This is a genomic window from Aquisalimonas asiatica, from assembly GCF_900110585.1.
Taxonomy (GTDB): Bacteria; Pseudomonadota; Gammaproteobacteria; order Nitrococcales; family Aquisalimonadaceae; genus Aquisalimonas; species Aquisalimonas asiatica.
On record NZ_FOEG01000008.1, the window covers coordinates 1 to 53,044 of the forward strand.

Annotated in this window: 64 protein-coding genes (1 of these 64 cut by a window edge); 53 read left to right on the plus strand and 11 right to left on the minus strand. The window is 65.6% G+C overall.

The genetic code is table 11. The features are described from left to right. From BMZ02_RS14550 to BMZ02_RS14705, 32 genes are all read left to right on the plus strand, one after another. On the plus strand, positions 1-445 hold a 445-nt coding region (locus BMZ02_RS14550; RefSeq protein WP_342707946.1), incomplete at its 5' end, for an EF-Tu C-terminal domain-related protein. Positions 446-451: 6 nt separating this feature from the next. Then, a complete protein-coding gene (gene rpsJ, locus BMZ02_RS14555) occupies positions 452-766 on the plus strand; it encodes a 30S ribosomal protein S10 (protein ID WP_091645214.1) in 315 nt (104 codons plus the stop codon). 73 nt (positions 767-839) lie between these two features. Continuing rightward, entirely contained in the window at positions 840-1,496 is a 657-nt protein-coding gene (rplC, locus tag BMZ02_RS14560; protein WP_091645216.1) for a 50S ribosomal protein L3, read from the plus strand. Next, complete coding sequence (gene rplD / locus BMZ02_RS14565) at positions 1,496-2,098, plus strand: 50S ribosomal protein L4 (RefSeq protein ID WP_091645218.1); 603 nt, start codon at positions 1,496-1,498, stop codon at positions 2,096-2,098. Before rplC ends, rplD begins: the two co-directional genes overlap by 1 nt. Beyond that, entirely contained in the window at positions 2,095-2,391 is a 297-nt protein-coding gene (gene rplW / locus BMZ02_RS14570) for a 50S ribosomal protein L23 (RefSeq protein ID WP_091645219.1), read from the plus strand. The genes rplD and rplW overlap by 4 nt, the downstream gene beginning before the upstream one ends. Positions 2,392-2,417: 26 nt before the next feature. Further along, positions 2,418-3,254, plus strand: a complete 837-nt coding sequence (gene rplB / locus BMZ02_RS14575) for a 50S ribosomal protein L2 (protein ID WP_091645221.1) — start codon at positions 2,418-2,420, stop codon at positions 3,252-3,254. 18 nt (positions 3,255-3,272) lie between these two features. Next, complete coding sequence (gene rpsS / locus BMZ02_RS14580; protein ID WP_091645222.1) at positions 3,273-3,548, plus strand: 30S ribosomal protein S19; 276 nt, start codon at positions 3,273-3,275, stop codon at positions 3,546-3,548. A 9-nt stretch (positions 3,549-3,557) separates the two neighbouring features. Further along, positions 3,558-3,890 (plus strand): 50S ribosomal protein L22, encoded by a 333-nt coding sequence (gene rplV, locus BMZ02_RS14585; protein WP_091645224.1) that lies wholly within the window; start codon positions 3,558-3,560, stop codon positions 3,888-3,890. Positions 3,891-3,902: 12 nt separating this feature from the next. Next, positions 3,903-4,586 carry a 30S ribosomal protein S3 gene (gene rpsC / locus BMZ02_RS14590; RefSeq protein ID WP_091645226.1) on the plus strand — a complete coding sequence of 228 codons (684 nt, stop codon included), beginning with the start codon at positions 3,903-3,905 and terminating at the stop codon, positions 4,584-4,586. Positions 4,587-4,599: 13 nt separating this feature from the next. After that, positions 4,600-5,013, plus strand: coding sequence for a 50S ribosomal protein L16 (gene rplP / locus BMZ02_RS14595; protein WP_091645228.1), 414 nt, complete (start codon positions 4,600-4,602; stop codon positions 5,011-5,013). Then, a complete protein-coding gene (gene rpmC, locus BMZ02_RS14600; RefSeq protein ID WP_091645229.1) occupies positions 5,013-5,216 on the plus strand; it encodes a 50S ribosomal protein L29 in 204 nt (67 codons plus the stop codon). The genes rplP and rpmC overlap by 1 nt, the downstream gene beginning before the upstream one ends. After that, a complete protein-coding gene (rpsQ, locus tag BMZ02_RS14605; protein WP_091645231.1) occupies positions 5,213-5,476 on the plus strand; it encodes a 30S ribosomal protein S17 in 264 nt (87 codons plus the stop codon). Before rpmC ends, rpsQ begins: the two co-directional genes overlap by 4 nt. Before the next feature lie 63 nt (positions 5,477-5,539). Then, entirely contained in the window at positions 5,540-5,908 is a 369-nt protein-coding gene (gene rplN, locus BMZ02_RS14610) for a 50S ribosomal protein L14 (protein WP_091645233.1), read from the plus strand. 16 nt (positions 5,909-5,924) lie between these two features. Next, positions 5,925-6,245, plus strand: a complete 321-nt coding sequence (gene rplX / locus BMZ02_RS14615; protein WP_091645235.1) for a 50S ribosomal protein L24 — start codon at positions 5,925-5,927, stop codon at positions 6,243-6,245. An 8-nt stretch (positions 6,246-6,253) separates the two neighbouring features. Continuing rightward, entirely contained in the window at positions 6,254-6,793 is a 540-nt protein-coding gene (gene rplE, locus BMZ02_RS14620; protein WP_091645237.1) for a 50S ribosomal protein L5, read from the plus strand. Positions 6,794-6,804: 11 nt separating this feature from the next. Beyond that, positions 6,805-7,110 (plus strand): 30S ribosomal protein S14, encoded by a 306-nt coding sequence (gene rpsN, locus BMZ02_RS14625; protein WP_091645239.1) that lies wholly within the window; start codon positions 6,805-6,807, stop codon positions 7,108-7,110. A gap of 45 nt (positions 7,111-7,155) precedes the next feature. Beyond that, positions 7,156-7,551, plus strand: a complete 396-nt coding sequence (gene rpsH, locus BMZ02_RS14630) for a 30S ribosomal protein S8 (RefSeq protein ID WP_091645241.1) — start codon at positions 7,156-7,158, stop codon at positions 7,549-7,551. Positions 7,552-7,567: 16 nt separating this feature from the next. Further along, a complete protein-coding gene (gene rplF / locus BMZ02_RS14635; RefSeq protein ID WP_091645242.1) occupies positions 7,568-8,101 on the plus strand; it encodes a 50S ribosomal protein L6 in 534 nt (177 codons plus the stop codon). Between the two features lie 12 nt (positions 8,102-8,113). Then, positions 8,114-8,467, plus strand: a complete 354-nt coding sequence (rplR, locus tag BMZ02_RS14640) for a 50S ribosomal protein L18 (protein WP_091645244.1) — start codon at positions 8,114-8,116, stop codon at positions 8,465-8,467. A 15-nt stretch (positions 8,468-8,482) separates the two neighbouring features. Next, positions 8,483-8,983, plus strand: a complete 501-nt coding sequence (gene rpsE / locus BMZ02_RS14645) for a 30S ribosomal protein S5 (protein ID WP_091645245.1) — start codon at positions 8,483-8,485, stop codon at positions 8,981-8,983. A 2-nt stretch (positions 8,984-8,985) separates the two neighbouring features. After that, entirely contained in the window at positions 8,986-9,174 is a 189-nt protein-coding gene (gene rpmD / locus BMZ02_RS14650) for a 50S ribosomal protein L30 (protein WP_091645247.1), read from the plus strand. Between the two features lie 3 nt (positions 9,175-9,177). Continuing rightward, positions 9,178-9,612, plus strand: a complete 435-nt coding sequence (gene rplO, locus BMZ02_RS14655) for a 50S ribosomal protein L15 (RefSeq protein ID WP_091645249.1) — start codon at positions 9,178-9,180, stop codon at positions 9,610-9,612. Between the two features lie 34 nt (positions 9,613-9,646). Beyond that, positions 9,647-10,978, plus strand: coding sequence for a preprotein translocase subunit SecY (gene secY, locus BMZ02_RS14660; protein WP_091645250.1), 1,332 nt, complete (start codon positions 9,647-9,649; stop codon positions 10,976-10,978). A 100-nt stretch (positions 10,979-11,078) separates the two neighbouring features. Continuing rightward, entirely contained in the window at positions 11,079-11,192 is a 114-nt protein-coding gene (gene rpmJ, locus BMZ02_RS14665) for a 50S ribosomal protein L36 (protein ID WP_070977974.1), read from the plus strand. Positions 11,193-11,268: 76 nt separating this feature from the next. Next, positions 11,269-11,628 carry a 30S ribosomal protein S13 gene (gene rpsM, locus BMZ02_RS14670; RefSeq protein WP_091645252.1) on the plus strand — a complete coding sequence of 120 codons (360 nt, stop codon included), beginning with the start codon at positions 11,269-11,271 and terminating at the stop codon, positions 11,626-11,628. Between the two features lie 51 nt (positions 11,629-11,679). Continuing rightward, entirely contained in the window at positions 11,680-12,069 is a 390-nt protein-coding gene (gene rpsK, locus BMZ02_RS14675; RefSeq protein ID WP_091645254.1) for a 30S ribosomal protein S11, read from the plus strand. 17 nt (positions 12,070-12,086) lie between these two features. Further along, positions 12,087-12,707: a 30S ribosomal protein S4 gene (rpsD, locus tag BMZ02_RS14680; RefSeq protein ID WP_091645256.1), complete on the plus strand. Its 621-nt coding sequence runs from the start codon at positions 12,087-12,089 to the stop codon at positions 12,705-12,707. A 47-nt stretch (positions 12,708-12,754) separates the two neighbouring features. Beyond that, complete coding sequence (locus BMZ02_RS14685; protein WP_091645257.1) at positions 12,755-13,753, plus strand: DNA-directed RNA polymerase subunit alpha; 999 nt, start codon at positions 12,755-12,757, stop codon at positions 13,751-13,753. Between the two features lie 45 nt (positions 13,754-13,798). Next, positions 13,799-14,203 (plus strand): 50S ribosomal protein L17, encoded by a 405-nt coding sequence (gene rplQ, locus BMZ02_RS14690; RefSeq protein WP_091645259.1) that lies wholly within the window; start codon positions 13,799-13,801, stop codon positions 14,201-14,203. Positions 14,204-14,458: 255 nt separating this feature from the next. Further along, the gene (locus tag BMZ02_RS14695) at positions 14,459-15,187 is read left to right on the plus strand and encodes an SAM hydrolase/SAM-dependent halogenase family protein (RefSeq protein ID WP_091645260.1); all 729 of its coding nucleotides are present in this window, start codon (positions 14,459-14,461) and stop codon (positions 15,185-15,187) included. A gap of 47 nt (positions 15,188-15,234) precedes the next feature. Next, positions 15,235-15,501, plus strand: coding sequence for a DUF6489 family protein (locus BMZ02_RS14700; RefSeq protein ID WP_091645262.1), 267 nt, complete (start codon positions 15,235-15,237; stop codon positions 15,499-15,501). A 143-nt stretch (positions 15,502-15,644) separates the two neighbouring features. Next, positions 15,645-16,631 carry a malate dehydrogenase gene (locus tag BMZ02_RS14705; RefSeq protein WP_091645264.1) on the plus strand — a complete coding sequence of 329 codons (987 nt, stop codon included), beginning with the start codon at positions 15,645-15,647 and terminating at the stop codon, positions 16,629-16,631. 136 nt (positions 16,632-16,767) lie between these two features. Here the strand turns inward: BMZ02_RS14705 and uvrA are convergent, their stop codons facing one another. Beyond that, complete coding sequence (gene uvrA / locus BMZ02_RS14710; RefSeq protein WP_091645265.1) at positions 16,768-19,620, minus strand: excinuclease ABC subunit UvrA; 2,853 nt, start codon at positions 19,618-19,620, stop codon at positions 16,768-16,770. Between the two features lie 168 nt (positions 19,621-19,788). On the opposite strand from uvrA, the gene BMZ02_RS14715 reads away from it, so the two are divergent. Together BMZ02_RS14715 and ssb are read left to right on the plus strand one after the other, a co-directional pair. Then, positions 19,789-20,985, plus strand: a complete 1,197-nt coding sequence (locus BMZ02_RS14715) for an MFS transporter (protein WP_091645267.1) — start codon at positions 19,789-19,791, stop codon at positions 20,983-20,985. Between the two features lie 120 nt (positions 20,986-21,105). Further along, positions 21,106-21,570: a single-stranded DNA-binding protein gene (ssb, locus tag BMZ02_RS14720; RefSeq protein WP_091645269.1), complete on the plus strand. Its 465-nt coding sequence runs from the start codon at positions 21,106-21,108 to the stop codon at positions 21,568-21,570. A gap of 87 nt (positions 21,571-21,657) precedes the next feature. Here the strand turns inward: ssb and nfsA are convergent, their stop codons facing one another. From nfsA to BMZ02_RS14735, 3 genes are read right to left on the minus strand one after another with little or no spacing between them, the layout of a single operon-like run. Continuing rightward, positions 21,658-22,398: an oxygen-insensitive NADPH nitroreductase gene (gene nfsA / locus BMZ02_RS14725; RefSeq protein ID WP_091645270.1), complete on the minus strand. Its 741-nt coding sequence runs from the start codon at positions 22,396-22,398 to the stop codon at positions 21,658-21,660. Between the two features lie 18 nt (positions 22,399-22,416). Next, positions 22,417-23,439 carry a phosphotransferase gene (locus tag BMZ02_RS14730; RefSeq protein ID WP_091645272.1) on the minus strand — a complete coding sequence of 341 codons (1,023 nt, stop codon included), beginning with the start codon at positions 23,437-23,439 and terminating at the stop codon, positions 22,417-22,419. A gap of 12 nt (positions 23,440-23,451) precedes the next feature. Further along, positions 23,452-24,717: an acyl-CoA dehydrogenase family protein gene (locus tag BMZ02_RS14735; protein WP_245754046.1), complete on the minus strand. Its 1,266-nt coding sequence runs from the start codon at positions 24,715-24,717 to the stop codon at positions 23,452-23,454. Between the two features lie 157 nt (positions 24,718-24,874). Between BMZ02_RS14735 and BMZ02_RS14740 the strand changes: the two genes are divergently transcribed. From BMZ02_RS14740 to BMZ02_RS14820, 17 genes are all read left to right on the plus strand, one after another. Further along, complete coding sequence (locus tag BMZ02_RS14740; protein WP_091645273.1) at positions 24,875-25,393, plus strand: TRAP transporter small permease subunit; 519 nt, start codon at positions 24,875-24,877, stop codon at positions 25,391-25,393. Beyond that, on the plus strand, positions 25,390-26,694 hold the full coding sequence (locus tag BMZ02_RS14745; protein WP_091645275.1) for a TRAP transporter large permease: 1,305 nt from the start codon (positions 25,390-25,392) through the stop codon (positions 26,692-26,694). Before BMZ02_RS14740 ends, BMZ02_RS14745 begins: the two co-directional genes overlap by 4 nt. A 34-nt stretch (positions 26,695-26,728) precedes the next feature. Then, positions 26,729-27,910, plus strand: a complete 1,182-nt coding sequence (locus tag BMZ02_RS14750) for an amidohydrolase (RefSeq protein ID WP_091645277.1) — start codon at positions 26,729-26,731, stop codon at positions 27,908-27,910. A gap of 5 nt (positions 27,911-27,915) precedes the next feature. After that, positions 27,916-28,743 carry an alpha/beta hydrolase gene (locus tag BMZ02_RS14755; protein WP_091645278.1) on the plus strand — a complete coding sequence of 276 codons (828 nt, stop codon included), beginning with the start codon at positions 27,916-27,918 and terminating at the stop codon, positions 28,741-28,743. Between the two features lie 386 nt (positions 28,744-29,129). After that, positions 29,130-31,085, plus strand: coding sequence for an AMP-binding protein (locus BMZ02_RS14760; RefSeq protein ID WP_091645280.1), 1,956 nt, complete (start codon positions 29,130-29,132; stop codon positions 31,083-31,085). A gap of 4 nt (positions 31,086-31,089) precedes the next feature. Beyond that, a complete protein-coding gene (locus tag BMZ02_RS14765) occupies positions 31,090-31,914 on the plus strand; it encodes an ABC transporter ATP-binding protein (protein ID WP_091645281.1) in 825 nt (274 codons plus the stop codon). A gap of 2 nt (positions 31,915-31,916) precedes the next feature. After that, complete coding sequence (locus tag BMZ02_RS14770; RefSeq protein WP_216110861.1) at positions 31,917-32,813, plus strand: branched-chain amino acid ABC transporter permease; 897 nt, start codon at positions 31,917-31,919, stop codon at positions 32,811-32,813. 3 nt (positions 32,814-32,816) lie between these two features. Further along, positions 32,817-33,875 (plus strand): branched-chain amino acid ABC transporter permease, encoded by a 1,059-nt coding sequence (locus BMZ02_RS14775; RefSeq protein WP_091645283.1) that lies wholly within the window; start codon positions 32,817-32,819, stop codon positions 33,873-33,875. Between the two features lie 108 nt (positions 33,876-33,983). Further along, the gene (locus BMZ02_RS14780) at positions 33,984-35,309 is read left to right on the plus strand and encodes an ABC transporter substrate-binding protein (RefSeq protein WP_171909942.1); all 1,326 of its coding nucleotides are present in this window, start codon (positions 33,984-33,986) and stop codon (positions 35,307-35,309) included. Positions 35,310-35,372: 63 nt separating this feature from the next. Continuing rightward, positions 35,373-36,200, plus strand: a complete 828-nt coding sequence (locus BMZ02_RS14785; protein WP_091645286.1) for an ABC transporter ATP-binding protein — start codon at positions 35,373-35,375, stop codon at positions 36,198-36,200. Positions 36,201-36,240: 40 nt separating this feature from the next. Beyond that, positions 36,241-37,485: a phenylacetate--CoA ligase family protein gene (locus BMZ02_RS14790; RefSeq protein WP_216110863.1), complete on the plus strand. Its 1,245-nt coding sequence runs from the start codon at positions 36,241-36,243 to the stop codon at positions 37,483-37,485. A gap of 67 nt (positions 37,486-37,552) precedes the next feature. Further along, positions 37,553-39,070, plus strand: coding sequence for a CoA-acylating methylmalonate-semialdehyde dehydrogenase (locus BMZ02_RS14795; RefSeq protein WP_091645289.1), 1,518 nt, complete (start codon positions 37,553-37,555; stop codon positions 39,068-39,070). Positions 39,071-39,079: 9 nt separating this feature from the next. Then, positions 39,080-40,240, plus strand: coding sequence for an acyl-CoA dehydrogenase family protein (locus BMZ02_RS14800; RefSeq protein WP_091645291.1), 1,161 nt, complete (start codon positions 39,080-39,082; stop codon positions 40,238-40,240). A 45-nt stretch (positions 40,241-40,285) separates the two neighbouring features. Beyond that, entirely contained in the window at positions 40,286-41,062 is a 777-nt protein-coding gene (locus tag BMZ02_RS14805; RefSeq protein WP_091645292.1) for an enoyl-CoA hydratase, read from the plus strand. Beyond that, entirely contained in the window at positions 41,062-42,186 is a 1,125-nt protein-coding gene (locus BMZ02_RS14810; protein ID WP_091645294.1) for an enoyl-CoA hydratase/isomerase family protein, read from the plus strand. Before BMZ02_RS14805 ends, BMZ02_RS14810 begins: the two co-directional genes overlap by 1 nt. A gap of 56 nt (positions 42,187-42,242) precedes the next feature. Beyond that, positions 42,243-43,142, plus strand: coding sequence for a 3-hydroxyisobutyrate dehydrogenase (mmsB, locus tag BMZ02_RS14815; protein ID WP_091645296.1), 900 nt, complete (start codon positions 42,243-42,245; stop codon positions 43,140-43,142). Further along, positions 43,142-43,945, plus strand: a complete 804-nt coding sequence (locus tag BMZ02_RS14820) for a crotonase/enoyl-CoA hydratase family protein (protein ID WP_091645297.1) — start codon at positions 43,142-43,144, stop codon at positions 43,943-43,945. Before mmsB ends, BMZ02_RS14820 begins: the two co-directional genes overlap by 1 nt. Positions 43,946-44,167: 222 nt before the next feature. Here BMZ02_RS14820 and BMZ02_RS14825 read toward each other — a convergent pair whose 3' ends face one another. Both BMZ02_RS14825 and BMZ02_RS14830 read right to left on the minus strand, forming a co-directional pair. Further along, entirely contained in the window at positions 44,168-45,355 is a 1,188-nt protein-coding gene (locus BMZ02_RS14825) for an acetyl-CoA C-acyltransferase (RefSeq protein WP_091645299.1), read from the minus strand. A 72-nt stretch (positions 45,356-45,427) separates the two neighbouring features. After that, a complete protein-coding gene (locus BMZ02_RS14830) occupies positions 45,428-46,558 on the minus strand; it encodes a CaiB/BaiF CoA transferase family protein (protein WP_091645300.1) in 1,131 nt (376 codons plus the stop codon). A gap of 136 nt (positions 46,559-46,694) precedes the next feature. Between BMZ02_RS14830 and BMZ02_RS14835 the strand changes: the two genes are divergently transcribed. Beyond that, on the plus strand, positions 46,695-47,462 hold the full coding sequence (locus BMZ02_RS14835) for a 3-hydroxyacyl-CoA dehydrogenase (protein ID WP_091645302.1): 768 nt from the start codon (positions 46,695-46,697) through the stop codon (positions 47,460-47,462). A gap of 118 nt (positions 47,463-47,580) precedes the next feature. Here BMZ02_RS14835 and BMZ02_RS14840 read toward each other — a convergent pair whose 3' ends face one another. Further along, a complete protein-coding gene (locus tag BMZ02_RS14840; protein ID WP_091645303.1) occupies positions 47,581-48,720 on the minus strand; it encodes an acyl-CoA dehydrogenase family protein in 1,140 nt (379 codons plus the stop codon). Positions 48,721-48,833: 113 nt separating this feature from the next. Here BMZ02_RS14840 and BMZ02_RS14845 point away from each other — a divergent pair, with 113 nt between their 5' ends. Further along, positions 48,834-49,499, plus strand: coding sequence for a nitroreductase (locus tag BMZ02_RS14845; RefSeq protein ID WP_216110864.1), 666 nt, complete (start codon positions 48,834-48,836; stop codon positions 49,497-49,499). A 3-nt stretch (positions 49,500-49,502) separates the two neighbouring features. On the opposite strand, the gene BMZ02_RS14850 is transcribed toward BMZ02_RS14845, so the two are convergent. The 4 genes from BMZ02_RS14850 to BMZ02_RS14865 all read right to left on the minus strand — a co-directional run. Further along, positions 49,503-50,273 carry an ABC transporter permease gene (locus BMZ02_RS14850; RefSeq protein WP_091645305.1) on the minus strand — a complete coding sequence of 257 codons (771 nt, stop codon included), beginning with the start codon at positions 50,271-50,273 and terminating at the stop codon, positions 49,503-49,505. Next, positions 50,270-51,097, minus strand: a complete 828-nt coding sequence (locus tag BMZ02_RS14855) for an ABC transporter ATP-binding protein (protein WP_091645306.1) — start codon at positions 51,095-51,097, stop codon at positions 50,270-50,272. The genes BMZ02_RS14850 and BMZ02_RS14855 overlap by 4 nt, the downstream gene beginning before the upstream one ends. A gap of 21 nt (positions 51,098-51,118) precedes the next feature. Further along, a complete protein-coding gene (locus tag BMZ02_RS14860) occupies positions 51,119-52,165 on the minus strand; it encodes an ABC transporter substrate-binding protein (RefSeq protein WP_091645308.1) in 1,047 nt (348 codons plus the stop codon). A 76-nt stretch (positions 52,166-52,241) separates the two neighbouring features. Then, positions 52,242-53,044 carry the 3' portion of a porin gene (locus tag BMZ02_RS14865; RefSeq protein ID WP_171909943.1) on the minus strand. 259 nt of this gene lie beyond the right edge of the window, so only the last 803 of its 1,062 coding nucleotides appear in the window; its start codon lies beyond the right edge, outside the window — the gene reads right to left on this strand; it ends in the stop codon at positions 52,242-52,244.

Below are 53,044 nucleotides of genomic sequence, written 5' to 3' on the forward strand. Positions count from 1 at the left end.
TATTCGTCCGACGGTGAAGACGGTGTGCACGGGTGTTGAGATGTTCCGCAAGCTGCTGGACCAGGGCGAGGCGGGCGACAACATTGGTGCGCTGCTGCGTGGTACGAAGCGTGATGACGTGGAGCGTGGTCAGGTGCTGTGCAAGCCGGGTTCGATCACGCCGCACACGAAGTTCGAGTGCGAGGTGTACATTCTGTCGAAGGACGAGGGTGGTCGTCACACGCCGTTCTTCAATGGGTATCGCCCGCAGTTTTACTTCCGTACGACGGACGTGACGGGTTCCTGTGAGCTGCCGTCGGGTACGGAGATGGTGATGCCGGGTGACAACGTGCAGATGACGGTGTCGCTGATTGCGCCGATCGCGATGGAAGACGGTCTGCGCTTCGCCATCCGCGAAGGCGGCCGCACCGTCGGTGCCGGCGTCGTATCGAAGATTGTTGAGTAAGCCGATATGACTACCAATCAGAAGATTCGTATTCGACTCAAGGCGTTCGACCACCGGCTGATCGATGTGTCGGCCGGTGAGATCGTCGAGACCGCGAAGCGGACCGGCGCCCAGGTGCGTGGTCCCATTCCGCTGCCGACGAAGAAGGAACGCTACACGCTGCTGATCTCGCCGCATGTGAACAAGGATGCGCGGGATCAGTACGAAATCCGGACGCACAAGCGTCTGATGGACATCATCGACCCGACGGACAAGACGGTGGACGCGCTCATGAAGCTCGACCTGGCCGCCGGTGTCGACGTACAGATCAAGCTTTACTGAAGCGTTACGCTAAGCAGGGCCCGGCCGCGCCGACCGGTGCGGTCAGGGCTCTTTGTCTCTGGAAGAGGTAACGATGGCTATCGGAATCGTCGGTCGTAAACGCGGCATGACGCGGATCTTTACCGAGGACGGCGCGTCCGTCCCGGTGACCGTGATCGAGGCCACCCCGAATCGCATCACGCAGCTGAAGAACGCTGACGTGGATGGATATCTGGCGGTGCAGGTCACGGCAGGTTCGCGTCGGCCGTCCCGGGTGACCAAACCCCTTGCCGGGCACTTTGCCAAGGCGGGTGTGGATGCCGGTCGCGGCCTGTGGGAATTCAGGCTCGCGGAAGGCGAGGAAACGTCGCTGGAAGTTGGCGGTGAGATCAAGGTCGATACCTTTGAGGCCGGGCAGCACGTCGACGTGCGCGGGGTCAGCAAGGGCAAGGGCTTTGCCGGTGGCGTTAAGCGCCACAACTTCGCCACACAGGACGCCACCCACGGTAACTCGAAGGCCCACCGGGCGCCGGGTTCCATCGGTCAGAACCAGTCCCCGGGGCGTGTGTTCAAGGGCAAGAAGATGGCCGGGCAGATGGGGAACAAGGCGGTCACCGAGGCGAACCTGGAGATTGTCCGGGTGGACGCCGAGCGCAACCTGCTGCTGGTCAAGGGTGCGGTTCCGGGTGCAACCGGTTCCGATGTCATCGTCCAGCCGACCGTCAAGGCGGTTGAAGGGAGGAGCAGCTGATGGAACTCCAGACCCATGGCGGCGGCAAGGTAACGGTATCCGACGCAGCCTTCGGCCGCGAATTCAACGAAGGCCTGGTACACCAGGTCGTCACCGCCTACCTGGCCGGTGGCCGCGCCGGGACCAAGGCGCAGAAGAGCCGCGCGGAAGTCAGCGGCGGCGGCTCCAAGCCCTGGCGTCAGAAAGGCACGGGCCGTGCCCGGGCCGGCACGATCCGCAGCCCGATCTGGCGCAGTGGTGGCAAGACGTTTGCAGCGCGGCCGCGGGATTTCTCGCAGAAGGTCAATCGCAAGGCCTATCGCGCCGCGATTAGCAGCATCTTCTCCGAGCTGGCGCGCCAGGATCGCCTGGTGGTCGTGGATGGCTTCGACGTGGAAGAGCCGAAGACCAAGACGCTGCTGGCGAAGCTGAAGGAAATGGGCACGACCAACGCCCTGATCGTCACCGAAGCGGACTCCGACAACCTGTATCTGTCCTCGCGGAACCTGCCCGGGGTGGATGTGACGGACACCGCTGGCCTGGACCCGGTGAGCCTGGTTGCGTTCGAGAAGGTCGTGATCACGGTTGACGCGCTCAAGCGCGTTGAGGAGTGGCTGGTATGAACCAGGAACGCATGTACGAGATCCTGCTGGCGCCGCACGTTTCGGAGAAGAGCACCGTGGTGGCGGAAGACGCCGACCAGGTGGTTTTCCGGGTCAAGCGCGATGCCAACAAGCGGGAGATCAAGGAAGCCGTCGAACAGCTGTTCGACGTCAAGGTGACGGATGTGCGCACCGCGCTGATGAAGGGCAAGGTCAAGGGCTTTGGTCGCATCAAGGGGCGCCGTCCGAACTGGAAAAAGGCCTACGTGGCCCTCGAGGCTGGCCAGGATATCGATTTCCTGGGCGGTGAATAACGAACGCACAGCGACGGATAGAAACCATGTCACTGCTCAAGGCGAAACCGACATCACCAGGGCGCCGCTTTGTCGTCCAGATTCGGAACGACGAGCTGCACAAGGGCGCACCGTATGCGCCGCTGGTCGAGAAGAAGTCGCGGACGGGCGGCCGCAACAACGCCGGACGGATCACCACCCGGCATCGCGGCGGCGGTCACAAGCAGCAGTACCGCGTCATCGACTTCAAGCGGAACAAGGACGGTATCCCGGCCAAGGTCGAGCGCCTGGAATATGACCCCAATCGCAGTGCGAATATCGCATTGCTACTTTATGCGGACGGCGAGAGAAGGTATATTATCGCGCCTCGCGGGGTTCGGGTCGGCGCCCCGATCAGTTCCGGGCAGGAAGCACCCATCAAGCCCGGGAATGCTCTGCCGATGCGCAGCATCCCGATTGGTACGCAGATCCACTGCGTTGAGTTGCGGCCCGGCAAGGGCGCGCAGCTGGTTCGCTCCGCGGGGACATCGGCGCAGCTTGTTGCCCGTGAAGGCAACTACGCAACCATTCGGCTGCGTTCTGGCGAAATGCGGAAAGTGCCGACGGAATGCAAGGCGACGGTTGGCGAAGTCGGCAACCAGGAACACAGCCTGCGCTCGCTGGGCAAGGCCGGTGCCACGCGTTGGCGTGGTCGTCGGCCGACGGTTCGTGGCGTGGTCATGAACCCGGTGGATCACCCCCATGGTGGTGGTGAAGGTCGCACTTCCGGTGGTCGCCATCCGGTGACGCCCTGGGGTGTGCCGACCAAGGGTTACAAGACCCGCAAGAACAAGCGGACGGATCAGTACATCGTTCGCGCCCGCGGCAAGAAGAAGCGCAGCTAACAGGTAGAGGTCGTACTCGTGCCACGTTCAATGAAAAAGGGTCCGTTCGTTGACAGCCACCTCCTCAAGAAAGTCGAGGAAGCGGCGGAGGCGAACTCCAAGCGGCCGATCAAGACCTGGTCGCGGCGTTCCATGGTCGTCCCCGACATGGTCGGGCTGACCATCGCCGTGCACAACGGCCGGCAGCATGTGCCGGTCCTCATCAACGAAGAGATGGTCGGCCACAAGCTCGGCGAGTTCGCGGTGACGCGGACGTATCGCGGTCACATGGCTGACAAGAAGTCCAAACGGTAGGGGTGACTCATGGAAGTCGCAGCGAAACACAGGTATGCCCTGATCTCGCCGCAGAAAGTGCGGCTGGTCGCCGATCAGATCCGGGGGCAGTCCGTGGGCTCCGCCCTGCAGACGCTTGAGTTCAGCCCCAAGAAGGCGTCCGGGATCGTCCGCAAGGTGCTGCTGTCGGCCATTGCCAACGCCGAGCACAACGACGGCGCTGATATCGACGAGCTTCGTGTGTCGTCGATCATGGTTGACGAAGGGCCGATGTACAAGCGGATCCAGGCGCGCGCCAAGGGCCGCGCGAACCGGATCCTCAAGCGCACCAGCCACATCACCGTGAAGGTGGCTGAGGAGTAAACGGGAGCAGTCATGGGTCATAAAGTCCACCCGACCGGATTTCGTCTGGGCGTTACCGAAGACTGGCGTTCCATGTGGTACGCCAAGAACACCGATTTCGGTGATTACCTCAACACCGATCTCAAGGTGCGGGAGTTCATCAAGAAGAAGCTCTCGCACGCGTCCGTGAGCACGATCCGGATCGAGCGGCCGCCGAAGAACGCGCTGGTGACCATCTACACCGCGCGTCCGGGCATGGTGATCGGCAAGAAGGGCGAGGACATCGAAGTCCTGCGCCGGGAAGTGAGCAAGCTGATGGGTGTGCCCGTGCACATCAACATCGAGGAAGTTCGCAAGCCCGAGCTCGATGCCCAGCTGGTGGCGGAGAACGTGGCCCAGCAGCTCGAGCGGCGCATCATGTTCCGGCGTGCGACAAAGCGCGCGGTTGGCAATGCCATGCGTCTGGGTGCCCAGGGCATCAAGATCAACGTGGCCGGCCGGCTGAACGGTGCCGAGATTGCGCGCACCGAGTGGTATCGCGAGGGCCGAGTGCCGCTGCATACCCTGCGGGCGAATATCGACTACGGCTTCGCCGAGGCGCATACCACCTATGGTGTGATCGGTGTGAAGGTGTGGGTGTTCAAGGGCGAGATCCTGGAGCCGGAGTTCTTCCAGAAAGGGGAAGGCAAGGTGGATCGCGCCGGGGCGAACAAGTAAGGATTGACTAGCCATGTTGCAACCCAAGCGGACGAAATTTCGCAAGCAGCAGAAAGGCCGGAATTACGGGCTGGCGAACCGGGGCGACAAGGTTAGCTTCGGTGAGTTCGGCATGAAGGCCACTACCCGTGGCCCCGTGACGGCGCGTCAGATCGAGGCAGCGCGACGGGCGATCAACCGTTACGTTCGGCGTGGCGGCAAGATCTGGATTCGGGTGTTCCCCGACTATCCGGTCACGTCCAAGCCGCTTGAAGTGCGCCAGGGTAAGGGTAAGGGCAACGTCGACCACTGGGCCGCGCGGATCCAGCCCGGTCGCGTGCTGTATGAGATTGAAGGGGTTTCCGAGGAAGTGGCCCGCGAGGCGTTTCGCCTGGCGGCGGCCAAGCTCCCGGTCAAGACCCGGTTTGTTTCCCGGACGGTGCTGTGATGAAAGCGAGCGAACTTCGGAATAAAGACATCGGCGAGCTCGAGAAGGAGCTGCTCGAGAAGCGCAAGGAGCAGTTCAATCTGCGCATGCAGGCGGCGACCGGGCAACTGGGTCGGCCTGACCTTGCCAGGGCCGCGCGCCGTGACGTTGCGCGGATCAAGACCGTGCTGAACGAAAAGCGCAAGGCGGGTGAGCAGTCATGAGTGAGCAGACGAAGACCAGGCGGACGCAGGTCGGCCGTGTTGTGAGTGCAAAGATGGACCGGACCATTACGGTCTATTTCGAGCGCATGGTGAAACATCCGCTGTACGGTAAGTTCATCCGTCGTTCGACCAAGCTCCACGCGCACGACGAGAACAACGAGTGCCAGGAAGGGGATTGGGTGTCGGTGGAGGAATGCCGGCCCATGTCCAAGACCAAGTCCTGGAAGCTCGTCGAAGTGATCGAGCGCGCGCGCCGGTAAGAGGTTACGGCGACCGGAATACAGCCGGTGGCCCTGAGGAACAACTGAAGCGGGTAGAACACGATGATTCAGATGCAGACCCTGCTGGATGCGGCGGACAACAGTGGCGCCCGCGAAGTCCAGTGTATCAAGGTCCTTGGCGGTTCCCGGCGCCGGTATGCCGCGATTGGCGACATCATCAAGGTGAGCGTCAAGGAGGCTATCCCGCGTGGCCGCGTCAAGAAGGGCGAGGTATACAACGCGGTTGTGGTACGCACCCGCAAGGGCGTCCGCCGGCCGGATGGTTCGGTGATCCGCTTTGACGGCAACGCCGCGGTGCTGCTGAACAATCAGCTGGCCCCGGTCGGTACGCGCGTCTTCGGTCCCGTGACCCGTGAGCTGCGGACGACGCAGTTCATGCGGATTATTTCGCTGGCACCTGAAGTGCTGTAAGCGGAGAGAGGATCTCATGCAGAAGATCAAGAAGGGTGACGACGTCATCGTTGTCGCCGGAAAGGACAAAGGCCGCCGTGGAACCGTCGTGCGCGTGCTGCGCGACGAGAACCAGGTCGTGGTCGAGAACGTCAACATGGTCAAGCGCCACATCAAGGCGAACCCGCAGCGTGGTGAGTCTGGCGGCATCCAGGAGAAGGAAGCGCCGGTGGATCTGTCGAACGTGCAGATCTACAACCACAAGGCCGGCAAGGGTGACCGTGTTGGCATCAAGGTGATGGAGGACGGCCGCAAGGCCCGTTACTTCAAGTCGAACAACGAACCCGTCGACGCGTAGGTGTGGTCATGGTCAGGTTGCAGGAGCAATACAGAAACGAGGTGATCGGGCAGCTGCGCGAGCAGTTCAACTTCCGTAACGTCATGGAAGTGCCCCGGATCACCAAGGTGACCGTGAACATGGGTCTCGGCGAGGCAGTCAAGGACAAGAAGATCGTTGACAATGCCATGGCCGACATGGCCGCCCTGACGGGGCAGAAGCCCACGATCACCTACACGCGGAAATCCATTGCCGGGTTCAAGATCCGCGACGGATGGCCCATTGGCTGCAAGGTGACGCTGCGCCGGGACATCATGTGGGAGTTCCTGGATCGCTTCATCAACGTGGCGGCCCCCCGGATTCGTGACTTCCGCGGGTTCTCCCCGAAGTCGTTCGACGGGCGCGGCAACTACAACCTGGGTGTTCGTGAGCAGATCATCTTCCCGGAGCTTGAGTTCGACAAGGTCGACAAGATCCGTGGGATGGACATCACGATCACGACCACCGCGAAGACAGACGAGCAAGGCCAGGCGCTGCTGGAAGCGTTCGGCTTTCCGTTCCGGAAATAGACGAGGACGATATGGCAAAGGCTTCGATGGTGGCGCGTGAAGAGAAACGGGCGCGCCTCGTTCGTAAATACGCCGAGAAGCGTAAGGCTCTCAAGGCCGTGATTCAGAATCCTGAAAGCACGGAAGACGAGAAGCTGGATGCGCAGGAGAAGCTGCAGAACCTGCCGCGGAACTCCAGCCCGGTGCGGCAGCGTAATCGCTGTCAGGTGACCGGCCGGCCGCGCGGCTACTACCGCAAGTTCGGCCTGGCGCGGAACAAGCTGCGGGAAGAAGCGATGAAAGGGATGATTCCGGGGCTGACCAAGTCCAGCTGGTAATCGTCTTTCACGGCCCGGATACAGATCAAGACAGGTAAGTACACGATGAGCATGACAGATCCTATTGCGGATCTCCTGACCCGCATTCGCAACGCACAGACTGCGAACAAGGCAGAGGTCTCCGTGCCTTCCTCCAAGCTGAAGCAGGCCGTCGCCGGCGTGCTCAAGGAGGAAGGTTACATCGAGGATTTCCGCATCGAAGGCGAGGAGAAGAAGCCGGTGATCGTCATCCGGCTCAAGTACTTCCAGGGCCAGCCCGTCATCGAGCGGATTCAGCGGGTGAGCCGGCCGGGCCTGCGGATTTTCAAGGACAAGACCTCCCTCCCGAAGGTCAACGGAGGGCTGGGGGTTGCAATTATTTCCACCTCACGCGGGGTTATGACCGACCGCGCCGCGCGGACTGCGGGCGTGGGCGGTGAGGTCCTCTGCGAGGTCTTCTAAAGACAGGATCAGATCCATGTCCAGAGTAGCGAAGCAGCCGATCAAGATTCCGTCCGGCGTCGAGGTGAAGTTCGATGGCAAGGACGTGACGGTCAAGAGCAGCAAGGGTGAGCTCCACTTTCACATCCACGATGAAGTCAACGTGGTGGAAGAAGAGGGGGAGCTGCGGTGCAGCGCGGTCAAGGACCGGCAGTCGAGCATCGCGCTTGCGGGGACGACCCGCGCCATCCTCAACAACATGGTCACCGGGGTGGCCGACGGCTTCGAGCGCAAGCTTGAACTGCGCGGCGTCGGTTACCGCGCCCAGGCCCAGGGGAGCACCCTGAACCTGACGCTCGGGTTTTCCCATCCGGTGAACTACGCCGTGCCGGACGGGATTACCGTCGAGACGCCGAGCCAGACCGAGATCGTGGTCAAGGGCATCGATAAACAACGTGTTGGCGAAGTGGCCGCGCAGATTCGCGCCTATCGTCCGCCGGAGCCTTACAAGGGCAAGGGCGTTCGGTATGTGGGCGAACGTGTGGTCATGAAAGAAGCCAAGAAGAAGTAGCAGGTAGGGATTATGGATAAGAAGGCAGCACGTCTGCGCCGCGCCCGTCGGGGCCGGATGAAGATCCGCGAGCTGGGCACCTACCGGCTGAGTGTCCATCGGACGCCGCGGCACATGTACGCCCAGGTCATCGAAGCCGACGGCAGCAAGACCGTCGCCGCTGCGAGCACGCTGGAGAAGGATCTGCGCGGCAAGCTCTCCTCCACGGGGGGCGCAGCCGCAGCAGAGGCGGTCGGCAAGCTGATTGCCGAGCGGGCGAAGGCCGCCGGCGTCGAGCGCGTTGCGTTCGATCGTTCCGGCTTCCAGTATCATGGCCGCGTCCGGGCGCTGGCCGATGCCGCCCGTGAGGGCGGACTGCAGTTCTAACGGAGGCATGTAACGATGGCGATGAACGACAGCAACACCGACGGCCTCCAGGAAAAGCTGATTACGGTCAACCGGGTGGCCAAGGTGGTCAAGGGTGGCCGCCAGTTCGGCTTTACCGCGCTGACCGTCGTCGGTGACGGCGAAGGCCGTGTCGGCTTCGGGTATGGCAAGGCACGTGAAGTGCCTGCCGCCATCCAGAAGGCGATGGAGAAGGCCCGGGCCAACATGGTCACCGTGCGCCTGAACGGCGGCACGCTGCAGTATCCCGTGACCGCCTGGCACGGCGCCAGCAAGGTGTTCATGCAGCCGGCCTCGGACGGTACCGGAATCATCGCCGGTGGCGCGATGCGCCCCGTGTTCGAAGTCATGGGCGTGCACAACGTGCTGGCGAAGAGCCTCGGTTCCCGGAATCCCATCAACGTCGTGCGCGCCACGATCAACGGTCTCGCGGCGCTGCAGTCGCCCGAAGACGTGGCGGCGAAGCGCGGCAAGACGGTCGAAGAGATCCAGGGTTAATCATGGCCAAGAAGAAGCAGCTCAACGTCACTCTGCGCCGTAGTCTGAACGGCCGCACGGAAAAGCACAGGGCCTGCGTGTCGGGTCTGGGACTGCGCCGCATGCACCACACGGTGACGGTGGAGGATACCCCGGAGAACCGCGGCATGATCAACAAGGTCTCGTATCTGCTGAATGTCGAGGAGGCCTGAACCATGCGTCTGAATACACTGAAACCTGCTGTCGGCAGTCGGAAGGAGCGCGACCGCGTTGGCCGTGGGATCTCCGCCGGCGGCGGCAAGACGGCCGGGCGCGGCCACAAGGGCCAGCACTCCCGTTCGGGTGGTTACACCAAGGTCGGCTTCGAGGGCGGTCAGATGCCCCTGCAGCGCCGTGTGCCCAAGAGCGGGTTCCGGTCGCGCAAGTCCATGGTGACTGCCGAGGTCCGTCTGTCGGAGCTCAAGTACGTGGACGGCGGCGTCGTTGATCTGGATTCGCTCAAGAAGGCTGACGTGATCCCCATGCGGGCACGTGCGGCGAAGATCATCGAGTCCGGCTCGGTTGAGCAGGCTGTCACCGTCAAGGGTGTGCGCGTGTCCAAGGGCGCCAGAGCCGCTATCGAGAAGGCGGGCGGTTCCGTCGACGCCTAACTCGCACTTCCGCTTTCCGGCAGGCTGAGCCCAAATGTCCTCACTCGGTGGAATCGCCAAACTGACCGAAGTTCGCCAGCGCCTGATGTTCGTTCTGATGGCGCTGGTGGTGTTTCGTGCTGGTACGCATCTGACCATTCCAGGTATCGACCAGGAAGCGATGCAGCAGATGTTCGACCAGCAGGCCGGCACGATCCTGGACATGTTCAACATGTTCTCAGGGGGCGCGCTGGAGCGTCTGTCCATCTTCGCCATCGGCATCATGCCGTACATCTCCTCGGCCATTATCATGCAGCTGTTGACTGCAGTGGTGCCGTATCTTGAGCAGCTCAAGAAGGAAGGCGAGGCTGGCCGGCGCAAGATTACCCAGTACACCCGTTACGGCGCGCTCGGGCTTGCCATCGTGCAGGGTATCGGCGTGTCGGTTGCGTTGCAGAACCAGGGGGTCACCCACGCCGGGGCGGGGGCTGGCTTCGATCTGGCATTCGCGTTCACGGCGACAGTGACGCTGGCCACCGGGACCATGTTCCTGATGTGGCTGGGTGAGCAGATCACCGAACGGGGGATCGGCAACGGTATTTCGATCATCATCTTCGCGGGCATTGTTGCGGGGCTGCCGAGCGCCATTGGTGGCACGCTGGAGCTTGCGCGCACCGGCGAGATGAGTATGCCGCTGGTGGTGGTGCTGTTCATCGGGGTGCTGCTGATTACCGCTTTCGTGGTGTTCGTGGAACGGGGGCAGCGGCGCATCACGGTGAATTATGCCAAGCGTCAGCAGGGCAGGAAGATGGTCCAGGGGCAGAGTACCCATCTGCCGCTGAAGCTGAACATGGCCGGGGTTATCCCGCCCATCTTCGCGTCGAGCATCATTCTGTTCCCGGCAACACTGGGTACGTGGTTCAGCGACCCGGAAGGCACTGGCTTTGTCGCGCAGCTTGCGCAGACGCTACGTCCGGGCGAGCCGCTGTACGTGCTGTTCTACGCCACCGCGATCGTTTTCTTCTGCTTCTTCTATACCGCGCTGGTGTTCAACTCGCGTGATACAGCGGACAACCTGAAGAAGTCCGGTGCGTTCATCCCGGGGATCCGCCCCGGTCAGCAGACGGCAAAGTACATTGACGGCGTCATGACCCGGCTGACGGCGGCAGGTGCGGTCTACATCACCGCGGTCTGCCTGTTGCCGGAGTTCCTGATCCTGTACTGGAACGTGCCCTTCTACTTCGGCGGGACGTCACTGCTGATCATCGTCATCGTGGTGATGGATTTCATGGCACAGCTGCAGTCGCACCTGGTGTCCCATCAGTACGAGCCGCTGATGAAGAAGTCCAACCTGAAGTCGTTCGGCCGATCCGGCGTGCCGCGCTGATCGGGCGCGCCGATATCGCGATCCGGGGGCGCATTCGCCTGAAGAATCTGGTATATTACGCGCCCTTCGCGTCAGGCGCAGACAGTTTTGGAGAAAGATCATGAAGGTACGTGCTTCGGTGAAGAAGATTTGCCGGAACTGCAAGATTATCCGGCGCGGTGGTGCCGTGCGGGTGATCTGCACGGAGCCCCGGCACAAGCAGCGCCAGGGCTGACAAGGCTGGCGCTTGAAGACAGGTTACAGATTTAGCTAACATTGCGGGTTTTCCGCACAAACCAGGAGTGTTGCTCATGGCGCGTATTGCTGGCGTCAATGTCCCGGACAACAAGCATGCCGTGATTGCGCTGACGTATATCTACGGTATCGGACGGTCTGCGGCTGCGGAGATTTGCGACGAAGCCGGCGTGACCCGGGATCGGAAGATCCGGGATCTGGCCGAGCACGAGATCGAGGCGATTCGGAACGCCATCGGCAACAACCATCTGGTGGAAGGTGACCTGCGGCGCAAAGTCGCAATGGACATCAAGCGCCTCATGGACCTGGGTTGCTACCGGGGGCTGAGGCATCGTCGCGGCATGCCGGTGCGGGGTCAGCAGACGCAGACCAACGCGCGCACCCGGAAGGGGCCGCGTCGGGCCGTTCGCAAGTAACAACCATTTGGAGTCGCCCAGAGCGGCGGCCAGTAACTGGGATTCATCGCTATGGCGAAAGGTGCAACGCGGACGCGGAAACGCGTCACGAAGACGGTTGTCGATGGTATCGCGCATATCAACGCGACCTTCAACAACACCATGATCATGATCACCGACCGGCAGGGCAATGCGCTGAGCTGGGCGAGCGCTGGTGGCAGCGGCTTCCGTGGTTCGCGCAAGAGCACCCCGTTCGCGGCGCAGGTCGCGTCGGACAGGGCCGGTACTGCGGCCAAGGACTACGGTCTGAAGAACCTGGAAGTCCGGGTCAAGGGGCCGGGGCCGGGGCGTGAATCCGCGGTGCGGGCGCTGAACAACGCCGGTTTCAAGATTACCAACATCTCCGACGTGACGCCCATCCCCCATAACGGGTGTCGTCCGCCGAAGAAGCGTCGCGTCTGACCGACTGGAGCAACTGAATGGCTAGGTATATCGGTCCCAAATGCAAGCTGTCCCGCCGCGAGGGAACGGACCTGTTCCTCAAGAGCGGGGTCCGCTCGCTGGACAGCAAGTGCAAGCTGGATACGCCGCCGGGGCAGCATGGGCAGCGGCGTACGCGCCTGTCCGACTACGGCATGCAGCTGCGCGAAAAGCAGAAGCTGCGGCGCATGTACGGCGTGCTCGAGAAGCAGTTCCGGAACTACTACAAGGAAGCGGCGCGCCGCAAAGGCGCGACCGGTGAAGAGCTGCTGCGGCTGCTGGAAGGCCGGCTGGATAACGTCGTGTGGCGCATGGGCTTCGGCTCGACCCGTCAGGAAGCGCGGCAGCTGGTGAGTCACCGTGCGGTGCTGGTGAACGGTCGCGTCGTCAACGTGCCGTCGTTCCAGGTCTCCCCGGGTGACGTGGTGACGATCCGCGAAAAAGCGCGCAAGCAGGAGCGGGTGCAGGCCGCTCTTGATCTGGCGCAGCAGTCCGGATTCGTCGACTGGATCCAGGTGGACGCGAAGGGGTTCGAGGGAACCTTCCGTGCACGCCCGGAGCGCGCGGATCTGCCGGCTGAAATTAACGAGCATCTGGTGGTCGAGCTCTACTCCAAGTAATCGAGTAGGCGACACGAGCCGATCAACGACGCAGAGAGGACTTGCCGATGCAGGCCCAGTTCAAAGATTTTCTCAAGCCGCGCGTGGTAGACGTCCAGAGCGAGAGTGACACGTCCGCGCGGGTCGTCATCGAGCCGCTTGAGCGCGGTTTCGGTCACACCCTGGGCAATGCGCTGCGGCGGATTCTGTTGTCTTCCATGCCCGGCTTTGCCGTGGTGGAAGCGGAAATCGACGGCGTGCTCCACGAGTACACCGCGGTGGAAGGCGTGCAGGAAGACGTGGTCGACGTGCTGCTGAACCTGAAGCAGCTCGCAGTGCGGCTGCATTCCCGCGAAGAGGCCACGCTGAAGCTGTCCAAGAAGGGCCCCGGCGAAGTGACGGCGGCCGACATCGAGGCCGGCCACGACGTCGAGATCAAGAACCCCGAGTTGGTCATCGCCCACCTGACCAAGGCCGGTGAGCTGAACATGACCATCAAGGTGGCCCGCGGTCGTGGCTATGAAGCCGTGACCCAGCGTCGTGATGACGAGGATCGGCCCATTGGCCGGCTTCAGCTCGATGCCAGTTTCTCCCCGGTGCGTCGCGTTGCGTACAGCATCGAAAGTGCCCGTGTGGAACAGCGCACCGACCTGGACAAGCTCGTCATGGAGATCGAGACCAACGGCGTCATCGAGCCTGAAGAGGCGATGAAGTTTGCGGCGGGTCTGCTCCAGGATCAGCTGTCCGTGTTCGTGGCCCTGGAAGGCGGTGAAGACTTTGCCGAGCCGGCACGGAAGGCGCCGGAGGTGGACCCGGTGTTGCTGCGGCCGATCGATGATCTCGAGCTCACCGTCCGCTCGGCGAACTGCCTCAAGGCGGAGAGCATCCATTACGTGGGTGACCTCGTGCAGCGCACGGAAGTGGAGCTGCTCAAGACGCCGAATCTGGGCAAGAAGTCGCTCACCGAGATCAAGGAAGTACTGGCCTCGCACGGCCTGTCCCTGGGCATGCGCCTTGAGGACTGGCCGCCGGCCGGCCTCGGCAACCGGGAACAGGCCACGGGTTGATCGCGCGGTACGCGCGCACCGTACATATCGAAAGGGTAGAGAACCATGCGTCATCGCAAATCAGGGCGTCAACTGAATCGCAACAGCAGCCATCGTCAGGCGATGTTCCGCAACATGGCCGCGTCGCTGTTCGAGCACGAGGCCATCAAGACCACGCTGCCGAAGGCGAAGGAGCTGCGGCGGGTTGCGGAGCCGCTGATTACGCTGGCGAAAGAGGACAGCGTCGCCAAGCGTCGCGTTGCCTTCTCCCGTCTGCGGGACAAGGAAGCGGTCGGCAAGCTGTTCTCCGAGCTGGGGCCGCGTTACAAGGCACGCCCCGGCGGGTATCTGCGGATTCTGAAGTGCGGCTTCCGCCCCGGCGACAATGCGCCCATGGCGTTCGTGGAGCTGGTTGATCGGCCGCAGGTGGATGTGGAAGAAGAGGACAACGAAGAAGCGGCGGCGGAGTAAGCGCCGAGCCGACGTTTCGTTGACCTGAGAACCGGGCCCAGTGCCCGGTTTTTTTTTGTCTATCGCACGGGCTCAGCAGGTGTGGCAGACGTTGGGGCCGTAGGGTGAACCTTCAGGTCCACCGGGCTCGCCAGCGTCGTTTATCAGCTCGAGTCATTCAGGCCGGACTTTCCCCCGGTCGACCGGGTGGCGCAGAATGGCGGCGACGGCGCAGATCCGGACGGCGACCGGACGGCCTGGGCAGGGAGGAACGGCGTGTTTGTTCTGTTTACGGATTTCGGGCTCAACGGTCCTTATGTGGGGCAGTTGAAGGCGGCCCTGCTGCGCGGGCTCCCCAACCAGCCGGTGGTGGATCTGCTGCACGACGCACCATCAATGGACCCGCGGGCGGCAGCCTATCTGCTCGAGCCGTTCACGCGGGGCCTGCCGGAAGAGGCCATTACCCTCGGTGTCGTGGATCCCGGGGTGGGGACGGATCGGCCCGGTTGCGTGGTGGAGGCGGACGGACGCTGGTTCGTCGGGCCCATGAACGGGTTGTTCGAGTTCGTGGTAAGGCGCGCATCCGAGTGGGCCGCGTGGTCGTTGGTGCCATCGGGCGGGCCGGTGGCACCGACCTTCCACGGCCGCGATGTCTTTGCGCCGGCCGCACTTGCGCTCATGCGCGGGGACCGTTCGGTGCTTGGCGGCGTGCTCGAGGAGCGGCCAGGGGAAGACTGGCCGGATGACGTCCCCCGCATCCTGTACGTGGACGCCTACGGCAATGCCATGAGCGGTATCCGCGGGAGCATGCTCAGCGACGGGGCCATTGTGGAGGCCGGGGGCAAGCGTTTCCGCGGGGCGTCCACCTTCGGGGATGTAGAGTTGGGCAAGCCGTTCTGGTACCGCAATTCGAGCGGTCTGGTGGAGATTGCCGTGAACGGCGACAGTGCGGCGGATGTTCTTGGTCTTGAAGCGGGGAGCCGGGTGCGACTGATCCGGCCATGATGTGATTGCACGCAGGCCGGGGCGCGCTGCGGGAGGAGAAGACCGAAATGAAGATCAATATGGAAGTCGACGCCACGCCCGAGGAGCTGCGCCGGTTCTTCGGGTTGCCGGATGTTCAGCCGCTGCATGACGAAATGCTGGAGATGATCCGCGAGCGCATGCAGCAGGGCATGGAGGGCTACGATCCGGTGAGCCTGATGGCGGCGTCGTTGCCGTCCCATCTGCAGAACATGGAGGGGATGCAGCGCGCATTCTGGGACGCCTTCACCGGCGCCCGGGGCAGTGGTGGCGGGGGCGGGAAGACGGATGAGTGAGCCGTGTACGGTGCGGGCTCCACGTCTGGTATAATCGCGCGCTGCAAGCCGTTGCGGTGCAGCATTGACCCGCAACCACAAGGCAGGCGTGGTGCCGGCAGTTGGCGCACCCGCCCATTCGGTAGAACCGACAGGAGAACACCATGAAAGCACCCGTACGCGTTGCGGTGACCGGGGCCGCAGGACAGATCGGCTACAGTCTGCTGTTCCGGATTGCCTCTGGCGACATGCTGGGCAAGGACCAGCCGGTGATTCTGCAGCTGCTGGAGATCACGCCGGCGCTGGAAGCCCTGCAGGGCGTGGTGATGGAGATCGAGGATTGCGCATTCCCGCTGGTCGCCGGTATCACCACCAGCGACAAGGCCGAGGAGGCGTTCAAGGACGTGGACTACGCCATGCTGGTCGGTGCCCGTCCCCGTGGCCCCGGCATGGAGCGCAAGGATCTCCTGGAAGCGAATGCGGCGATCTTCTCCGTGCAGGGCAAGGCGCTCAACGATGTGGCCAGCCGTGACGTGAAGGTGCTGGTGGTGGGTAACCCGGCCAACACCAACTCGCTGATTGCCCAGCAGAACGCGCCGGACCTCGATCCCGGCCAGTTCACCGCCATGACCCGCCTGGACCACAACCGCGCCCTGGCCCAGCTGGCCAACCAGACCGGCTGCCACACCCAGGACATCACGCGGCTGACGGTCTGGGGGAACCACTCCTCCACCCAGTACCCCGACATCAGCCATGCGCAGATCAAGGGTGAGCCGGCCGCCGACAAGGTGGACCGCCAGTGGTACGAGAACGAGTTCATCCCCACCGTGCAGCAGCGCGGCGCGGCGATCATCAAGGCCCGCGGCGCGTCCAGTGCGGCGTCGGCCGCCAGCTCCGCGGTGGACCACATGCGTACCTGGGCGCTCGGCACCGCCGATGGCGACTGGACCAGCATGGGGATTCCGTCCGACGGCAGCTACGGCATCGCGGAAGGCATCATCTACTCCTTCCCGGTGACCTGCAAGAACGGCAAGTACGAGATCGTGCAGGGTCTGGAGATCGATACGTTCAGCCGTGAGCGGATGCAGGCGACCGAGCAGGAGCTGGTGGAAGAGCGGGATGCGGTGAAGCACCTGTTCCCGAACCAGTAAGCGCGGTAAGCAAGCGTCCGTGATTCGTCGGGGCTGAAGCCCCTCCCACGCGGCGCACTCCAGTGATCGGGGCTGAAGCCCCTCCTACACGGTGATGCGTCCTGTGGGAGGGGCTTCAGCCCCGATGCGTTTCCGCTCAGGCGCGATGGCGGTTCGCCTTCTCCGCCGACGGCAGCATCGGCGCGAGGAAACGCCCGGTATGGGAGGCGGCGATGCCGGCCACCGTCTCCGGTGTGCCTTCCGCCACCAGCTGCCCCCCGCCACGGCCGCCTTCCGGCCCCAGGTCGATGACCCAGTCGGCCGTCTTGATCACATCCAGGTTGTGCTCGATGACGATCACGGTATTGCCGTGGTCCCGCAGGCGGTGGAGCACCGCGAGCAGCTGGTCGATGTCGTGGAAATGCAGCCCGGTGGTGGGCTCATCCAGGATGTACAGGCTGCGGCCCCCTTCGCGCCGGGAGAGCTCCCGGGCCAGTTTCACCCGCTGTGCTTCGCCGCCGGAGAGGGTGGTCGCGCTCTGCCCGAGCCGCAGGTAGGACAGCCCCACCTCCATCAGCGTCTCCAGCTTGCGGCGGATCACCGGGATGGCGTGGAAGACGTCCAGCGCCTGCTCCACGTTCAGCTCCAGGGCCTCGTGGATGTTCAGCCCGCGATAGCGGATTTCCAGGGTCTCGCGGTTGAAGCGTTTGCCCTTGCACACGTCGCAGGGGACGTGCAGATCCGGCAGGAAATGCATCTCCACGCGGGTGACGCCTTCGCCCTGACAGGCCTCGCAGCGGCCGCCCTTGACGTTGAAGCTGAAGCGTCCGGGCTGGTAGCCCCGTGCGCGCGCCTCCGGTGTGCCGGCAAACAGCTCGCGGATCGGTGTGAACAGGCCCGTGTACGTGGCCGGGTTCGAGCGCGGCGTGCGCCCGATGGGGCTCTGGTCGATGTCCACCACCTTGTCGAGACCGGTCAGGCCGTCGATGGCCTCGCAGTCCGCTGGCTGGGTGGATGCCCCGTTCAGCTCCCGCGCTGCCCAGGGGTAGAGGGTCTCGTTGATGAGCGTGGACTTGCCGGACCCGGAGACACCGGTCACGCAGGTCAGCAGTCCGCGCGGAATGGCAATGTCGAGCCCCTGCAGGTTGTTGCCGCGGGCGCCGCGGATGTGGATGCGGCTGTCCGCATCCACCGGTGTGCGCTCCCGGGGTACCGCGATCTTACGGGTGCCGGCCAGGAACTGCCCGGTGAGGGACTCGGAGCGCTCGGTGATGGTCGCCGGCGGGCCGCTGGCGACCACGTGCCCGCCGTGCAGGCCCGGGCCCGGTCCCATGTCCACCACGTGGTCGGCACGCCGGATGGCGTCCTCGTCGTGCTCCACCACGATGACGGTGTTGCCCATGTCCCGCAGCCGGGTGAGCGTCTCCAGCAGGCGATCGTTGTCGCGCTGGTGGAGGCCGATGGAGGGCTCGTCGAGGACGTACATCACGCCCACCAGGCCGGCCCCGATCTGACTCGCCAGGCGGATACGCTGGGCCTCACCGCCGGAGAGGCTGTCGGCGCTGCGGTCCAGGCTCAGGTAATCCAGCCCCACGTTGGTGAGGAACGACAGCCGCTCGGCGATCTCGCGCAGGATGGGGGCGGCGATCTCCCCGCGGGCACCGTCCAGTGTGAGCGCGCGGAAGAAGTCGAGACTCTCTCCCACCGGCAGCGCCGCCAGCTCCGGCAGGCTGCGCTCCTCCACCAGCACGTTGCGGGCGGCGCGGTTCAGGCGGCCGCCACCGCACTCGGGACAGGTGCGTGCCCGGCGGTAGCGGGCCAGTTCCTCGCGCACGATCCCGGAGTCGGTCTCGCGGTAGCGCCGCGCCATGTTCGGGATCACCCCCTCGAACGCGTGGGTCCGGGTCTTGGTGCCCCCGGCCGGGGTCATGTACCGGAACGCGATGGTCTCGTCGCCGCTGCCGTAGAGAATGGTGTCGCGCACGGCCGCCGGCAGCTCCGCGAACGGCGTCTCCGCCGAGAACCCGTAGTGCTCGGCCAGCGAGACGATCATCTGGTTGTAGTAGGCGTTGCGGCGGTCCCAGCCACGGATGGCACCGCCAGCGAGGCTGAGCTGGGCGTTGGTGACCACCAGCTCCGGGTCGAAGAAGTCCTGGACGCCCAGGCCATCGCAGCCGGGGCAGGCCCCCTTGGGGTTATTGAACGAGAACAGGCGTGGTTCGAGCTCGTCGAGGGAGTAGCCGCACTCCGGGCAGGCGTAGCGCGCCGAGAACACGATGTCGTCGGCATCCGTGTCGTCCATCCAGGCCACGCGGGCGATGCCGTCGCCGATACCCAGGGCGGTCTCGAAAGAGTCCGCCAGTCGCCCGGCCAGGTCGGGGCGCACCTTGAAACGGTCGACCACGGCCTCGATGGTGTGCGTCTTCTTGCCGTCCAGCGCCGGCGCCTCGTCCAGATCCACGACAATCCCGTCCACCCGGGCGCGTACGAACCCCTGGGATTTCAGTTCCTGCAGCGCGTGCTGATGCTCTCCCTTGCGCTCGGAGACCACCGGCGCCAGGAGCAGCAGTCGGCTGCCCTCCGGCAGATCCAGCACCTGATCCACCATCTCGCTGACGGTGCGCGCATTCAGCGTCACGTGGTGGTCCGGGCAGCGGGGGGTGCCCACCCGCGCGAACAGCAGGCGCAGGTAGTCGTGGATCTCCGTGACCGTACCCACCGTCGAGCGCGGGTTGTGGGAGGTGGACTTCTGCTCGATGGAAATGGCCGGGGACAGTCCCTGGATCTCGTCCACATCCGGCTTTTCCATGATCGACAGGAACTGCCGGGCGTAGGCCGACAGCGACTCCACGTACCGCCGCTGCCCTTCGGCGTAGATCGTGTCGAAGGCGAGCGACGACTTCCCGGAGCCGGAGACCCCGGTGATGACTACCAGCTGATTGCGTGGCAGGTCGAGATCGACGTTCTGCAGGTTGTGGGTGCGGGCTCCGCGAATCCGGATGTGTTCCATGGGCTCCACCGTGTTGGGCCGGGGGCGAACAACAAACCCTCCATTCTACGCTGACTGGTGCCACCGAACGAACCCAATCCACGCTCACGAGGTGGTACCATACCGCGCTTCGCACCATGAGGATGTCCATGTCGTACCTCCAGCACAGCCGTCACCGGGGCCGCCGTGATGACGCCGTTTGAACGCCGTACCGCCGCGGGTCTTGCCAGCATCTTCGGGCTGCGGATGTTCGGCCTGTTCCTCATGTTGCCCGTGTTCGCCGTCTACGGGACGGATCTCCAGGGTGCCACCCCGGCGCTGATCGGCCTGGCTATCGGCGTCTACGGGCTCACCCAGGCCTGTCTGCAGATCCCCATGGGCTTCGCGTCCGATCGCATTGGCCGACGCCCGGTGATTCTCGGCGGGCTGCTGCTGTTCGCCGTGGGTAGCGTTGTCGCCGCGATGTCGGATCACATCATCGGTGTCATCATCGGTCGCGCACTGCAGGGCGGGGGCGCCATCGCCGCCGCCGTCATGGCGCTGGCGGCGGACCTGACCGCGCCGAAGCAGCGCACCATGATGATGGCCATCATCGGCATGAGCGTCGGTGGCGCGTTTCTCATGGCCATGATTCTGGGGCCGGCGCTGGTCGGCATCGGCGGTCTCGCGCTGATCTTCTGGCTCTCCGCCGTGCTGGCTGTGGTGGCCATGGTGGTGCTGTATGCGGTGGTGCCGGTACCGACACAGCAGCGGGTGCATGCGGACGCGGAACCGGTGCGCAGCCAGTTCGGTGGCGTGCTCCGTAACCCTGATCTGCTGCGTCTCGATGGCGGCATTTTCATACTGCACTTCATTCTCACCGCCGCTTTCGTGGTGGTGCCGCTGATGCTGCGCGATACCCTGTCGCTGCCCGTGGGATCCCACTGGCAGGTCTACGTGCCGGTGCTGCTGCTCTCGGTGGTGGCGCTGGTGCCGGCGGTGATGGTCAGCGAGCGCCGGCACTGGCACCGGCAGGTGCTGTTCGCGGCGGTGGTCTGCCTGACCATCGCCCAGCTGGCGCTGGCCACCGGCGGTGGCGCGGCCCCGGTACTGCTGGTCAGCCTGTGGCTGTGGTTCGCCGCCTTCAATGTGCTGGAGGCCACGCTGCCCTCGCTGATTTCCCGCTATGCACCCACGGAGTCCAAGGGCACGGCACTGGGTGTCTACGCCACGTCCCAGTTCGCCGGAGCGTTCCTCGGGGGGCTTTTCGGCGGCATCGTCCATGGGCTTGGTGGCGAGGCGTGGGTGTTCCTGCTCTGCGCCCTGGGCACCATGGCCTGGCTGGTTATCATGCGTGGCATGGGGCAGGTGCCCGATCTGCGGCGTGACGCCGTCTCCGAAGCGTGACTGCGGGATGCCCCGAGAGGCCCGGCTATCGTCGCCGCGGCAAAAGCGATACATTTCCGGTTCGGGCATGGCAGGGAAGCGCCGTGCTCGGGCCACACCGATAACGAACGGAGGACCGACATGGCCCGTGGAGTCAACAAAGTCATTCTGATCGGCAACCTCGGCAAGGATCCCGAGGTGCGTTACAGCCCGAGTGGTGCCGCTGTCACCAACATGACGGTGGCCACCACCGATAACTGGAAGGACAAACAGACCGGTGAGCGCCAGGAGAAGACCGAATGGCACCGTGTCGTGTTCTTCGGCAAGCTGGCCGAGATCGCCGGCGAGTACCTGCGCAAGGGCGCCAAGGTCTACATCGAGGGCCGGCTGCAGACGCGCAAGTGGCAGGGCCAGGATGGCCAGGACCGCTATACCACCGAGATTGTCGGCAACGACATGCAGATGCTGGACGGCCGCGGGGGCGGTGGTGGCGGCATGGGCGACGGCGGTGGCAGCCGCAGTCAGGGGCAGGGCGGCGGTCAGCAGCCCGCGTCCCAGTCCTCGCCGGAGCCGGTGGACGACTTCGACGACGACATTCCCTTCTAAAAGGCAGTTCCAGGGGGGCGTAAAGCACTCCGGGGTCTCGGAGTGCGGCCGGCGGGCCCCGACGGCGCCCGCCGGCCGCCCCGCGGATCACTTCATCGGGAAGCCGCGCTGTTTCAGGAAGTCGCGCATGTGCGGCCGCGATTTCTGGGTGAACAGCACACCGATCTGGTCGCTCCAGGTGGCGTCTTTCACGTTGCTGTTGCGGCTGCGGTAGTAGGCGTTCATGGTCTGGTCGAACGCGGCGATGGCTTCGGCGTCGCCGTCGTCGCTGTAGGTGTCCTCCTTGACGATCACCTCCAGCGGCAGGCGTGGCTTCACCTCCGGGTCCTGTTCCGGATAGCCGATGCAGAAACCGAACACCGGGTAGACGTGCTCCGGCAGTTCCAGAATCTCGCTGATCTGGGCCGGGTTGTTGCGCACGCCCCCGATGTAGCAGATGCCGAGATCGGCGGATTCGGCCGCCACTGCCACGTTCTGGGCGAACAGCGCCGTGTCCACGGTGGCGATGATGAACTGCTCGGTCATGCCCTGCTGCACGCCCTCCACGCCGTTGCGGTCGCAGGCGTCGAAGACCCGCTTCATGTCGGCGCAGAACACCAGGAATTCGGCGCAACTCGCCACGTAGGGCTGGCCGCCTGCCAGTTCGGCGATGGCTTCGCGCTTGCCGGCATCCCGGACGCGGATCACCGAGGTGGCCTGCACGTGGCTGGAGGTCGCCGCACTCTGGCCGGCGCGCAGCAGCTCCCGGAACAGCGCCTCGTCGATGGGGCGGTCCTCGAACTTGCGGATCGAGCGGTGGGACTGGAGTAGCTCAATGACGGAATTCATGGGGTCTCCCGTGTTGGTTCAGATCAGTTTCACGGCGGTTTCTGTCAACGGCCGCGCCATGGCGCCGTACTCGAACGCCGTATCGCTGGAGGCATTGCCATCCAGGGCGCGTTTCTGAATGCCCTGCAGTATGGCGGCCAGGCGGAAGTAATTGAAGACGATATAGAAGTTCCAGTTGGGGATGCCGTCGATGCCCGCCAGCCGGCAGTACTCCGCGACATACTCCTCTTCCGTGGGAATGCCGAGCGATCCGCGGTCCAGATCCCCCAGCCCCGGGATGGCCGCATCCTGGGGCAGGCGCAGCTGCATGCACTGGTAGGCGATGTCGCCCCAGGGGTGGCCCAGGGTGGACAGCTCCCAGTCCAGCACCGCCAGCACGTCCGGTTGGTCGGGGTGGATGATCAGGTTGTCGATGCGGTAATCGCCGTGGATCAGGGCCACCTGCCCGTCATCCTCGGGCATGTTGGCCTCCAGCCACTGGATGAGCCGGTCCATGGCCGGGTTCTTTTCCGTCTCCGACGCGTAGTACTGCTTGCTCCAGCGGTTGAGCTGGCGGGCGAAGTAGTTGCCGGGCTTGCCGAAATCGGCGAGCCCCACGGCGTCCACGTCAACGCCGTGAATGGCGGCCAGCACGCCCGCCATGTTGCGGTAGATGGCGCCACGCTCCCCGGGAGAGGAGTCCGGGAGGGCGCCGTTCCAGTGGATGCGCCCCTCCACGAACTCCATGACGTAGAACATGGAGCCGATCACGGTCTCGTCCTCGCACAACAGGTCCATGCGCGGCACCGGCACCGGGGTGTCCTGAAGTGCTGCCATGACCCGGTACTCGCGGTCCACCGCGTGGGCGGATTTCAGCAGTTCGCCCGGCGGCTTGCGCCGCAGGACGAAGCGGCCGCCGTCCGCCGTGATCAGGAACGTGGGGTTGGACTGCCCGCCGGAGAATTTCCGGCACGCCTGAATCGTGCCGAAGCCGTCGATCCGTTCCTCCAGGTAGGGCTGGAGCCGTGAGAGGTCGAGCTGGTCAACGGATTGCTCGCTCATGGTCGTCCCTCCTCAGTTGCTGTACTGGCCGATGACCTGCTTGCCCAGGGCCATCATGTGCACCTGGTCGGGGCCGTCCGCCATGCGGCACCAGCGGGCATAGTTGAACGCCTCGGCCATGAAGTAGTCCTCGGTGAAGCCGCCGGCGCCATGCATCTGGATGGCCATGTCCAGGACCTCGGAGGTCATCTGCGGCACCATGATCTTGGCCATGGCGATGAGATCCCGCGCCTCCTTGGTGCCATCGCTGTCCATCTTTGCCGCCGCGCGCAGGGTGAGCAGCCGGCACATCTCCACCTTGGAGGCCATCTGCGCGATGGACTCCCGCACGGAGCCCTGCTGGCTGAGCTTGCGGCCGAACACCTCCCGGCTCTCCACCCGCTGGCAGGCCATCTCCAGGGCGCGCTGGGCGGCGCCGATCAGCCGCATGCAGTGGTGAATGCGCCCCGGTCCCAGGCGCCCCTGGGCCACCTCGAAGCCGCGGCCCTCGCCGAGCAGCAGGTTCTCCTTCGGCACGCGCACGTTCTCGAACAGGACCTCGGCGTGGCCGCCCGGCTCCTCGAAGTAGCCGAACGTGCTCAGCGGGCGGATCACCGAGAGCCCGGGCGTGTCCCGGGGCACCAGGATCTGCGTCTGCTGCAGGTGGCGATTGGGGTTGTCCGGGTCGGACTTGCCCATGACGATGAAGATCTCGCACCGCTCGTGCATGGCATTGGTGATGAACCACTTGCGGCCGTTGATGACGTAGTCGTCGCCGTCCGGGAGGATGGAGGTCTCCACGTTGGTGGCGTCGCTGGACGCCACGGCGGGCTCGGTCATGGCAAAGGCGGAGCGGATCTCGCCGGCCAGCAACGGCGTCAGCCAGCGCTCGCGCTGCGCATCCGTGCCGTACTTCAGCAGTACCTCCATGTTGCCCGTGTCCGGGGCGTTGCAGTTGAAGGCCTCGGCCGCCCAGAACACGCGGCCCATGATCTCGGCCAGGGGCGCGTATTCGCTATTGCTCAGGCCGGGGCCGTAGCGCTCGTCCGGCATGAACAGGTTCCACAGGCCCTGGTCCCGTGCTTTCGCCTTCAGCGTTTCCAGAATGGTCGGGGACTGCCAGCGCTGCTCCTTCGCCTGCCGGGCAAAGACATGTTCGTTGGGGTAGACGTGTTCGTCCATGAAGGCGGTGAGCTGTCGCTGCAGATCCTGAACGCGCTCGGAGTGCTGGAAATTCATGGGGCTGGACTCCTCCTCGGTGGTGTTGTTGTCTGCCGGCACATCATGGAACCGGCCCATGGCCCGCGGTTCTGACGCACAAACCGGTTGACATGCCGTTCGCACCAAGTAGCTTGGTAACGGTGTTCTTGATAACACGAAACGCATAAAACCATATACGAAAACCGCTACCGACGGCCTTCCCAGGGCCGTAGAAGCGGGCCATGGGGAGGAGAAGATGGCGCTTCTGGCGTGGATTGACCGGATCAATTCCACCCTGGGCAAGCTCGTCAGCTTCCTGATCTGGATCGGTATCGCGATCATCGTCTGGGAGGTTATCGCCCGCTACGTGTTCAACGCACCGTCGGTGTGGGCGCAGGGCTATACCCAGCGGCTGTTCGCCTCGTACTTCATCCTGATCGGGGCGTTCACGCTGATCCAGGGCGGCCATGTCCGGGTGGACCTGCTGCTCAACACGCGTTCGCCGCGCTGGAATGCGTTCACCGATCTGTTGAATGTCACGGTGCTCGTGATCTGGGGCGCGGCCCTGGCCTACGAGGGCTGGTTCTACTTCGAGGAAGCCTGGCAGTTCGGTGACCGGGACGACAGCGCCCTGGGTCACCCCATGTGGCCGGTGCACCTCGCCCTGTTCGTGGGTGTGGTGATGATCACCGTCCAGGGTGTCGTGGAGTTCATCCGGTCCGCCGTGTTGCTGGTCCGTCCCGATGTTGATGTCAAGCGCCGAGGCATTGTATGAGTCCTGAGTTACTGACCATTGGCATGTTCGGGTCCCTGCTGGTCCTGATCATGCTGGGGGTTTCCCTGTCCTTTGCCCTGGGCGGCATCGCCGTTGTCTTCACCCTCATCCTCAGCGGGCCGGCGGGGCTGTTCTCGATGATCTCCGCGGTGTTCGGCAGCATGTGGTCGGTGCTGCTGGCGGCCATCCCGCTGTTCATCTTCATGGGCGTTGCCCTGGGCCGGTCACAGATCTCCGCCGACCTCTACCGGGCGTTCTACCTGTGGTCCGGCCGCGTGAACGGTGGCCTGCTCATGGGCACCACCGGGTTCGCCTCGGTGCTATCGGCCATGACCGGGAGCTGCGCGGCGTCCACGCTGACCACCGGCATGGTGGGCATGCCCGCCATGGACCGGCACGGCTACGACCGCAGTTTCGTCCTCGGCACCATCGGCGCCGCCGGCACCCTGGGGATTCTGATTCCGCCGTCCATTACCCTGATCGTCATCGGCATGACCACGGGTATGTCCGTGGGCCGGCTGTTCATGGGTGGCCTGGTGGCGGGGCTGTTCATCCTGGTGGTTCTGCTGGCGTACGTGGCCATCCGCTCCTGGATGCGGCCGGAGCTGGCGCCGTCCACCGGCAAGAGTGTCCCCATCATCGACAAGGTGAAGGCGCTGCGCTCGGTAGTGGCGCCACTGATGATCATCATCGTCGTGCTCACGTCCATCTTTATGGGACTGGCGACGCCCACGGAGGCTGCCGCCGTGGGTGCGGCGGCGGTGGTGGTGGCCGTGGGCCTGCGTCGCGAGATCAACTTCAAGTTCATCCGTGAGGTGAGTTACTCCACCGCGTCCACCACCGGCATGGTGATCTGGATCGTCTTCGGCGCGGCGTCGTTCGTGTCGGTGTACTCCGGCGCGGGCGGGATCGACTTCATGCAGCGCGTGCTGCTGGGCATTGACGTGGACCCGTGGACGCTGATCCTGCTGATGCAGCTGTTCGCGCTGATCCTCGGCATGTTCCTGGACCCGATCGGGATCATTCTGCTGGTGATGCCGATCTTCTTCCCCGTGGTGCTCATGCTCGGGTTCGATCCGCTGTGGTTCGCCATCATCTTCCAGCTGAACCTGTGCATCGGTTACATCACGCCGCCGTTCGGGTACAACATCTTCTACCTGAAGAGCCTGAGTCCGGACACGCCGATTCTGGATCTCTACCGCGCCGTCGCACCCTATGTGCTGCTGATGCTGGCGTGTGGCCTGGTATTCCTGATGTTCCCGAGCATTCTCATCGAGAGTACGAACCTGCTGCTGCGCTGATGGGCGGCAGGTCCTGTGGTTGGAGGCTGGATTGATGGAGATACCCACAGAAGCACTGGAGCGACTCGTTGCCTTTCGCCGCGAGCTGCACCGCTGGCCCGAGCTCGGCTTTCAGGAACGGGAGACGTCGCGGCGGGTGTGCGAGCAACTGGACGCGCTCGGCGTGGAGTACGTCACCGGGCTCGCGGGGACCGGGGTCGTGGCCTGGTTGCGGGGTGCCCGAGGCGGTGGTGCAGGCAGCGTGGGCCTGCGGGCGGACATGGACGCGCTGCCGCTGGAGGAGCACAGTGGCGTGGACTACGCCTCGCGCAATCCCGGGTGCATGCACGCCTGCGGGCATGATGGCCATACCACCATGCTGCTCGGGGCCATCGAGTACCTGCAGCGGCACAACGACTTCGACGGCACGGTCCATTTCGTGTTCCAGCCGGCGGAGGAGGGTGTTGGCGGTGGCAAGGCGATGGTCGCCGACGGGCTGTTCAGCCGCTTCCCCATGGGCGAGATCTACGCGCTGCACAACGCGCCCGGGCTGCCGGTGGGCCGGTTCGGCGTCATACCCGGCCCGATCATGGCCGGGGGCGACCGCATCGACATCACCATTCACGGCCAGGGCGGGCACGGCGGCATGAACCCCCACGGCTGTATCGACCCGGTGCGGATCGCTGCCGAGCTGATCCAGAAGGCGCACACCATCGTCTCCCGGGAGGTTGACCCCCTGAGTCCCGCGGTGCTGAGCATCTGTGCCATCCAGAGCGGCAGCCTCGCCGGCTTCAACGTCATTCCGCACACGGCGACGCTTGCCGGCACCATGCGCTTCCTGGATCGCGCCACGGCCGAGCGCCTGCGCTCCTCGTTGCGGGCGCTGTGCGCCAGCCTGGAGCAGTACTACGGCGCGCGCATCGAGCTGGCCATCGACGACACCTTCGCCGTTACCGTCAACGATTCCGAGGCCACGGAGACCGGCATCGCCGTCATCCGCGACAGCTTCGGTGATGAGGCCCTGCAGCCCGACCACCAGCCCAGCATGGGCAGCGAGGATTTCGCCTTCATGCTGGAGGCGTGCCGTGGTGCCTACGTTCATGTCGGTGCCGGGGACGAGACCCACACCCACGGGCTTCACAGCCAGCAGTACGACTTCAACGACCGCATCATTCCCCATGGTGTCCGCCTGCTGTCGGGGCTTGCCCGGGAGTCCCTGGCGCGGCAGGCCGGGTAACGGTCATGGACGACGCCGTCGAGTACGAATACAACCCGCACGTGCACGTGGCGGATGTGCCCGCATACCTGGATCGGGCGGCGCGCGCCAGTGAGCGGGCCCGGCGGCAGGTGGGGGGTGTCTACGACGTGGCTTACGGTGACCGGCCGCTGAACACCTGCGATATCTTCCCGGCGGGCCCTGATGCCCCGGTACACGTGTTTCTGCACGGCGGCTACTGGCGGGGGCGGGACAAGGCCGACTACAGCTTCATGGCGCCCGCGTTCCTGCAGGCGGGAGTCACGCTCGTACTGCCCAACTACAGTCTGTGTCCCCATGCGGATCTGGCCACGCTCGTACGCGAGACGAGCGCGTGCCTCCACTGGCTTCGCGACCACGGCCGGCGCCATGGTGACATGAGCCGTCTGACCGCATCGGGGCACTCCGCCGGTGCCCACCTGCTGGCCATGGCCCATGCGCCGGACTTCGACACCCCGGTAACCCCGGGGCTGGTGCGCCGTGCGGTGCTGATCAGTGGGCTCTACGACCTCGCGCCGGTCCGGCACACCAGCGTGAATACGGACATCGGGTTGACCGCGGCGTCGGCGGCGGCGTTGAGCCCGGTGCATCATCTGCCGTACACGGATCTGCCACTGACCCTGTACGTGGGTGGCGGCGAGACCGCATCCTGGATTCAGCAGTCCCGTGATTTCCATGCCGCCGTGAGCAAGGCCGGGTCGCGGGCCAGTCTGCACGTGCTCGGTGACCACAACCACTACTCCATCGCCGAGGAGCTCGGTGACGCGCACACCCCCCTGGGCCAGGCCTGTATCGCAGCCGCCCTGGCACCCTGACCGTCGCCCGGCGTCGAGACGCCCGCGGTTTCACACGTCATCGAGCACCGTGTCCCGATCTGCTGCCTGGTTCCGGTGGCGCCCGGTGTCGGGTCACTTGACACCTTGAAATCGAGCGCTTGCATTTACCATCAGAGTGAGTAATCTGAGGTCGTAATAATGATTATAAATGCAGTCAATAAATAATAATCGACTGCATAAACAGGAGGAGAGTTCGCGATGAGGCACGTCGTTTCCGACGCCGTCCGTCCCGTTTCCGTGGCCGGGTCCGCAAGCCCATCCGCTTTCCGTTCATTTTCCTTCCGCGTTGTTCGGCACGGCTGACCCGTGAGCCGCGTGAGTGGCTGTCGGGCCGTATGCGGTGATGCTTGCAAGGGGCATATGGTATGGCGGAAAACAGTAGGAACCGGAACGACACGTTCCCCAAGCTATTGATCAGAAATGCGCAGGAACGCCCGACACGGGCGGCCATGCGTGAAAAGGATCTGGGTATCTGGCAGACGTGGACCTGGAGCGACGTACGCGACGAAGTCGAGGCGCTCGCGGGCGGGTTCAAGGCGCTTGGTGCCGAGCGGGGCGACAAGATCGCAATCATCGGCAACAACCGCCCGCAGCTCTACTGGGGGTTTGCGGCATCCCAGGCCATCGGTGCCGTACCGGTGCCGGTCTATCAGGATTCGGCCGCGGACGAAATGCAGTACGTGCTCGACCACGGCGACGTCCGCTTCGTCTTCGCCGAAGACCAGGAGCAGGTGGACAAGGTGCTGTCGGTGCGTGCCGACCTGCCCCGGGTCGAGGCGATCATCTACGAGGATGGCCGCGGCCTGCACAACTACGACGAGCCGGGCCTGCAGTCCCTGGAGCAGCTCCAGGAGCGCGGCCGTGAATACGCCCGCAGCAACCAGGGGTTCTTCGAAACCGAGTCGGCCAAGGGCAAAGGGGAGGATCTCTCGGTCATCGTCTACACGTCGGGCACCACCGGCCGGCCCAAGGGCGTGATGCTGAGCTACGACAACCTGCTCAAGTCCGCCGAGTACGCGGTGGCGTTCGACAACATCACTGAAGCCGACGAAAGCCTGGCCTACCTGCCCATGGCGTGGGTGGGGGATCACTTCCTCACGTACTGCCAGGGCTTTCTCGCCGGTTACTGCCTGAACTGCCCGGAATCGCCGGATACGGTCATGTCGGACCTGCGCGAGATCGGCCCCACCTACTTCTTCGCGCCGCCCCGGACCTGGGAGAACCTGATCACCAGCGTCATGGTGCGCATGGAAGATGCCAGCGCCATCAAGCGCCGCATGTTCCACTACTACCTGGGTCTGGCGCGCCGCGTGGGTGTCGACATCCTCGAAGGCAAGCCGGTGTCCACGTTGGACCGCATCAACTACGCCATCGGCAACCTGCTGGTCTACGGGCCGCTGCGCAACGTCATGGGCTTCTCGCGCATTCGCGTGGCTTATACCGCGGGTGAGGCCATCGGCCCGGACATCTTCGATTTCTTCCGCTCCATCGGCATCAACCTCAAGCAGCTCTACGGGCAGACGGAGTGCTCGGTGTATCTCTGCCTGCAGAAGGACGACGACGTGCGTCCCGACACGGTGGGCCCGCCGGGAGAGGGTGTGGAGATCGACCTGGATGCCAACGGCGAGGTGCTCTACCGCAGCCCCGGCGTGTTCATGGGGTACTACAAGAACGACGAGGAAACCGAGAAGACCAAGACGCCGGATGGCTGGGTGAAGAGCGGCGATGCCGGCATGTTCACCACCGATGGCCACCTGCGCATCATCGATCGGGCCAAGGATGTGGGCCGCCTGAATGACGGCACCATGTTCAGTCCGAAGTACGTGGAGAATAAGCTCAAGTTCCACCCGCACATCATGGAAGCGGTGGCGTTCGGCCACGAGCGCGACTCCGTCATGGCGTTCATCAACATCGACTTCGAGGCGCTGAGCAACTGGGCCGAGCGCAAGAACATCGCGTTCACCGGTTATGTCGATCTGGCGGGGCGGCCCGAGGTGTACGCGCTCATCAAGGAAGAGGTGGAGGCGGTCAACCAGGATCTGGCCGCCGATCCGGAGCTGGTCCCCATCCAGGTGTCGCGCTTTCTCATCCTGCACAAGGAGCTGGACCCGGATGACGGCGAGATCACGCGGACCCGCAAGGTGCGCCGACGCATCATCAACGAGCGCTACCAGACGTTGATCGACGCGCTCTACAACGGTGACGACAGCGTGCACGTGAAGGCGCCCGTCACCTACGAGGACGGCAGTACCGGTGTGCTGGAAGCAACCCTGCGCATCAGTGACGCCAAAACCTTCCAGCACATGAGCAAGGCGGGATAGGCCCATGGCAACAGCACAAGCACAACTCAAGACCCACAAGGGCCAGGCGGGGGAGTCGCTGCTCAAGGTGGAGAACGTGTCGCTGGCTTTCGGTGGTGTTCGTGCCCTGCGCGACGTCAGCTTCGAGATCAAGCGTCAACAGATCTTCTCCATCATCGGGCCGAACGGCGCCGGCAAGTCGTCGATGCTCAACTGCATCAACGGTTTCTACCACCCCAACAGGGGCACCATTACCTACAAGGGGCGGCCACGCCGGCAGATGCGCCCGTACGAGGCGGCCAACCAGGGGATCGCCCGGACGTTCCAGAACATCGCCCTGTTCAAGGGCATGAGCACCCTGGACAACATCATGACCGGCCGACACCTGAAGACGAAGGCGACGCTGATGGAGAACGCCCTGTGGCTTGGCCGGGCACAGCGGGAAGAGATGGAGCACCGTCGCTTCTGCGAGGAGATCATCGACTTCCTGGAGATCCAGGCCTACCGCAAGACGGCCGTGGGCACGCTGCCCTACGGGCTGCAGAAGCGGGTCGAACTGGGCCGGGCCCTGGCCGCGGAGCCGGAGCTTCTGCTCCTGGACGAGCCCATGGCGGGCATGAACCTGGAGGAGAAGCAGGACATGGCCCGGTTCATTCTGGATGTGAACGACGAGTTCGGGATGACCATCTGCCTGATCGAGCACGACATGGCGGTGGTCATGGACCTCTCGGATCACATCGTCGTTCTCGATCACGGCGAGAAGATCGGTGAGGGCGGGCCCGACGAGGTCAGCTCCAACCCGCGCGTGATCGAAGCGTACCTGGGTACCAGCCAGGAACAGGAGGCCTGACCATGCCGATGGAATTGTCGTTCTTCATTGAGGTTCTGGTCGGCGGTCTGCTGGCCGGGATGATGTATTCACTCGTGGCGCTCGGGTTCGTCCTGATCTTCAAGGCGTCGGGGATTTTCAACTTCGCCCAGGCGGCCATGGTGCTGTTCGCGGCGATGTTCATCGCCGGCATGAACCAGCGCTACGGCGTGCCGTTCTGGCTGGCTATCCCCATCACTATCGTGTTGATGATCGGTGTCGCCTGGATTATCGAGCGGGTGGTGCTTCGGCCCCTGGTCAACCAGGAGCCGATCATCATGTTCATGTCCACGATCGGCATCTTCTTTGCCCTGATCGGGTTTGCCGAAATCATCTGGGGTAGCCGCTCGCGCTCTCTGGATGTCGGCATCCCCACCGATCCGATCTTCGTCGGTGACATGCTCTTCCAGAGTTACGACCTGGTCGCCGGCGCCATCGCCATCGTCCTGGTGCTCATGCTGGCGCTGTTTGCCCAGCGCACGCGCATGGGGCGGGTGCTCCGGGCCGTGGCGGATGATCACCAGGCTGCACAGGCCGTGGGCATTCGCCTGAACACCGTCTGGGTGGTGGTCTGGTCAATCGCCGGTTTTGTAGCCGTGGTCGCGGGTGTGGTCTGGGGTGGCAACCTCGGCGTGCAGCCGGTCATGGTCGACGTGGCCTTCAAGGCGTTGCCGGTGCTGCTGCTGGGTGGGCTCACGTCCATCCACGGCGCCATCATCGCCGGCCTGATCATCGGCGCCGGGGAATCCCTGGCCGAGGTCTACCTCGGGCCGATCATCGGCGGCGGCATCGACAACTGGTTTGCCTACGTGATTGCCATGGCGTTCATGGTGTATCGGCCGGAAGGCATGTTTGGCGAAAAGATCATCGAAAGGATCTGATCCATGCTTTATCGCGAATCCGGACAGTTCAAAACGACCTACGCCGCCGACCAGGCCATGCTGCCCATCCGGCAGGACCAGATCTTCCTGGCCCTGGTTATCGTCGTGGCCGTCACCATTCCGTTCCTGGTCTCCAACTACGTGATCCAGGCCCTGCTGCTGCCGTTCCTGATCTACTCGGTGGCCGCCATCGGCCTCAACATCCTGGTGGGCTACTGCGGCCAGATCTCGCTCGGTACCGGCGGTTTCATGGCGGTGGGTGCGTTCGCCGCCTGGAACCTGCTGGCACGGGTACCGGAGATGCCCCCGCTGGTGGCGTTCATTCTCGCGGGGTTGATCGCCGCCGGTACCGGTGTGCTGTTCGGCCTGCCGGCGTTGCGGATCAAGGGCTTCTATCTGGCGGTCACGACGCTGGCGGCCCAGTTCTTCCTGATCTGGCTCCTGCAGCGGCCCTGGTTCGTTGGTTACAGCCCCACGGGCGTCATCTCGGCCCAGACCATCGAGATCCTCGGCTGGCGCATCGACACCCCCGTGGACCGCTACCTGTTCGCCCTGGCGGTGGTGATCATCATTGCCCTGGCGGCCAAGAACCTGGTGCGCAGTGCCACCGGGCGAAAATGGATGGCCATACGCGACATGGACGTGGCAGCCGAGATCATCGGCATCCGCCCCATGCCCACCAAGCTCAAGGCGTTTGCAGTGAGCTCCTTCATCGTCGGCATCGCCGGCGTGCTCTGGGCCTACCTGTACCTGGGGCAGCTGGAGGCGGAGGCCTTCGATATCTACACGTCCTTCGACGTGCTGTTCATGGTGATCATCGGCGGGCTCGGTTCGATACTGGGGAGTTTTCTCGGGGCGGCGTTCGTCGTCCTCGTGCCCATCTTCCTGAATACCGTGCCCGGTGCCCTCGGGTTACCGCTGGGGACGGCAATGATCAGCTACATCGAGATCTTCATCTTCGGTTCGTTGATCATCTTCTTCCTCATCGTCGAGCCCCACGGGCTGGCACGGTTGTGGAGCATCGCGAAGCAGAAACTGCGGCTGTGGCCCTTCCCGTACTAGATGGGAGGGCCACGCCGGCCCAGGCTTCTGGAGGGTATGACCACGGCCATCGGGTTGTGGCATCCGGAGTGTCAGACGGGTCCTGAAACCCGTATGGAGGAGAAAGCAATGAAAAAATCAGTGACCGGAAAGCTGAGTGCGGTCGGTCTTGGGGCGATCATAGGCATGACCAGCCTGTTCGCGGCCCAGGCCCAGGCCGAAGAACAGTATCTGCCCAGCCTGGTGTACCGCACCGGTCCGTTCGCGCCGAGTGGCGTCGGGTTCGCCGACGGCTTTGCGGACTACGTGCGGCTCATCAACGAACGCGATGGTGGCATCAACGGCGTGCGCATCCGCATGGAGGAGTGTGAAACCGCCTACTCCAACGACCGCGGCGTGGAATGCTACGAGCGGCTCAAGGACCGCGGCAACGGGGCCACCGTGGTGGCGCCGTTGTCCACGGGGATTACCTACGCCCTCATCCCGCGGGCCAAGAGCGACAACATCGTCGTCCATTCCATGGGCTATGGCCGTGCCGACGCGGCCGACGGCCGGGTGATGGACTGGGTGTTCATGGTGCCCACCACGTACTGGTCCAGCACCACGGTGACCATGGCGTACATCGCCGAACAGGAAGGTGGCTGGGAGAACCTGGAAGGCAAGACCATCGTCCACGCCTACCACGACTCCGCCTACGGCCGTGAGCCCCTGGGCGTGCTGCGCGGCTACGCCGAGGAATACGGCTTCACCCTGGAAGAAATGGCCATCTCGCCCCCCGGCGTGGAGCAGCGCTCGGTGTGGACCCAGATCCGGCGCATGCAGCCTGACTGGGTGTCCCTGTTCGGCTGGGGTGTCATGAACCCCACGGCGATCCGCACGGCCGCGTCCGTGGGCATCGACCGCGAGCGCATCATCGGTGGCATCTATGCCGCCCAGGATGACGCCGTGGAGCCGGCAGGCAGTGCGGCGGAGGGCTACAAGGCCGTGACCTTCCACGGTCCCGGGCGTGACTACCCGGTCTACGATGATCTGGAAGAGTACGTCTACGGCCCCGGTAACGAGGCGGGCGATGGCGATCAGATCGGCAATATTGCCTACAACCGTGGCCTCATCAACGCGGCGTACATCGTCGAAGCCTGGCGTCAGGCGCAGGACGAGTTCGGTGAAGGCGAGGTCATGGGTCGCGACGAGACCAAGTGGGCCTGGAACCAGCTCACCATCTCCCAGGAGCGCACCCAGGAGCTGGGCATGGAGGGCCTGATGCCGCCGGTGAACGTGACCTGCGAGGACCACGAGGGTGGCGGGCTTGCCCGCATCCAGCAGTGGGACGGGGAGCAGTGGAACGCCCTGACCGACTTCCAGGAGCCGGATCTGGAGCGGGTCTTCCCGATGTACCGGGAGTCCGCCGAGAGCTTCGCCGCGAGCGAAGGTATCGACATCCGGGAATGCGACTGAGGCAGTGCCGCACGTGCCGGGGCGCCATGCGCCCCGGCAACGGCTCATTTCGGAGGCAAGTCAATGGCGGAACAAACCGGCCAGGAGAAGCCGCTCCTGGAGCTCCAGAACATCGAGGTGGTCTACAACCACGTGGTGCTCGTGCTCAAGGGGGTGTCACTGCAAGTCAACGAAGGGGATATCGTCGCCCTGCTCGGCGGCAACGGCGCCGGCAAGAGCACGACCCTGAAGTCCATCTCCGGGTTGCTGACCGGTGAACGTGGTGAAATCACGCGCGGATCGCTGACCTACGATGGCGGGGACATCAGCCACGTCCCGGCCCCGGCGCGGGTTGAGCGCGGGCTGTCTCACGTCATGGAGGGGCGGCACGTGTTCGAGCACCTCACCGTGGAAGAGAACCTGCTGGTGGGGTCCTACAGCCGCAAGATCTCGGCCAGTGAAGCCCTGGAGGAGATCGAGCGGGTCTATGAATACTTCCCGCGGCTGAAGGAGCGGCGCAAGTCCACTGCCGGCTACACCTCCGGTGGTGAGCAGCAGATGCTGGCCCTCGGGCGGGCGCTGATGGCCAAGCCGCGCATGATCCTGCTGGACGAGCCGTCCATGGGGCTCGCGCCCCAGCTCGTGGAAGAGATTTTCCAGATCGTCTCGCGGCTGCGCCGTGAGGAAAAGGTGACCTTCCTTGTTGCCGAGCAGAACACCAACGTCGCCCTGCAGCACGCGGACTTTGGCTACATCCTGGAGAACGGCCGGGTGGTGCTCTACGGCACCGGTCAGGAGTTGCGTGAGAACGCGGACGTGAAGGAATTCTACCTGGGGGTCGGCTCCGGCGAGGCCCGCAAGAGCTTCCGCGACGTCAAGCACTACCGCCGCCGCAAGCGCTGGCTGGCGTAATCCGCCGGTACCCATCCGTGCACGGGAGAGGAGTTGGATCGTGAGTGATAACGGATTCTACGACGCGCGCGAGACCCGGTCCGCGGAGGAGCGGCGTGCCGAACAGCTGGCGACGGTGCGGGAGGTGCTCCGCCATGCCCGCGAGCGGTCCCGCTACTGGTCGGCGACCCTGGCCGACGTGGACCCGGACGCCATCCAGAGCCTGGAGGATATGGCGCGGGTGCCGCTGACCCGCAAGGCCGACATTCCCGGCCGGCAGGCGGAGGATGCGCCGTTCGGCGGCATGGAGGCGGCCTCCATGAGCGAGCTGTCGTACGTGTTCCAGTCCCCCGGGCCGATCTACGAAGCCGCCGAGGCCAAAGGCGACTACTGGCGATTCGGCCGCGCGTTCTGGGCCGCCGGCCTGCGCCCCGGGCAACTGGTGCACAACACCTTCTCCTATCACCTGACGCCCGCCGGCATGATGATGGATAGCGGCGCCCGCGCCGTGGGCTGCCCGGTCTTCCCGGCCGGCATCGGCAACACCGACGTGCAGGTGGACGCCATCGAGCGGTTGCGACCGCAGGTCTACGGTGGCACGCCGTCGTTCCTCAAGGCGCTGCTGGACAAGGGCCAGGAGCTGGGGCGCGACGTCTCCTCCATCAATCGTGCACTGGTGGGCGGTGAGCCCCTGAGCGCCAGCCTGCGCGACGAGATGGCGGGGCGCGGCGTGCGTGTGCTGCAGGCCTTCGCCACCGCGGAGCTCGGGCTGGTGGCCTATGAGAGCGAGCACCTGGATGGCCTCATCACCGATGAGGACGTGCTGCTGGAAGTGGTGCGTCCGGGCAGCGGTGAGCCAGTGGCCGAGGGCGAAGTGGGCGAGATGGTGGTGACCGTGCTGCGGGCAGGCGCATTCCCGGTGATCCGCTTCGCCACCGGCGACCTCACCGCCTTCCTGCCGGGGCCGAGCCCGTGCGGGCGCACCGCCCCGCGCATCAAGGGCTGGATGGGCCGTGCCAACCAGACCACCAAGGTCAAGGGCATGTTCGTCACGCCCGAGCAGATCAACGCCATCATGGCGCGCCACCCGGAGATCAGTCGCGCGCGGCTGGTGGTGACGCGCGAGAACGAAAAGGACGCCATGACCCTGAACGTGGAGTCCACCGTCTCCGACGCGGCGTTCGCGGACACGGTGGCCGAGACGCTGCAGGCCATCACCAAGATGCGCGGTGGCGTCGAGATCAAGGGCGCCGGCGAGCTGCCCAACGACGGCAAGGTGATCGCGGACGAGCGCGCGTACGACTGAGCAGGCGTCGCCGCGGTGGCCGTGCGTCATCAGTGATCCCTGCAGAGGCAGGGTGCGAGGAGAAGTCATGAGTACAGTGCGGAATGAGGCGGCGCGGAATGTGCCGCTGCTGATCAATGGCGAGTTCGTGCAGAGCACCACGAGCGACTGGATTGATGTCACCAACCCCGTGACCCAGGAGGTCATCGGCCGCGCCCCCGTCACTACGGACGCGGAAATGGCCCGGGCCGTGTCCGCCGCCGAGGAGACCTTCGTCACCTGGCGGCACACCCCCGTCCAGGAGCGCATGCGCTGCCTCATGCGCTACCAGGCCCTGTTGAAGGAGCACCACGACGAGCTGGCGGAGATCCTCGCCAGCGAGACCGGCAAGACCATGGCCGACGCCAAGGGCGATGTCTGGCGCGGCATCGAAGTGGTCGAACACGGCTGCAGCATGCCCACGCTGATGATGGGCGAGACCACCGAGAACGTGGCCCGCGGCATCGACACCCACAGCATCGTCCACCCCATCGGGGTGTGCGCCGGCATTACCCCGTTCAACTTCCCGGCCATGATTCCGCTGTGGATGTTTCCGTTGGCCGTGGCCTGCGGCAACACCTTCGTGTTGAAGCCCTCGGAGCAGGATCCGCTCACGCCCACGCGGCTGGCGGAGCTGTGGCAGGAGGCGGGGTTCCCGGCGGGGACGCTGCAGGTGGTCCACGGCCGCAAGCCGCAGGTGGATTACCTGCTCGAGGACCCGGCCATCAAGGCGGTCTCCTTCGTGGGCTCGGTGCCGGTGGCGACACACGTCTACCGGACCGGCACCCACAACCTCAAGCGCGTGCAGTGCATGGGCGGGGCGAAGAACCACATGGTGGTCATGCCCGATGCCAACAAGGAGCAGGTGGTCAACCACCTGGTGGGCGCCTCCTGCGGCGCCGCCGGCCAGCGCTGCATGGCCATCTCCGTGGCCGTGCTGGTGGGCGAGGAGACCCGCGGCTGGATGGACGACATCCGCAAGGCCGTGGCCAGCATCCGCCCCGGGCCGCCCAGCGACCCCGATGCTGCCTACGGGCCGCTCATCAGCCCGGCCGCCAAGGAGCGGGTGGAGCAGTTGATCGGTACCGCGGAGCCCGAGGGAGCAAAGCTGCTCCTGGATGGCCGCGGGCACACCGTGGACGGCTACCCCGACGGCAACTGGGTCGGGCCGACGCTGATCGATGACGTCACGCCGGAGATGACCGTCTACAAGGAGGAGATCTTCGGGCCGGCGCTGCTGGTGATGCACGTGGACTCCCTGGAAGAGGCCATTGCCCTGGTCAATACCAACCCCTACGGCAACGGCACCTCCATCTTTACGCGCTCCGGCGCAGCCGCGCGCAAGTACCAGCACGAGACCGAGGTGGGTCAGGTGGGGGTGAATATCCCCATCCCGGTGCCGGCACCGTTCTTCTCCTTTACCGGCGGCAAGAACTCTTTCTTCGGCGATCTGCACGCCTACGGCAAACAGGCGATCCGGTTCTATACCGAGACGCGGACGGTGATCAGCCGCTGGCCGGAAGAGGATCTGCCGAGCGGGCCGAACATGACCATCTCCATGCGATAGGCGGCGGCCATGGACTTCGAGCTCAACGACGACCAGGTCGCGTTCCAGGAGACCGCGCGCGAGTTCGCCGAGCGCGAACTCGCGCCCAACGCGGCACGCTGGGACGAGGAGTGCATCTTTCCGGTGGAGACCCTGCGTCTTGCCGGCGAGCTGGGCTTCTGCGGTGTCTACTGCCCCGAGGACGTGGGCGGGCTTGGCCTGTCCCGCCTGGACGCGACCATTATTTTCGAGGCTCTGGCCGGCGGCTGCACCTCGACCACGGCCTACATCACCATCCACAACATGGCTACGTGGATGGTGGCCACCTTCGGCCAGGAGGCAGTGCGCGAGGCCTGGTGCCCGCAGCTCACCGCCGGCGACAAGCTGGCCTCCTACTGCCTCACCGAGCCGGGTGCCGGCTCGGACGCCGCATCCCTGCGCACGAAGGCGGTGCGTGACGGTGACGGCTACCGGCTTACCGGCAGCAAGGTGTTCATCTCCGGGGCCGGCGAGACCGACCTGCTGGTGGTCATGGCGCGCACCGGCGGGGACGGCGCCGGCGGCGTCTCCGCCTTTGCGGTTCCCGCGGACGCCGAGGGCATTACCTACGGACGCAAGGAAGGCAAGATGGGCTGGAACAGCCAGCCCACCCGTGGCATCACCTTCGAGGACGTGTTCGTGCCCGAGGCGAATCGCCTGGGCGACGAGGGCGAGGGCTTCCGGATTGCCATGAAGGGGCTGGACGGCGGCCGTCTGAACGTGGCCACGTGCTCCGTGGGCACCGCCGCCGCCGCGCTGGACGCGGCACGCCGCTACGCCGCGGAGCGCAAGCAGTTCGGCCAGGCGCTGGCGGATTTCCAGGGGGTGCAGTTCAAGCTGGCGGACATGGCCACGGAGCTGGTGGCTGCGCGGCAGATGGTGCGCCTGGGTGCCGCCCGGCTGGATGCGAAACATCCGGAAGCCACCACCTACTGCGCCATGGCCAAGCGCCTGGCCACGGATCTTGGCTTCCGCATCTGCAACGAGGCGTTGCAGATCCATGGCGGTTACGGCTACATCCGGGAATACCCCCTGGAGCGCCACGTCCGCGACGTGCGCGTGCACCAGATCCTGGAGGGCACCAACGAGATCATGCGCGTCATCATTGCCCGTCGCCTGCTGGCGCCGGGCAGCGAAAACCTGCTGGCCTGAGCGTCCCGCCGGGTCGGCCCACCAACTGGAGAGACTGGGGACATCATGGCTTTCGACAACCTGATTACCGAGAAGCGCGACGGCATCGGCGTGATCACCCTCAACCGCCCCAAGGTGCTGAACGCCCTGAACAGCGCCCTGATGCGCGAACTGGGCGAGGCCCTGACCGCCTTCGAGGGCGACGACGACGTGGCCGTCATGGTGATCACCGGCAGTGAGAAGGCGTTCGCTGCCGGCGCCGACATCAGCGAGATGCAGAGCAAGGGCTTTGCCGACGTCTACAAGGAAGACTTCATCACCAGCGAGTGGGAGCAGATCCTGCGCTGCCGCAAGCCCGTGATCGCCGCCGTGAGCGGCTACGCCCTGGGCGGCGGCTGCGAGCTGGCCATGATGTGCGATTTCATCCTGGCGGCCGACTCGGCGAAGTTCGGCCAGCCGGAGATCAAGATCGGTGCCATCCCCGGCTCCGGCGGCACCCAGCGCCTGACCCGTTTTGTCGGCAAGTCCAAGGCCATGGAGATGTGTCTCACCGGTCGCATGATGGATGCCGACGAGGCCGAGCGCTCCGGGCTGGTGAGCCGGGTGGTGCCGGCGGACCAGCTGCTGGACGAGGCCATGAAGACCGCCGGCCAGATCGCCGGGCTGTCCCGCATGGCCGTGAGCATGTGCAAGGAGTCCGTGAACCGTTCGTACGAGACCACCCTCTCCGAGGGCGTGCTGTTCGAGCGGCGCGTGTTCCACTCCGTGTTCGCCACGGAAGACCAGAAAGAGGGCATGGCCGCCTTCGTCGAGAAGCGCGCTCCGCAGTGGAGGAACCGCTGATGGTCGACGCAAGCCCCGTTGTCTTCGAGGCCGTCGCCACCGCCGACGGCCAGCGCGTCATGCGCGTGCGCCTGAACGCCGAGAAATCGCTGAACGCCCTCAGCCAGGCCATGATCGACGCCCTGCAGCCGGCCCTGGATGAGTGGGCCGCCGATCCGGCGGTCGCCGCCATCTTCCTCGAGGGGACCGGCGAGAAGGCGTTCTGCGCCGGCGGCGACGTGGTCAGCCTCTATCACGACATGAAACAACGCCCCCTGGGCGAGCCCGCGCCGGTGGCGGAGCACTTCTTCACCACGGAGTATCGTCTCGATCACCTGGTGCACACCTATCCCAAGCCCATCGTCTGCTGGGCGGACGGCATCGTCATGGGCGGCGGCGTCGGCCTGCTGGCGGGTTGCAGCCACGGTATTCTCACCGAGCGCTCGCGGCTCGCCATGCCGGAGATGCCCCTGGGCCTGTTCCCGGACGTGGGCGGCACGTATTTCCTCAACCGCATGCCGGGGCGCACCGGCTATTTCCTCGGGCTCACGGGCGAACACGTGTTCGGCACGGATATCTTCGCCCTGGGGCTGGGCAACTACATGATCCAGTCGGATCAGCGCGAAGCGGTAGTGGACGCCCTGGCCGCCGCCAGCTGGGGCACGGACGAACGGGACCGGCACGAGACCGCCAGCCGGGTGCTCGGCGACCTGTGGCGGGCGAAGGACGCTACCGGCGAGACGCCCTTCATGGACCGCTACGCACGCATCCAGGAACTCACCGATCACGCCACGCCCGGTGCGGTGATGGCGGCGATCCAGTCCGCCGCCGAGAGCGAAGAGTGGCTGCAGTCCGCCGCCAAGGGGTTCAAGCGGGCCTGCCCGGTGTCGCTGGCCGTGTTCGACCGCCAGTACCGCGGGGGGCGGCACCTGTCGCTGACGGAGTGCTTCCGGCGTGAGCTGTGCATCGCGGTGCAGTCGTCGCGGCGGCCCGATTTCCGCGAGGGCGTGCGGGCGCTGCTGGTGGACAAGGACCGCAGCCCGGCCTGGTCGGTGCCCTCCCTGGCGGAGGTGTCCGACGACGTGGTCGATGCCCATTTCGAGTTGCCGGCGGACTACAGCACGGACCCGCTGGCGGATCTGTAACCGGCGGGCGCCTGCGCGGCGTCCCCGTCACCTATAAGGCCTGGAGGAGGATCCCCATGGCGACCATCGGTTTCATCGGACTGGGCAACATGGGTGGCCCCATGGCCACCAACCTGGTCAAGGCCGGCCACACGGTGCAGGTCTTCGACCTGTCGAAAGAGGCTGTGCAGCGGCTGGAAAGCGCCGGCGCTACCGGTTGCGCCAGCGCGGCCGAAGCCGCCACCGGCGTGGCGATCGTGGTGACCATGCTGCCCGCCGGGCGGCACGTACGCGAGCTCTACCTGGGCGAGGGCGGCCTGCTGGCCACGGCGGCCAAGGGCACCCTGCTGGTGGACTCCAGCACCATCGACGCCGATACCGCCCGCGCCGTGGCCGCCGAGGCGGAGCAGGCCGGCTGCCCCATGATCGATGCCCCGGTCTCCGGTGGTGTCGCGGGGGCGGAGGCGGGCAAGCTCATCTTCATGGTCGGTGGTGACACCGCGCCGGTGGAGCAGGCGCGGCCGATCCTCGACGTCATGGGCCGGGCGGTGTTCCACGCCGGCCCCGCCGGTGCCGGGCAGGTGGCGAAGATGTGCAACAACATGCTGCTGGCGATCAGCATGATCGGTACCTCCGAGGCCATCAACCTCGGCATTGCCGAAGGGCTGGACCCCAAGGCCCTGTCCGACATCATGCAGCAGAGCTCCGGCGGCAACTGGGTGCTGAACGGCTACAACCCGCACCCGGATGTCATGGACGGTACGCCTGCCTCCCGTGGCTACACCGGCGGGTTCGGCACGGCGCTCATGCTCAAGGACCTGGGCCTGGCCATGGATGCCGCACTCAAGGACGGCAAGGCCACCCCGCTGGGGGCGTTGGCCCGCAACATCTACACCCTTCACGACGCCGCAGGGAATGGCCACAAGGATTTCTCCAGCGTGATCCAGTTCCTGCAGAACGGTGGAAGCACACCGTAATGACGGCGGTTCGCAGCGAGAAGAGCGGCGCCGTCACCACGGTGATCCTGGATCGCCGGCAGGCCCGCAACGCCGTCGACCCGGACACGGCCCGGGCGTTGTACCAGGCGTTCATGGACTTCGAGACCGACGACGACGCCAGCGTTGCCGTGCTCCACGGCGACAACGGCACCTTCTGCGCCGGCGCCGATCTCAAGGCCGTGTCCTCCGGTGCACTGGAGGCGTATCTGGGCGAGCTGGAGCCGCCGGCGGGCGACGCAATCACCGGCTCCCTCGGCCCCATGGGGCCGTCCCGCCTGCAGCTCAGCAAGCCGGTGATTGCCGCCGTGTCGGGTTACGCCGTGGCGGGCGGTATGGAGCTGGCGCTGTGGTGCGACATGCGCGTGGTGGAGGAGAGTGCCTGCTTCGGCGTCTACTGCCGCCGCTGGGGCGTGCCGCTGATCGATGGCGGTACCGTGCGGCTGCCGCAGATCATCGGCCTTGGCCGCGCCATGGATCTGATTCTCACCGGCCGGACCGTGGCCGCCGATGAAGCCCACGCCATGGGGCTGGCGAACCGCGTCGTGCCGGAAGGCCAGGCGCGCGCGGCCGCCGAGGAACTGGCCCGGGAGCTGACCCGCTTTCCGCAGTTGTGCATGCGCGTCGACCGGGCGTCGGCCTACGCGCAGCACGGCGCCGCGCCCGGGGACGCGCTGCGCGAGGAATACCGGCAGGGGCTGCGTGCTCTGCGAGAGGAGGGCGTCGCTGGCGCCGGCCGTTTCGCGTCCGGCCGCGGGCGTCACGGCGATTTCGGGGATCTGTGAGGCGTGATGGTCACGAACACGGCCAGGCAGCCGCACCGTCACGGCCACGGCTCCGGCCGTGTGCCCGGACGCATGGTCGCGACTTGCGTCGCTCCTACGGCTGAAATCACGGTCGCCACCGGGGCACCCTGTAGGAGCGACGCAAGTCGCGACAGCCGTCCCTCGGCAGCAGTCCTCTGTGGGAGCGGCTTCAGCCGCGAAAGCCGCCGCTCCCGGGCCCGGTCAGTCCAGCCGTTCCACCGCCACTGCCGTGGCCTCGCCACCGCCGATGCACAGCGACGCCACACCGCGCTTCAGGCCGTGGGTCTGCAGTGCGTTCAGCAGGGTGACGAGAATGCGCGCGCCGGAGGCGCCGATGGGGTGACCCAGCGCGCACGCGCCGCCGTGGACGTTGACGGCATCGTGGGGCAGGCCCATCTCCTTCATGGCGGCCATGACCACCACGGCGAACGCCTCGTTGATTTCCCACAGGTCCACGTCGCCGGCGGACCAGCCGGTCTGTTCAAGCAGGTGCGTCATGGCGCCCACCGGTGCGGTGGTGAACCACTGCGGCTCCCGGGCGTGGCTGGCCTGGCCGCGGATGGCGGCCAGGGGCGTCAGGCCGCGCTTCTCCGCTTCGCTGAGTGGCATCAGCACCAGCGCCGCGGCGCCGTCGGAGATGGAGCTGGCGTTGGCCGCGGTCACCGTGCCCTGCGGATCGAAGGCGGGCTTGAGGTTGCGCAGCTTGTCCGGGTCGGCGTTCCAGGGCTGTTCGTCGCGGGAGACGGTGCGCTCGCCCCGACGCTCGCGGATGGTCACGGGGGTGATTTCGGCGTCGAAGGTGCCGTCCTCGGCGGCCTTGCGCGCGCGCCGCAGCGAGGCCTCGGCGTAGTCGTCCTGGGCTTCGCGGGTGAAGCTGTAGTGGCTGGCGCAGCGCTCGGCGAAGACGCCCATCAGCTCCCCCTTCTCGTAGGCATCCTCCAGGCCGTCGAAGAACATGTGGTCGGTCACCTTGCCGTGGCCGAGGCGGTAGCCGCCCCGCGCCCGGTCCAGCAGGTAGGGCGCGCGGGACATGCTCTCCATGCCGCCGGCGACGGTGATGCGGCCGCGCCCGAGGGCGAGCACGTCGTGGGCGAACATGGTGGCCCGCATGCCGGAGCCGCACACCTTGCTCACGGTGGTGCAGGGCACCGACAGGGGCAGCCCGGCGCCCAGTGCCGCCTGCCGGGCCGGGGCCTGGCCCAGCCCGGCCGGCAGCACGTTGCCCATGAACACCTCGTTCACCGCGTCAGCGGGCACGCCGGCGCGTTCCAGCGCGGCGGCGATGCTGGCGCTGCCGAGCTCCGTCGCCGGCAGTGCGGACACGTCGCCCATCAGTCCGCCCATGGGGGTGCGTGCGCTGCCGACGATGACAATCGGATCGTCCTGCATGGTCAGTCTCCTCGTTCGGTGGTGTCGGTTCGTACCGGCCTGATCCAAGGCGTGTTTCCGGTCAACAGGCGATCAGCAGACGCCCTGTTCCCGGAGCTCACTGACCACGCCCGGGTCGATGCCCCAGTCGGTCAGCGCGGTGTCGGTGTCTTCGCCCGGCTTGCGTGCACCGGTGGTCAGCTCCGCACGGGTGCGGGAGAACCGTGGCGCCGGCGCCGCCTGCACCATGCCGTCGTGCTGCACGAAGGTGCCCCGCGCCACGTGGTGCGGGTGTTCGGGCGCCTCGTCCATGTCCAGCACCGGCGCGAAGCAGACATCCGTTCCTTCAAGGATATCGCACCATTCCTGGCTGGTGCGGGTGGCGAACACCGCCTCGAAGCGGGCGCGCATGGCCGGCCAGGCCTTGCGGTTCATCTGTTCCGCGCAGTCCGGGTCGTCGCCGAGCCCGATGCGCTCGAGCAGTTCCCGGTAGAACTGCGGCTCCAGCGCGCCGATGCTGATGTGGCGGCCGTCGGCGCAGGTGTAGGTGTCGTAGAAAGGCGCGCCGCCGTCCAGCAGGTTGGTGCCGCGCTCATTGCTCCAGACCCCCTGGGCCCTGAGCCCGTGGAAGAGGCTCAGCAGCAGGGCGGTGCCGTCGGTCATGGCGCTGTCCACCACCTGACCCTGGCCGGACTGGCGTGCTTCCAGGGTGGCGCAGACCACGCCGAAGGCGAGCATCATGGCGCCACCGCCGTAGTCGCCCACCAGGTTGAGCGGTGGCACGGGGCGCTCGCCGGGGCGCCCGATGCCGTGCAGCGCGCCGGCCAGGGCGATGTAGTTGAGGTCGTGGCCGGCGGCCTGGGCCAGGGGGCCGTCCTGGCCCCAGCCGGTCATGCGGCCGTAGACCAGTCGCGGGTTGCGCTCCAGGCAGGTCTCCGGGCCGAGGCCGAGGCGCTCCATGACGCCCGGCCGGTACCCCTCGATGAGAATGTCCGCCTGCTCCACGAGCTGCAGCACCGTCTCCACGCCGGCTGGCTGTTTCAGATCCAGTGCCACGGAGCGGCGGCCGCGCGCCGTGACCGGATCGTCCACCGGCAGGGCATTGGCGGTCTTGCGGTCGATGCGCAGCACGTCCGCGCCCATGTCCGCGAGCATCATGCCGCAGAACGGGCCCGGGCCGATGCCGGCCATCTCCACGACGCGTACACCTTTCAGGGGGCCCATGGGTCTCCTCCCGTTTCTGGTTCTTGTTCGCATGCACCCCGGTGGTGCCGGGGCGTGTGGGCAACATTCCAGTGTTTTCCGGGGCGGGTCAAGCAGCACTTGACCGCCGATGCAATGGTCCAAGGAGGTTTGTGACATGAACATCAATGAACGCGTCTTTGTCGTGACCGGTGGCGCATCCGGGCTGGGCGAAGCCACCGTCCGCCGTCTGGTGGATGGCGGCGCGCGCGTGGTGGTCGCCGACATGAACGATCAGGCGGGTGGCAAGCTTGCCCACGAGCTGAGTGGTGCGGTTCACAGCGTGCGCTGTGATGTCACCAGCGAGGCCGACGCTCAGCACGCGGTGGATGCCGCCAAGGAGACCTTCGGTGCCCTGCATGGTCTGGTGAACTGTGCCGGTGTGGGGACGCCGGAGAAGACCCTGGGCAAGGAGGGCCCCCACGATCTGGAGCGCTTCAACAAGGTCGTGCAGATCAACCTGGTGGGCACCTTCAACATGATCCGGCTCGCCGCCGCGCTCATGGCCGAGAACGAGCCGGACAGGGAGGGCGAGCGGGGGGTGATCATCAACACCGCCTCGGTGGCCGCGTTCGACGGCCAGATCGGCCAGGCCGCCTATTCCGCGTCCAAGGCGGGCGTTGCCGGCATGACCCTGCCCATCGCCCGGGAGTTCGCGCGCCACGGCATCCGCGTGATGACCATCGCGCCAGGCCTGTTCGAGACGCCGATGCTGCTGGGGCTGCCCCAGGAGGTGCAGGACTCCCTGGGCGCCAGCGTGCCCTTCCCGCCGCGGCTGGGTCGCCCGGCGGAGTATGCCCACCTGGTGGAGAGCATCATCGGCAACACCATGCTCAATGGCGAAACCATCCGGCTGGATGGCGCCATTCGCATGCAGCCGAAATGAGCGCGCCCAGGTGACAGGGGGTGTGCGTCCGATGAGGCCGTGCCGCCGTCAGCGGCCAGGCCCGGCCCGGGAGCCACGCGTTGGCGTGGCCCCCGGGCAGGCCGGGGGCGCCGCGTCTCTAGCGGCCGAGAATGGAGCGGGCGACGATCTCCTTCATGATCTCGTTGCTGCCGCCGTAGATGCGCTGGACCCGGGCATCCACGAAGTCCCGGGAGATGGGGTACTCCTGCATGTACCCATAGCCACCGAACAGCTGCAGGCACTGATCCGCCACCTTGAACTGCAGGTCGGTGGTGGTCAGCTTGGCGATGGAGGCATTGGTGGTGGTGAGTTCGCCCCGGTTGTACTCCGCCGTGCACTGATCCACGAACGCCCGGTTCACCGCGATCTGCGCGCGCAGGTCCGCCAGGGTGAAGCGGGTGTTCTGCAGCGCCGCGATGGGCTGCCCGAATGCCTTGCGCTCCTGCGTGTAGGCGATGGTGCGGTCGAGCATGCCCTCGCAGGCGGCGATGGCGCCGATGCTGAGGATGAGCCGTTCACGCGGCAGTTCGTTCATGAGGTTGGCGAAGCCCTGGCCTTCGCCGCCCAGGATCTGGTCCGCCGGCACGCGCACGTCCTGGAAGAACAGCTCCGCCGTGTCCGAGCCGTGCTGGCCGATCTTGTCCAGCTTGCGGCCGCAATCGAACCCCGGGGTGGTGGTGTCCACGGTGAACAGGGTCATGCCCCTGGCGCCGGCGCTGGGGTCGGTCTTCGTGGCCACGATCATCACGTCCGCGTGATAGCCGTTGGTGATGAAGGTTTTCTGGCCGTTGATCCGGTAGCCGTCGCCGTCCTTCTCGGCGCGGGTCTTCATGCCCTGCAGATCGGAGCCGGCGCCGGGCTCGGTCATGCCGATGCAGCCTACGGCCTCGCCGGTGACCATGCGCGGCAGCCAGGTCTGTTTCTGCGCTTCGGTGCCCAGGTGCAGGATGTAGGGCGCGACGATGTCCGAGTGCACGGAGAGGTTGGTCGCCAGGGCACCGAAGCCCATGCGCGCCACTTCCTCCACGACCACGCCGGAGAGCTGGAAGTCGCCGCCGAAACCACCGTATTCCTCGGGGACGTCCACGCACAGGAAGCCGTTCTCGCCGAGGCGGTTCCACAGTTCCCGGGGAAACAGCCGGTCCCGTTCCCAGGCGTCGTAATGGGGGGCGACTTCGTTCTCAAGAAAACGGCGCAGGGTGTCCCGGAACAGTTCGATCTCGCTGGCGTCCAGCATGTTTTTTCTCCTCCCGTCTCGGTCTTCGATGACTGCGACGAGATTACCCCCCGCCGAGCGCCACGTCGATTCCCCGGGCGCCCGGTTCGTGTTGAATGGCATAGGAGTCCGGCATGAACTTCGAGAATCTCATGCGACAGCGCTACAGCGCCCGTGCGTTCCTCTCCGATCCGGTGCCTGCGGGAATCCTGCGGCACATCCTGGATGTGGCCCAGAAAACGCCGTCTTGGTGTAACACCCAGCCCTGGGAGGTGGTGGTGACGGAGTCTCCCGCAACCACCGCGGCGCTGCGTGACAAGCTCCATGCGCACGCCGCATCGGGCGCCGAGGCGACTCCCGACAAACCCTTCCCGAGGGAGTACGTGGGCCGTCACGACGAGCGCCGCAAGGCGTGCGGTGCCGCGCTCTACAACGCCCTGGATATCGGTCGCGAGGATCGCGACGCCCGCGCACAGCAGATGCTGCGCAATTACGCCTTTTTCGACGCCCCGCACTGCATGCTGGTGTTCTGCCACGAGAGCCTGGGGTTCTACGGCGGGGTGGACTGCGGGCTCTATCTGCACGCCTTCATGCTGGCAGCCCTGGACCAGGGCGTGCACACCATCGCCCAGGCCTCGCTAGCCGCCTACCCGGATCTGGTGCGGGCGCATTTCGACATTCCGGGGGATCGCCACCTCCTGTTCGGCTGCTCGTTCGGCTACGCCGACGAGCGCCACCCGGTGAACCGCTACCGCACCGAGCGCACCGGCATCGCCGATGCGGTGCGGTTCGTGCGGTGACCGCTACCGCCGATGCGCCCATCCGGTCATGCGGTTCTCGATCCAGGCGAAGAACTGGTACATGACCATGGCCATGACGCTGATGGCCACCAGCCCCGCGAACACCAGCGGCATGCGCATCTGCGAGCCGGCGGACATCATCAGGTAGCCGATGCCCTGGTTGGAAGCCACGGTTTCGGAGACGACGGTGCCGACGAACGCCAGGGTAATGGCCACTTTCAGCGAGGCGAAGAAATAGGGCAGCGACCGGGGCAGGCCGACCTTGAACAGCACGTCCCGCCGCTTTGCGCCGAGCACCCGGAGGACGTCCTCCATCTCCGGCTCCAGGGTGGCGAGCCCGGTGGCCACGTTCACGACGATGGGGAAGAAGCTGATCAGGAACGCGGTGATGATGGCCGGGACCGTACCGATGCCGAACCACACCACCAGGATCGGCACGAATGCGACCTTGGGGATGGCGTTGAATGCCACCAGCAGGGGGTAGCAGGCCCGGTACATGAACTTCGACGAGCCGACGATCACACCGAGCAGCAGGCCGACAACCACGCCGATGGCAAAGCCGATGACCGTGGTCCAGAACGTCTGCCACGCGTGCCGTGCCACGGGTTGGTGGAACTGGATCAGGGCGTCGGCGGTGTCGATGACCCCGGGGAAGATGTACTGGGGGACGCCCAGGGCGCGCACCGTGCCTTCCCAGATCAGCAGCAGCAACGCGACCGCCGCCCAGGGAGCCAGCCGCAGCTGCATTTCCGGAGACAGACGCAGAAAGCTCATTGGGTGTTCTCCTCGCGGATGGAGCCGATGCGCGCGCGCAGGTCGTACACCAGGTCGCTGAACTCGGAGGTGTAGGTCAGCTCCAGGTGGCGTGGGCGGGGGAAGGGCACCTGGCGCTGCTCGATGATGCGCCCGGGCCGCTTGCTCATGACGTAGATGGTGTCCGCCAGGTAGGCGGCCTCGCGCAGATCGTGGGTGACCAGCACCACCGTGAACCGCTGCTGTCGCCACAGGTCCTGGAGCACGCTCCAGAGCTCTTCCCGGGTAAAGGCGTCCAGCGCGCCGAAGGGCTCGTCCAGCATGAGCAGGCGCGGGTCGTGGATCAGCGCGCGGCAGATCGACGCGCGCTGCTGCATGCCACCGGAGAGCTGCCAGGGGTAGCTGTCGGCATACCCGTCCAGGCCCACGGTCTGCAGCAGGCCCATGGCCTTTTCCACGTAGTCCTTGCGGTGCCGGCGCAGGCGGCTGCGATGGGGCTGCACGATCTCCAGCGGCAGCATGACGTTATCCAGAGTGGTGCGCCAGGGCAGCAGCGTGGCGTTCTGGAATGCCATTCCGGTGATCTTGAGCGGGCCGTTCACCGGTGCCCCGTCCACGGTGATGCGCCCGGCGGTGGGCTGGTGCAGCCCGGTGCACAGCTTCATGAAGGTGGACTTGCCGCAGCCGCTTGGTCCCACGAAGGCGACGAACTCGCCTTCGGTGATGGTCAGGTCGATATCTTCAATGGCGTTGCCGCTGTCGTCGTAGGCAAGGCTGACATGGTCGAAGGCGACGAACGGCCGCCCCGTCTCCGGGGCGGCGTTCGTGGTTGCAGTTGCTGTCATGGATGCTCCGTCGGCCATGGGTCAGTCCGGGAAGACCATGCGGTCGTCCTGATCCGGCAGGAAGTCGCTGTTGAACACGTCTTCGGCCGAGGGCACGTTGTCTTCCAGCTCGAACACGTCCGCCACCTGGCCGATGGTCAGCTCCAGGCGCTCCATGTCCACGGCGCCGAGGCCGTTCTCGCGCGCGGCGGGTGTGTCGATGGAGCCCTCGATGGCGAGTTTCAGCCGGCGCACCTCCATGTCCCGCTCGACCAGGTCATCCCGCTCGAGGACGTAATCCACCGCGCCGTCCGGGTCCTCCAGCGTGGCAGCCATGCCCCGTGTGAAGGCGCGCAGGAAGCCGCTGACCGCTTCCGGGTGCTCCTCGATGAACGAGTCCCGGGCGACAATCACGTTGCCGTAGAGCTCCACGCCGTACTCCGGGAACGGCATGATCACCAGGTCCTCCTCGGCGATACCGCGGGATTCCAGGTTCAGCAGGCTGGTGAAGTAGAAGCCGGTGATGGCGTCCACGTCGTCGCTGGCCAGCAACTGCTCGCGCAGGGCGGGGTCCACCGAGTCCCAGGACACGGAATCGGCTTCCAGGTCGTTGGCGCGGGCGAACAGCGGCCAGGCCCGGCGACCGGTGTCGAAGGAGGGCGCGGCGAGGGTCTTGCCCGCCAGATCCGCCGGCTCCTCGATGCCGCTCGACTTCTTCGCGAACACCGCCGCGGGTGAACCGTCATAGACCACGAACACGGCGCTCAGCGAGGGGGCGTCGGGGTTGTTGGCGAGAAACTCCACCAGGGCGTTGAGGTCACCGAAACCCATGTCGTAGGCGCCGGAGGCGACGCGGTTGATGGTCTCGGCCGAGCCGCTGCCGGAGTCGATGGAGACGTCCAGGCCTTCGTCCTCGAAGTAGCCGCGCGAGGCGCTCATGAGAAACGGCGCCGACGGCCCCTCGAAGCGCCAGTCCAGCTGGAAGTCGATGTCCACCGTGTCGGCGGTGCCCGTTGCCGGGAAGATCAGCGCCGCGGCGAGGCCGGCGGCGGCCGCGGTGCGGCGCAGGCGGTTGCGGGAAGTGGTCATGGTGCACTCCTGGTGATCGCGTGGTTGCGGAGTCGTCAATCAAGTGCGGGAGGCACAGCCTCCCGCACCGGGCCGGCTAGAAGCGCAGCTGTACGCCGGTGCCCACGTTGTGGCCCGAGTCGCTGGCGTCGTCGATGTCGTCCATGAAATAGGTGGCGTAGGCCGTGGCCATGTCGCCGAGCGGAAGCTCGTAACCCACGGCCCAGGTGTGCCGGTCGCCGCCGTCCTCGTAATCGTTTTCGCCGAAGCGCGATGCGTCGGCGTAGGCGTAGGAGGCGAGCACCTGGCCGGGGCCGGCGTCGACACTGGCGCCCACGGTGACGCTGTTGATGGCGAAGTCGTCCACGTCCAGGTCGTTGTCGATGTGCTGGTACTGGCCGTAGAGCTGGAAGGTGCCGAAGTCGTACATGCCGCCCAGCAGCGCCGCGTACTGGGTGCCGCCGTCCTCGACCCCCGCCGCATCCAGCGCATAATCCACCGCATGGGCAGCGGCGGTGCCGGTGAACGCGCCGTCCCGGTATACCGCATAGGCGCCGATGCGGTCGTCACCGCGGCTGTCGTCCTCTTCGTTGTTGCCGAAGCCGTAGAGCACGTTGATGGTGACGCCGTTCAGGTCGGGCGAGGTGTACTGCACCGTGTCGCTCCAGCCGGAGTCGCCCACCAGCGGCGCGTTCGGTCCGCCCGCGTAGGTGTGGTAGTTGGCCGGGGAGAACTCGAACGAGCCGCCGAACGGGTTGGTGAACACCATGGGCAGGAACAGCGGCGCGGTCACGCGGCCGCCGCGCACGGTGCCGTATTCCGTCTCCACGCCGACGTTGGCGTTACGGGCGAAGAAGACGTCGCCATCGAACCGGCCGGCATCGCCGCGGTCCGGGCGCA

What these genes read in the sequence shown, in the direction of transcription:
- BMZ02_RS14825 (WP_091645299.1), bottom strand. Translation starts at nt 45,355, where the DNA reads ATGCAGGACGATCCGATTGTCATCGTCGGCAGCGCACGCACCCCCATG.
- BMZ02_RS14765 (WP_091645281.1), top strand. Translation starts at nt 31,090, where the DNA reads ATGGCAACAGCACAAGCACAACTCAAGACCCACAAGGGCCAGGCGGGG.
- BMZ02_RS14800 (WP_091645291.1), top strand. Translation starts at nt 39,080, where the DNA reads ATGGACTTCGAGCTCAACGACGACCAGGTCGCGTTCCAGGAGACCGCG.
- rplE (WP_091645237.1), top strand. Translation starts at nt 6,254, where the DNA reads ATGGTCAGGTTGCAGGAGCAATACAGAAACGAGGTGATCGGGCAGCTG.
- rpmJ (WP_070977974.1), top strand. Translation starts at nt 11,079, where the DNA reads ATGAAGGTACGTGCTTCGGTGAAGAAGATTTGCCGGAACTGCAAGATT.
- rplQ (WP_091645259.1), top strand. Translation starts at nt 13,799, where the DNA reads ATGCGTCATCGCAAATCAGGGCGTCAACTGAATCGCAACAGCAGCCAT.
- BMZ02_RS14845 (WP_216110864.1), top strand. Translation starts at nt 48,834, where the DNA reads ATGAACTTCGAGAATCTCATGCGACAGCGCTACAGCGCCCGTGCGTTC.
- rpmD (WP_091645247.1), top strand. Translation starts at nt 8,986, where the DNA reads ATGGCCAAGAAGAAGCAGCTCAACGTCACTCTGCGCCGTAGTCTGAAC.
- BMZ02_RS14770 (WP_216110861.1), top strand. Translation starts at nt 31,917, where the DNA reads ATGCCGATGGAATTGTCGTTCTTCATTGAGGTTCTGGTCGGCGGTCTG.
- BMZ02_RS14855 (WP_091645306.1), bottom strand. Translation starts at nt 51,097, where the DNA reads ATGACAGCAACTGCAACCACGAACGCCGCCCCGGAGACGGGGCGGCCG.
- BMZ02_RS14850 (WP_091645305.1), bottom strand. Translation starts at nt 50,273, where the DNA reads ATGAGCTTTCTGCGTCTGTCTCCGGAAATGCAGCTGCGGCTGGCTCCC.
- BMZ02_RS14795 (WP_091645289.1), top strand. Translation starts at nt 37,553, where the DNA reads ATGAGTACAGTGCGGAATGAGGCGGCGCGGAATGTGCCGCTGCTGATC.
- rpsK (WP_091645254.1), top strand. Translation starts at nt 11,680, where the DNA reads ATGGCGAAAGGTGCAACGCGGACGCGGAAACGCGTCACGAAGACGGTT.
- BMZ02_RS14860 (WP_091645308.1), bottom strand. Translation starts at nt 52,165, where the DNA reads ATGACCACTTCCCGCAACCGCCTGCGCCGCACCGCGGCCGCCGCCGGC.
- rplP (WP_091645228.1), top strand. Translation starts at nt 4,600, where the DNA reads ATGTTGCAACCCAAGCGGACGAAATTTCGCAAGCAGCAGAAAGGCCGG.
- rplC (WP_091645216.1), top strand. Translation starts at nt 840, where the DNA reads ATGGCTATCGGAATCGTCGGTCGTAAACGCGGCATGACGCGGATCTTT.
- BMZ02_RS14840 (WP_091645303.1), bottom strand. Translation starts at nt 48,720, where the DNA reads ATGCTGGACGCCAGCGAGATCGAACTGTTCCGGGACACCCTGCGCCGT.
- rpsN (WP_091645239.1), top strand. Translation starts at nt 6,805, where the DNA reads ATGGCAAAGGCTTCGATGGTGGCGCGTGAAGAGAAACGGGCGCGCCTC.
- rpsQ (WP_091645231.1), top strand. Translation starts at nt 5,213, where the DNA reads ATGAGTGAGCAGACGAAGACCAGGCGGACGCAGGTCGGCCGTGTTGTG.
- rplN (WP_091645233.1), top strand. Translation starts at nt 5,540, where the DNA reads ATGATTCAGATGCAGACCCTGCTGGATGCGGCGGACAACAGTGGCGCC.
- rpsE (WP_091645245.1), top strand. Translation starts at nt 8,483, where the DNA reads ATGGCGATGAACGACAGCAACACCGACGGCCTCCAGGAAAAGCTGATT.
- rpsM (WP_091645252.1), top strand. Translation starts at nt 11,269, where the DNA reads ATGGCGCGTATTGCTGGCGTCAATGTCCCGGACAACAAGCATGCCGTG.
- BMZ02_RS14745 (WP_091645275.1), top strand. Translation starts at nt 25,390, where the DNA reads ATGAGTCCTGAGTTACTGACCATTGGCATGTTCGGGTCCCTGCTGGTC.
- BMZ02_RS14715 (WP_091645267.1), top strand. Translation starts at nt 19,789, where the DNA reads ATGACGCCGTTTGAACGCCGTACCGCCGCGGGTCTTGCCAGCATCTTC.
- rpmC (WP_091645229.1), top strand. Translation starts at nt 5,013, where the DNA reads ATGAAAGCGAGCGAACTTCGGAATAAAGACATCGGCGAGCTCGAGAAG.
- BMZ02_RS14740 (WP_091645273.1), top strand. Translation starts at nt 24,875, where the DNA reads ATGGCGCTTCTGGCGTGGATTGACCGGATCAATTCCACCCTGGGCAAG.
- BMZ02_RS14830 (WP_091645300.1), bottom strand. Translation starts at nt 46,558, where the DNA reads ATGGGCCCCCTGAAAGGTGTACGCGTCGTGGAGATGGCCGGCATCGGC.
- BMZ02_RS14820 (WP_091645297.1), top strand. Translation starts at nt 43,142, where the DNA reads ATGACGGCGGTTCGCAGCGAGAAGAGCGGCGCCGTCACCACGGTGATC.
- ssb (WP_091645269.1), top strand. Translation starts at nt 21,106, where the DNA reads ATGGCCCGTGGAGTCAACAAAGTCATTCTGATCGGCAACCTCGGCAAG.
- BMZ02_RS14685 (WP_091645257.1), top strand. Translation starts at nt 12,755, where the DNA reads ATGCAGGCCCAGTTCAAAGATTTTCTCAAGCCGCGCGTGGTAGACGTC.
- uvrA (WP_091645265.1), bottom strand. Translation starts at nt 19,620, where the DNA reads ATGGAACACATCCGGATTCGCGGAGCCCGCACCCACAACCTGCAGAAC.
- BMZ02_RS14785 (WP_091645286.1), top strand. Translation starts at nt 35,373, where the DNA reads ATGGCGGAACAAACCGGCCAGGAGAAGCCGCTCCTGGAGCTCCAGAAC.
- rplW (WP_091645219.1), top strand. Translation starts at nt 2,095, where the DNA reads ATGAACCAGGAACGCATGTACGAGATCCTGCTGGCGCCGCACGTTTCG.
- BMZ02_RS14775 (WP_091645283.1), top strand. Translation starts at nt 32,817, where the DNA reads ATGCTTTATCGCGAATCCGGACAGTTCAAAACGACCTACGCCGCCGAC.
- secY (WP_091645250.1), top strand. Translation starts at nt 9,647, where the DNA reads ATGTCCTCACTCGGTGGAATCGCCAAACTGACCGAAGTTCGCCAGCGC.
- mmsB (WP_091645296.1), top strand. Translation starts at nt 42,243, where the DNA reads ATGGCGACCATCGGTTTCATCGGACTGGGCAACATGGGTGGCCCCATG.
- BMZ02_RS14705 (WP_091645264.1), top strand. Translation starts at nt 15,645, where the DNA reads ATGAAAGCACCCGTACGCGTTGCGGTGACCGGGGCCGCAGGACAGATC.
- BMZ02_RS14780 (WP_171909942.1), top strand. Translation starts at nt 33,984, where the DNA reads ATGAAAAAATCAGTGACCGGAAAGCTGAGTGCGGTCGGTCTTGGGGCG.
- rplX (WP_091645235.1), top strand. Translation starts at nt 5,925, where the DNA reads ATGCAGAAGATCAAGAAGGGTGACGACGTCATCGTTGTCGCCGGAAAG.
- nfsA (WP_091645270.1), bottom strand. Translation starts at nt 22,398, where the DNA reads ATGAATTCCGTCATTGAGCTACTCCAGTCCCACCGCTCGATCCGCAAG.
- BMZ02_RS14835 (WP_091645302.1), top strand. Translation starts at nt 46,695, where the DNA reads ATGAACATCAATGAACGCGTCTTTGTCGTGACCGGTGGCGCATCCGGG.
- rpsD (WP_091645256.1), top strand. Translation starts at nt 12,087, where the DNA reads ATGGCTAGGTATATCGGTCCCAAATGCAAGCTGTCCCGCCGCGAGGGA.
- BMZ02_RS14810 (WP_091645294.1), top strand. Translation starts at nt 41,062, where the DNA reads ATGGTCGACGCAAGCCCCGTTGTCTTCGAGGCCGTCGCCACCGCCGAC.
- BMZ02_RS14755 (WP_091645278.1), top strand. Translation starts at nt 27,916, where the DNA reads ATGGACGACGCCGTCGAGTACGAATACAACCCGCACGTGCACGTGGCG.
- rplF (WP_091645242.1), top strand. Translation starts at nt 7,568, where the DNA reads ATGTCCAGAGTAGCGAAGCAGCCGATCAAGATTCCGTCCGGCGTCGAG.
- BMZ02_RS14735 (WP_245754046.1), bottom strand. Translation starts at nt 24,717, where the DNA reads ATGGGCCGGTTCCATGATGTGCCGGCAGACAACAACACCACCGAGGAG.
- BMZ02_RS14700 (WP_091645262.1), top strand. Translation starts at nt 15,235, where the DNA reads ATGAAGATCAATATGGAAGTCGACGCCACGCCCGAGGAGCTGCGCCGG.
- rplD (WP_091645218.1), top strand. Translation starts at nt 1,496, where the DNA reads ATGGAACTCCAGACCCATGGCGGCGGCAAGGTAACGGTATCCGACGCA.
- rplR (WP_091645244.1), top strand. Translation starts at nt 8,114, where the DNA reads ATGGATAAGAAGGCAGCACGTCTGCGCCGCGCCCGTCGGGGCCGGATG.
- rpsC (WP_091645226.1), top strand. Translation starts at nt 3,903, where the DNA reads ATGGGTCATAAAGTCCACCCGACCGGATTTCGTCTGGGCGTTACCGAA.
- BMZ02_RS14805 (WP_091645292.1), top strand. Translation starts at nt 40,286, where the DNA reads ATGGCTTTCGACAACCTGATTACCGAGAAGCGCGACGGCATCGGCGTG.
- rpsJ (WP_091645214.1), top strand. Translation starts at nt 452, where the DNA reads ATGACTACCAATCAGAAGATTCGTATTCGACTCAAGGCGTTCGACCAC.
- rplV (WP_091645224.1), top strand. Translation starts at nt 3,558, where the DNA reads ATGGAAGTCGCAGCGAAACACAGGTATGCCCTGATCTCGCCGCAGAAA.
- BMZ02_RS14750 (WP_091645277.1), top strand. Translation starts at nt 26,729, where the DNA reads ATGGAGATACCCACAGAAGCACTGGAGCGACTCGTTGCCTTTCGCCGC.
- BMZ02_RS14730 (WP_091645272.1), bottom strand. Translation starts at nt 23,439, where the DNA reads ATGAGCGAGCAATCCGTTGACCAGCTCGACCTCTCACGGCTCCAGCCC.
- BMZ02_RS14760 (WP_091645280.1), top strand. Translation starts at nt 29,130, where the DNA reads ATGGCGGAAAACAGTAGGAACCGGAACGACACGTTCCCCAAGCTATTG.
- rplO (WP_091645249.1), top strand. Translation starts at nt 9,178, where the DNA reads ATGCGTCTGAATACACTGAAACCTGCTGTCGGCAGTCGGAAGGAGCGC.
- rplB (WP_091645221.1), top strand. Translation starts at nt 2,418, where the DNA reads ATGTCACTGCTCAAGGCGAAACCGACATCACCAGGGCGCCGCTTTGTC.
- rpsH (WP_091645241.1), top strand. Translation starts at nt 7,156, where the DNA reads ATGAGCATGACAGATCCTATTGCGGATCTCCTGACCCGCATTCGCAAC.